Origin of the sequence: Parabacteroides sp. FAFU027 (assembly GCF_022808675.1) — a bacterium.
Lineage (GTDB): Bacteria > Bacteroidota > Bacteroidia > Bacteroidales > UBA7332 > CAXXIC01.
This window is the reverse complement of sequence record NZ_JAKZKV010000012.1, coordinates 1-57671: the sequence shown is the minus strand read 5'-3', so window position 1 is coordinate 57671 and position 57671 is coordinate 1. Positions and strand designations below refer to the sequence as shown.

41 protein-coding genes and 1 pseudogene are annotated in these 57671 nt (G+C 40.6%); 36 read left to right on the top strand and 6 right to left on the bottom strand.

Annotation, left to right across the window (positions count from 1 at the left end; genetic code table 11):
- Window positions 1-457 precede the first annotated feature (457 nt).
- The 31 genes and pseudogenes from MLE17_RS15670 to MLE17_RS15520 all read left to right on the top strand — a co-directional run bounded on the left by MLE17_RS15670 (window position 458) and on the right by MLE17_RS15520 (window position 36871).
- Window positions 458-2833 carry a polysaccharide biosynthesis tyrosine autokinase gene (locus MLE17_RS15670; RefSeq protein WP_243349667.1) on the top strand — a complete coding sequence of 792 codons (2376 nt, stop codon included), beginning with the start codon at window positions 458-460 and terminating at the stop codon, window positions 2831-2833.
- 1296 nt (window positions 2834-4129) lie between these two features.
- Window positions 4130-4600 carry a UpxY family transcription antiterminator gene (locus MLE17_RS15665; RefSeq protein ID WP_243349666.1) on the top strand — a complete coding sequence of 157 codons (471 nt, stop codon included), beginning with the start codon at window positions 4130-4132 and terminating at the stop codon, window positions 4598-4600.
- Between the two features lie 298 nt (window positions 4601-4898).
- Complete coding sequence (locus MLE17_RS15660; RefSeq protein ID WP_243349665.1) at window positions 4899-6293, top strand: UDP-glucose 6-dehydrogenase; 1395 nt, start codon at window positions 4899-4901, stop codon at window positions 6291-6293.
- 462 nt (window positions 6294-6755) lie between these two features.
- Window positions 6756-7130: a GxxExxY protein gene (locus MLE17_RS15655; RefSeq protein WP_243349664.1), complete on the top strand. Its 375-nt coding sequence runs from the start codon at window positions 6756-6758 to the stop codon at window positions 7128-7130.
- 425 nt (window positions 7131-7555) lie between these two features.
- Window positions 7556-8839, top strand: coding sequence for a nucleotide sugar dehydrogenase (locus MLE17_RS15650; RefSeq protein WP_243349663.1), 1284 nt, complete (start codon window positions 7556-7558; stop codon window positions 8837-8839).
- Between the two features lie 153 nt (window positions 8840-8992).
- Window positions 8993-9841: an ABC transporter permease gene (locus MLE17_RS15645; RefSeq protein WP_243349662.1), complete on the top strand. Its 849-nt coding sequence runs from the start codon at window positions 8993-8995 to the stop codon at window positions 9839-9841.
- Between the two features lie 216 nt (window positions 9842-10057).
- Window positions 10058-11347, top strand: coding sequence for a polysaccharide ABC transporter ATP-binding protein (locus MLE17_RS15640; RefSeq protein WP_243349661.1), 1290 nt, complete (start codon window positions 10058-10060; stop codon window positions 11345-11347).
- 55 nt (window positions 11348-11402) lie between these two features.
- Entirely contained in the window at window positions 11403-11966 is a 564-nt protein-coding gene (locus MLE17_RS15635; RefSeq protein ID WP_243349660.1) for a DapH/DapD/GlmU-related protein, read from the top strand.
- A 1-nt stretch (window position 11967) separates the two neighbouring features.
- Complete coding sequence (locus MLE17_RS15630; RefSeq protein ID WP_243349659.1) at window positions 11968-13005, top strand: glycosyltransferase family 10 domain-containing protein; 1038 nt, start codon at window positions 11968-11970, stop codon at window positions 13003-13005.
- Window positions 13006-13205: 200 nt separating this feature from the next.
- Entirely contained in the window at window positions 13206-14318 is a 1113-nt protein-coding gene (locus MLE17_RS15625) for a DegT/DnrJ/EryC1/StrS family aminotransferase (RefSeq protein ID WP_243349658.1), read from the top strand.
- Window positions 14315-14851, top strand: a complete 537-nt coding sequence (locus tag MLE17_RS15620; RefSeq protein WP_243349657.1) for an acyltransferase — start codon at window positions 14315-14317, stop codon at window positions 14849-14851. The genes MLE17_RS15625 and MLE17_RS15620 overlap by 4 nt, the downstream gene beginning before the upstream one ends.
- Window positions 14852-15787, top strand: a complete 936-nt coding sequence (locus MLE17_RS15615; RefSeq protein WP_243349656.1) for a glycosyltransferase — start codon at window positions 14852-14854, stop codon at window positions 15785-15787.
- Complete coding sequence (locus tag MLE17_RS15610; RefSeq protein WP_243349726.1) at window positions 15759-16529, top strand: glycosyltransferase family 2 protein; 771 nt, start codon at window positions 15759-15761, stop codon at window positions 16527-16529. Before MLE17_RS15615 ends, MLE17_RS15610 begins: the two co-directional genes overlap by 29 nt.
- 4 nt (window positions 16530-16533) lie before the next feature.
- Window positions 16534-17472: a glycosyltransferase family 2 protein gene (locus tag MLE17_RS15605; protein ID WP_243349655.1), complete on the top strand. Its 939-nt coding sequence runs from the start codon at window positions 16534-16536 to the stop codon at window positions 17470-17472.
- Window positions 17473-17476: 4 nt separating this feature from the next.
- On the top strand, window positions 17477-18319 hold the full coding sequence (locus tag MLE17_RS15600; protein ID WP_243349654.1) for a glycosyltransferase family 2 protein: 843 nt from the start codon (window positions 17477-17479) through the stop codon (window positions 18317-18319).
- The gene (locus MLE17_RS15595; protein WP_243349653.1) at window positions 18316-19515 is read left to right on the top strand and encodes a glycosyltransferase family 4 protein; all 1200 of its coding nucleotides are present in this window, start codon (window positions 18316-18318) and stop codon (window positions 19513-19515) included. Before MLE17_RS15600 ends, MLE17_RS15595 begins: the two co-directional genes overlap by 4 nt.
- A 7-nt stretch (window positions 19516-19522) precedes the next feature.
- A complete protein-coding gene (locus MLE17_RS15590) occupies window positions 19523-20677 on the top strand; it encodes a glycosyltransferase family 4 protein (RefSeq protein WP_243349652.1) in 1155 nt (384 codons plus the stop codon).
- 4 nt (window positions 20678-20681) lie between these two features.
- Window positions 20682-21757: pseudogene (locus MLE17_RS15585) on the top strand (acyltransferase family protein).
- 75 nt (window positions 21758-21832) lie between these two features.
- The gene (locus MLE17_RS15580; protein WP_243349651.1) at window positions 21833-22717 is read left to right on the top strand and encodes a glycosyltransferase family 2 protein; all 885 of its coding nucleotides are present in this window, start codon (window positions 21833-21835) and stop codon (window positions 22715-22717) included.
- Window positions 22714-23664 carry a glycosyltransferase family 2 protein gene (locus tag MLE17_RS15575; protein ID WP_243349650.1) on the top strand — a complete coding sequence of 317 codons (951 nt, stop codon included), beginning with the start codon at window positions 22714-22716 and terminating at the stop codon, window positions 23662-23664. Before MLE17_RS15580 ends, MLE17_RS15575 begins: the two co-directional genes overlap by 4 nt.
- A 3-nt stretch (window positions 23665-23667) precedes the next feature.
- A complete protein-coding gene (locus MLE17_RS15570) occupies window positions 23668-24894 on the top strand; it encodes a hypothetical protein (RefSeq protein ID WP_243349649.1) in 1227 nt (408 codons plus the stop codon).
- Window positions 24894-26210, top strand: a complete 1317-nt coding sequence (locus tag MLE17_RS15565) for a hypothetical protein (protein WP_243349648.1) — start codon at window positions 24894-24896, stop codon at window positions 26208-26210. Before MLE17_RS15570 ends, MLE17_RS15565 begins: the two co-directional genes overlap by 1 nt.
- A gap of 1230 nt (window positions 26211-27440) precedes the next feature.
- The gene (locus tag MLE17_RS15560) at window positions 27441-28610 is read left to right on the top strand and encodes a glycosyltransferase family 4 protein (protein ID WP_243349647.1); all 1170 of its coding nucleotides are present in this window, start codon (window positions 27441-27443) and stop codon (window positions 28608-28610) included.
- Window positions 28580-29968 (top strand): hypothetical protein, encoded by a 1389-nt coding sequence (locus tag MLE17_RS15555; RefSeq protein ID WP_243349646.1) that lies wholly within the window; start codon window positions 28580-28582, stop codon window positions 29966-29968. Before MLE17_RS15560 ends, MLE17_RS15555 begins: the two co-directional genes overlap by 31 nt.
- Complete coding sequence (locus MLE17_RS15550; RefSeq protein WP_243349645.1) at window positions 29965-30963, top strand: glycosyltransferase family 4 protein; 999 nt, start codon at window positions 29965-29967, stop codon at window positions 30961-30963. The genes MLE17_RS15555 and MLE17_RS15550 overlap by 4 nt, the downstream gene beginning before the upstream one ends.
- A 296-nt stretch (window positions 30964-31259) precedes the next feature.
- Entirely contained in the window at window positions 31260-32402 is a 1143-nt protein-coding gene (locus MLE17_RS18930) for a glycosyltransferase family 4 protein (RefSeq protein ID WP_243349644.1), read from the top strand.
- A 175-nt stretch (window positions 32403-32577) separates the two neighbouring features.
- Window positions 32578-33327, top strand: a complete 750-nt coding sequence (locus tag MLE17_RS15540; RefSeq protein ID WP_243349643.1) for a carbohydrate deacetylase — start codon at window positions 32578-32580, stop codon at window positions 33325-33327.
- 113 nt (window positions 33328-33440) lie between these two features.
- On the top strand, window positions 33441-34205 hold the full coding sequence (locus MLE17_RS15535; RefSeq protein WP_243349642.1) for a YdcF family protein: 765 nt from the start codon (window positions 33441-33443) through the stop codon (window positions 34203-34205).
- 122 nt (window positions 34206-34327) lie between these two features.
- Window positions 34328-34912, top strand: coding sequence for a WcaF family extracellular polysaccharide biosynthesis acetyltransferase (locus tag MLE17_RS15530; RefSeq protein ID WP_243349721.1), 585 nt, complete (start codon window positions 34328-34330; stop codon window positions 34910-34912).
- Window positions 34913-34998: 86 nt separating this feature from the next.
- Entirely contained in the window at window positions 34999-35940 is a 942-nt protein-coding gene (locus tag MLE17_RS15525; RefSeq protein ID WP_243349641.1) for a UDP-glucuronic acid decarboxylase family protein, read from the top strand.
- A 166-nt stretch (window positions 35941-36106) separates the two neighbouring features.
- Window positions 36107-36871, top strand: coding sequence for a glycosyltransferase family 2 protein (locus MLE17_RS15520; protein ID WP_243349640.1), 765 nt, complete (start codon window positions 36107-36109; stop codon window positions 36869-36871).
- Window positions 36872-37075: 204 nt separating this feature from the next.
- Here the strand turns inward: MLE17_RS15520 and MLE17_RS15515 are convergent, their stop codons facing one another.
- From MLE17_RS15515 to thrA, 6 genes are all read right to left on the bottom strand, one after another.
- Window positions 37076-39544: a bifunctional UDP-N-acetylmuramoyl-tripeptide:D-alanyl-D-alanine ligase/alanine racemase gene (locus MLE17_RS15515; RefSeq protein ID WP_243349639.1), complete on the bottom strand. Its 2469-nt coding sequence runs from the start codon at window positions 39542-39544 to the stop codon at window positions 37076-37078.
- Window positions 39541-40539: a GSCFA domain-containing protein gene (locus MLE17_RS15510; RefSeq protein WP_243349638.1), complete on the bottom strand. Its 999-nt coding sequence runs from the start codon at window positions 40537-40539 to the stop codon at window positions 39541-39543. Before MLE17_RS15510 ends, MLE17_RS15515 begins: the two co-directional genes overlap by 4 nt.
- A gap of 876 nt (window positions 40540-41415) precedes the next feature.
- Entirely contained in the window at window positions 41416-42513 is a 1098-nt protein-coding gene (locus MLE17_RS15505) for a Shedu anti-phage system protein SduA domain-containing protein (protein ID WP_243349637.1), read from the bottom strand.
- Window positions 42514-42670: 157 nt separating this feature from the next.
- Window positions 42671-43972 (bottom strand): threonine synthase, encoded by a 1302-nt coding sequence (thrC, locus tag MLE17_RS15500; RefSeq protein WP_243349636.1) that lies wholly within the window; start codon window positions 43970-43972, stop codon window positions 42671-42673.
- A gap of 111 nt (window positions 43973-44083) precedes the next feature.
- The gene (locus MLE17_RS15495; RefSeq protein ID WP_243349635.1) at window positions 44084-45289 is read right to left on the bottom strand and encodes a cofactor-independent phosphoglycerate mutase; all 1206 of its coding nucleotides are present in this window, start codon (window positions 45287-45289) and stop codon (window positions 44084-44086) included.
- 61 nt (window positions 45290-45350) lie between these two features.
- Window positions 45351-47786 carry a bifunctional aspartate kinase/homoserine dehydrogenase I gene (gene thrA, locus MLE17_RS15490; protein ID WP_243349634.1) on the bottom strand — a complete coding sequence of 812 codons (2436 nt, stop codon included), beginning with the start codon at window positions 47784-47786 and terminating at the stop codon, window positions 45351-45353.
- A gap of 576 nt (window positions 47787-48362) precedes the next feature.
- On the opposite strand from thrA, the gene MLE17_RS15485 reads away from it, so the two are divergent.
- The 5 genes from MLE17_RS15485 (at window position 48363) to MLE17_RS15465 (ending at window position 57120) form a co-directional block, all read left to right on the top strand.
- Window positions 48363-50243, top strand: a complete 1881-nt coding sequence (locus MLE17_RS15485; protein WP_243349633.1) for a DUF3857 domain-containing protein — start codon at window positions 48363-48365, stop codon at window positions 50241-50243.
- Between the two features lie 4 nt (window positions 50244-50247).
- Window positions 50248-52170 carry a DUF3857 domain-containing protein gene (locus tag MLE17_RS15480; protein WP_243349632.1) on the top strand — a complete coding sequence of 641 codons (1923 nt, stop codon included), beginning with the start codon at window positions 50248-50250 and terminating at the stop codon, window positions 52168-52170.
- A gap of 237 nt (window positions 52171-52407) precedes the next feature.
- The gene (locus MLE17_RS15475; RefSeq protein WP_243349631.1) at window positions 52408-53964 is read left to right on the top strand and encodes a right-handed parallel beta-helix repeat-containing protein; all 1557 of its coding nucleotides are present in this window, start codon (window positions 52408-52410) and stop codon (window positions 53962-53964) included.
- 424 nt (window positions 53965-54388) lie between these two features.
- On the top strand, window positions 54389-56626 hold the full coding sequence (locus MLE17_RS15470; protein WP_243349630.1) for a DUF5686 family protein: 2238 nt from the start codon (window positions 54389-54391) through the stop codon (window positions 56624-56626).
- A gap of 116 nt (window positions 56627-56742) precedes the next feature.
- Window positions 56743-57120 carry a methylglyoxal synthase gene (locus MLE17_RS15465; RefSeq protein ID WP_243349629.1) on the top strand — a complete coding sequence of 126 codons (378 nt, stop codon included), beginning with the start codon at window positions 56743-56745 and terminating at the stop codon, window positions 57118-57120.
- The last annotated feature ends 551 nt before the right edge of the window (window positions 57121-57671 follow it).

The following is a 57671-nucleotide window of genomic DNA, read 5'->3' as shown; positions in this document are numbered from 1 at the left end:
TAGCCGCTGATCGCTGGAAATCTACACCGGGCAGCTCATCTATCCCGATATCTGTTCTTTCATTACAGCGCATATTTAGCCGAACTCATTACTCATAGCTCACAACTCACAATCGGTCTTGTGGTCAGGTTTCACGTGTAGTTTGTCACCGGATTGTGTGAATTAGCCCCATAATGATACTTATTCAGGTCCGATCTACAGGATTGTTTGCGGCTTTTAGCCTGTTGGATGCTGGCTGCAATCAAAATAATGCTAATTTTGTGGTCCTGAATTCCGGCGCGCATCATCAGGAGGTGCTGAATTCGGGGTTTAAAGATCAGATTAGGGATTCAGGATAGTATTAATCCCCGGGGGGTATTTACCGGGAATAAAACGGACTTAAGAGCTCATGGAAGAGACGGGGCAAAATCAAAATTATACTGCATCGCATTTAAATAGTCAACAAAAAATATTGGAGTTGCGTGAACTCGTTTACCGTTATCTGCGTCGTGGACGTTGGTTGGGTATTACGGCTTCTGTCGCGGTATCATTGATTGTCTGCTATTTTTACCTGAAGTTCCAGTACCCGGTTTATGAGTTTACCACTTCGGTTTTGGTAATTGATCCGAAAGAGTCAGAGGGAATGAATGTGCTGGCCGCTTTGGATAACACCTCTTTCACCGCTGCACGGAAACGGAATATGCTTTCGAATGAGGTGGAGTTGATCAAATCGCAGCCCCTGATGCAAAAAGTGGTCAACAAACTGGAGCTTCATACAAACTACTACCTGAAGGGGGTATTGGGCAATTACCAGGAAATATACAATAATGCACCCTATTATGTGAAGCTGGATACCCTGTCTCTGAACAATTTGGATCAGGTGGCATTTACAATAGCGCCTGAAAATGAGCATGGCTACCGGATAGAAGGGGAATATCATAATGAGAAATTTAAGGTGGATGCGATATCGTTGCCCACTATCGTAAAACTTCCGTTTGGTAATCTGTTTATTAAACTGCGGGGCGGAGTATCGCCTTTAGATCATCCGGTTGAAATCCGGATCAAGAGACCTGCTGATGTGGTGGGGGATATGTTGAGCCAGATCAAGACGGATGTGGATCAGACCAGTGACCGGGTAAATATCAGTCTGCAGAGTGGAAATATACGCAAGGGGAATGATATTCTCAAGGTGCTGGTAGAACGGTATAATGAAGATGCGATTGCCCAGATCAATATGTCAGCCGTCAATACCACCCGTTTTATAAATGACCGTTTGGCGTTGATAACCAAAGAGCTGGGTGAGGTGGAGCACAACGTGGAGGATTTTAAGCAAACGAACCAGTTGACCGATATCACATCCGAAGCGGGAGTGTTTGTTGCCAGAAATAACGAATATAAAGATAAACAGATTGAACTCGAAACCCAGCTTAGCCTGGTGAAGTTCCTGGATGAGTTTATTAAAAATCCCGCGAACAATTATTCACTGATCCCAAATATCGGGGTGACTGATGCCGGTGTGCAGTCTGTGGTGCAAAGCTATAACGAATTGATTACCAAAAGAGAACCTGTCTTACGAAGTTCATCAGAGGAGGGGCCACAGGTGAAAGCGATTAATCAGCAACTGAAATATTACCGTAGCGCAATCCTTACCGGTATCGTCAGTTTTCGTAAAGGGCTAATGGTTTCGCTGAATGACCTGAAGGCACTGGATCAAAAAACATCAGCCCGTATTAAGGAGGTTCCCCGCCAGGAGCGTGAGTTTCTGGAGATTCAGCGTCAGCAGAAGATCAAAGAGAATCTCTATATTTTCCTGTTACAAAAGCGGGAAGAGACTGCTTTGACTATGGCGGTTGCAATTCCCAGGGCCCGTGTGGTAAAATATTCTGATGGGGGGGTACAGATCGCTCCGGATAGTCATAAACTCTGGATCTATTTTTTCTTATTCGGGCTGGGATTGCCTCTTCTGATTATTTACCTCAAGGAGATGTTGAATACCAACATCGAATCCCGAAATGATGTGGAGAAGCTGTCGAAAGTACCGGTGTTATCCGAATTGGGGCATAATAAGACGGACTGTATCCTGTTAAACCATCTGTCACAGAGTGATTCCAATGCCGAATTATTCCGGTTGTTGCGGACTAAATTGCAGTTGTCACTTGATTATCCGAAGGAAAAAGTATTGATGGTTACCTCTACCGTGCCGGGGGAGGGAAAGACTTATGTATCTATCAACCTGGCCACGAGTCTTTCCATTGCTGATAAGAAAGTGCTGCTTATTGGATTGGATTTGCGTAAGCCCAAACTGATCGAATATTTTGGCATTAAAACGAAAGTGGGGGTTACCAATTTGTTGTCCGGAAATGAGCCGGATTACAAAAAACTGGTGGTGGGTGTGCCGGATTATCCCAATCTGGATGTGATGGCTTCCGGGGCTATTCCTCCCAATCCGAATGAGTTACTACAGCGTGGGCATCTGGAGGTGCTGATCGAACAGGCTAAAAAAGATTACGACTATGTTATCCTGGATACGGCACCGGTGGGCGCCGTGTCAGATACATTGCATATTAACAGGGTATCTGATATGGTTATTTACGTTTGCCGGGCCAACTATTCCAATAAGCAGAATATCACACTGGTAAATCGGATTAATGGTGAAAGGGCGTTGTCAAATATTTATTTGCTTGTTAATGACGTGGATTTTGACTCGTTGCATTATTACTACAACCGGAGCTATCATTACGGCTATGGTTATGGCTATGGCTACGGTTATGGTTACGGTCATGGAAAAGACTCGGCTGATGAGCAACGTCGTAAACACCGTACCCGGTGGCAGAAGATGATCGGGAAGCGCTAAATTAGCAAATTTGAAAATTTGCTAATGAGTGTCAAGGCGTGATTTTTCCGTAGAGGCGTGATTTGTAATCCGCCTCGTAAGTTTTATGAGGATATGTTATCCGAAATTTGAAGTCGGATAGTAAATTGTAAGTACAAACCGCCCCAAGCCCCTAAAGGGGATGTTGGGAAGTGCTAATCTGGACCGAAATTCCACTCTTTAAAGTTCCCTTTAGGGGAATCGAAGATCGGCGTAGCCAATTTGGGCGGTAAGAACAGACGAACTATCAATATGTAAGTTTGATTATGATTGAACTGACTTTTGAGACACTCTCAGTAGATACTCGCAGGATAGATGTAAACGAGATGTAATAGCGGGTGCAGCGGTTTTTAACCGCTGATTTTTACTTGAGGCGTCCGTAGAGGCGTGATTTGTAATCCGCCTCATAAATATTATGAGGATATGTTATCCGAAATTTGAAGTCGGATTGAAATCCAGATAATAGTTGAAACCGGGATTGCATCTCTATTGACGAAGGGTGAAAGACTGAAAATTAGAGGTATGCGTGGTTTTTATCGGTCTCTTTTTGCTTTTTTGGCGTAAAAAAGTAAAAAAAAAACATAGCCCCACAGAACTGACAGGATTTACAATTTATTCATTTACAATTTACTTTCTGGATATAGTGTCTTCTAAATTGTCCATGGTAAATAGTTCAATTGTAAATTATTTTGGGCTATTCGCTCAGGCAGTTTTTAGGCGGTTTGGTATTTTTTGTTTGACCTTCGGGGTGGGGTACATATAGCTCGTTAGCAATAATGGCATTAGTAGCAGTTCTGTAGAGGCGTGATTTATAATCCGCCTCGTAAGTATTATGAGGATATGTTATCCGTATTTTGATGACAGACGTAACACTCTTGTTGACGCAACGCCTGTTAATTAACAGTTTGTGTATTGTGTTTTGAATATCACATTTTATCTTTACAGCACTGTAAAAGTGTCTTACATTGAAAATAATACCATTAACCGCAAAGTACGCAATTCCTTCGTAGGAATGATTGATTTATCATCGTTCCTGATGAGGCCATTGTGAGACTATACGGTTAATTACTGTCTGTGGGTTTCTGTAGAAAAAGACCACACCTGACAGGTTTTGAAAACCTGTCAGGTGTAATAGATAAAGAACTATGTGCCTATGTGGTTCACCCCGCAAAGCACTAAAAGTACAAATATAAATAAAATGCCCTGGTGGGGTTAAGTGTTTAATATTCAATAGAATGGTTGCTCCATGCCGGGAGTGACGAACCTTTGGTATATCCTATGCCCTGGTATGCACTATATACAACTCCGCGCGCCGAAAAGAAGGTGAAAGAGCGTCTTGATGTCGCGGGAATAGAGAACTTCTTACCGTTGCATCTGGCTCCCCGTCAGTGGAGTGACCGGGTCAAAATGGTAGAGATGCCGTTGTTCCCTTCCTATATTTTTGTAAATGCAGAGGAACACCAGTTGCGTGCATTATTGCAGGTGTATGGAGTCACACGGGCTGTCTATCACTGTGGCAGGCCGGCTATTATCCTGGATAAGGAAATCAGGGCGATACGGAAGTTTCTGGAGAAGGCGGCTACGTATGCCGTTTCCTTTACGATCGGTGATGATGTACTGATTGCCTGCGGGCCGTTAAAGGATATTTCCGGTAAGATTACCAAGATCGGCAAGTCAAAGATGGTGCTGCACCTGGAGCAATTGGCTACTACTGTTTGTGTGGATTTGGATAAGGTGGTGAAGAAGTGATCCACGAATTTTTTTGTCCACGAATTTACACGGATTTACACGAATTGACACGAAATTAATAAGACATTTACCTCCATACTAACAGCTATCTTAAGATAGAGGTAAAAATCGAAAATCAGATTAATACGACATGGATTCATCCTACTACTTATTAGTGCAAATTCGTGAAAATTAGTGGACAAAACGAGGACAACGACTTTCAAAGAATAAGATAAAATACAATATAGAATCCCGGTATTATCATAAATAATCCTTTAGTGGAAATTTGTGATAATCAGTGGATCCAAAAAATACCACGATGACAAAAATTAAAAACATCTGTTGCATTGGAGCCGGATACGTAGGTGGCCCCACCATGGCTGTTATCGCCCAAAAATGCCCACACATCAAAGTGACCGTAGTGGATGTAAATGCGGAACGTATTGCGGCATGGAACGATTCCGAATTAGCTAACCTGCCTATCTATGAGCCGGGCCTCAGAGAGGTGGTGGCGGAAGCGCGTGGCCGTAATCTGTTTTTCTCTACTGATGTGTCGGCTGCTATCCGTGATGCTGAGATGATCTTTATGTCGGTCAATACTCCTACCAAAACCTACGGTAATGGTAAGGGTAAAGCGGCTGATCTGAAATATATCGAATTATGTGCCCGTCAGATTGCCAAAGAAGCAACCTCCGATAAGATTGTGGTGGAAAAGTCAACACTGCCTGTACGTACAGCTCAGGCCATCAAGACCATCCTGAGCAACAATCAGACCAGTGCGAAGTTTCAGGTGTTGTCCAACCCTGAGTTTCTGGCGGAGGGTACGGCCATTGAGGACCTCTATAGCCCTGATCGCGTATTGATCGGTGGCGAGCAGACACCGGAGGGGGCAGAGGCAATGGAGGCGCTGACTGAGATTTATGCCAACTGGGTACCCCGCGAGCGTATTCTTCAAACGAATGTCTGGTCATCGGAGCTATCCAAGCTGGTGGCTAATGCTTTCCTGGCACAACGTATCTCTTCCATTAACTCGATCTCGGCACTCTGTGAAAAGACGGAAGCCAATGTAGATGAGATCGCTAAAGCGATAGGCATGGACAGCCGTATCGGACCTAAGTTCCTCAAAGCATCAGTAGGTTTCGGTGGTAGTTGTTTCCAGAAAGATATTCTGAACCTGGTCTATATTGCCCGTACCTATGGCCTGGATGAGGTTGCCGACTACTGGGAGCAGGTGATTGATCTGAACGATTACCAGAAGAGACGTTTTGCTCAAAATATTATTTCTAAACTGAATAATACCCTTTCCGGTAAAAAAATAGCGATGCTCGGATGGGCATTCAAGAAGGATACCAACGATACCCGCGAGTCGGCTGCCATCTATGTGGCGGATCACCTGTTGAATGAGCAGGCGGAGATTCATGTCTATGATCCGAAGGTGTCGGAAAGCCAGATACACAAAGACTTGGATTACCTGCAAACCCGTTCCCCGGAAGAGAACCGTGAAATGGTACAGAAAGTGGTGGATATAGAGCAGGCTTTAGCGGGAGCGCATGCCGTGGCTATCCTGACCGAATGGGATGAATTCAAGACATACGATTGGGCGAAGCTCAGCGCCCTGATGATGAAACCTGCCTTTGTGTTTGATGGACGGAATATCCTGGATCATGAAGCGCTGAGAGCGTTGGGTGTGAATGTGTATGGAATAGGACGATAATAGTATTGTCCACGAATATGTTCTTTGTCCACTAATTCTCACGAATTTACACTAATAACATTAAAATGTTTGTCCATTAATCGAAGATCAACGACGTTAATTTTCGCGGATTGACACTAAAAATAGCAAGAGAGTTGTACGCTAATTCTCACGAATTTACACTAATAATATTAAAATGTTTGTCCACTAATCGAAGATCAACGACGTTAATTTTCGCAGATTGACACTGGAAATATCAAGAGAGTTGTCCACTAATTCTCACGAATTTACACTAAGAACATTAAAATGTTTGTCCACTAATCGAAGATCAACGACGTTAATTTTCGCGGATTGACACTAGAAATAGCAAGAGAGTTGTTTGCTATTTTTTTACGGATTATCACTAATTAATTCGTGAGAATTCGTGAAAATTAGTGGACAAAAGACTTTCGAGGAAATTAGTGGACTAAAAATCATAGAGCTATGACGCAACTGATTTATTCAAAAGAAGCTTATGAGATAATAGGTGCTGCCATGGAGGTGCATAAACATTTAGGTCCTGGATTTTTAGAAGCCATATATCAGGAAGCGCTAGAAATCGAACTTAATCAAAGAAATATACCTAATAAAAGAGAAGCGCACATCAATGTCTTTTATAAATCAGTTAAGCTGAATAAGACTTATGCCGCCGATTTTTTATGTTTTGACAAAATCGTCGTAGAGACAAAAGCGCTATCATCACTGACAAGCGATCACGAAGCTCAGTTAATCAACTATCTTAAAGCTACCCGCTCCAAACTTGGTATATTGATCAACTTTGGAGCCTCTAGCCTGGAATATAAACGACTAGTTTACTAATTCCACTAATATTTTGTCCACTGATATATTGTCCACTAATTCTCACGAATTTACATTAATTTATTCGTGGTAATTAGTACAAATTGTTTACTAGTCTTTTTTGTCCACTAATTATCTTGATATATTTTGACCACAAATATTTTGTCCACTAATTCTCACGAATTCACACTAATTTATTCGTGCAAATTCGTGGACAAAAAGACGATAAGTGGTCACGAAATATAGGTCATTCACCTAAAGCAATAATCTCTTGATTTATCAAATATTTTCGTGGTAATTAGTGCAAATTCGTGGACAACAAAATAATCCGAGGACAAGAAAACATGGTTTTCGCCTACGGCAATAATCTCTTGATTTATCAAGTATTTTTCGTGGTAATTCGTGCAAATTAGTGGACAAAAAAACAATTAGTGGAAACTAACACAATGACAAAGATAGCAATCATCGGTCTCGGCTATGTCGGACTACCGTTAGCCATAGAGTTCGGTAAGAAATACAAAGTACTTGGGTTTGATATCAACCAGACACGGGTAGAGGAACTGACTGCTGGTCACGATCATACCCGTGAGGCGGACCTGACAGCGATGAAACAGGTCATGGATCTGCATGCCGGGAATCCGGAGACAGGATTGTCCTTTTCTGCGGATGTCGAAGACCTTAAGGAGTACAATACCTATATCGTTACAGTCCCCACACCGATCAACCGCTTCAATATGCCCGATCTGAAACCATTGCTCGGCGCTTCAGAGATGCTGGGTAAGGTGATAGGCAAGGGCGATATTGTTATTTACGAGTCAACGACTTATCCTGGTTGTACCGAAGAGGATTGTGTACCGGTGATTGAGCGGGTATCCGGACTGAAGTTCAACGAAGATTTCTTTGCCGGATACAGCCCCGAGCGGATTAACCCCGGAGACAAGGTGAATACTCTGACCAAAATCAAAAAAGTGACCTCAGGCTCTACTCCGGAGATTGCCGATCAGGTTGATGCCCTGTACGCTTCTATCATTGAAGCGGGTACTCATAAGGCCCCGAACATCAAAGTGGCGGAGGCCTCCAAGATTATTGAAAACGCACAGCGTGACGTCAATATCTCTTTTGTGAATGAGCTGGCCCTGATCTTTGATAAGGTAGGCATTGATACCAACGATGTACTGGAGGCCGCAGGAACCAAATGGAACTTCCTCAAATACCGTCCCGGACTGGTAGGAGGGCACTGCATCAGTGTCGATCCCTATTATCTGGCGAGTAAAGCGGAATCATTGGGTTATGTGCCGCGTGTAATCCTTTCCGGTCGTCGGGTCAACAACGAGATTGCAACCTTTATTGCCAGCAAGGTGATGAAGCTGATGATTCAGAAAGACCATAAGGTGAAAGGCTCTAAGGTCTTGATCCTGGGTGTTACCTTCAAAGAGAATTGTCCCGATATCCGCAATACCAAGATCATTGATATTTACAACGAGCTTCGCGAGTTTGGAGTAGAGGTGGATGTCTGGGATCCCTGGGCCTCAGGAGAAGAGGTGAGTATGGAGTATGGAGTTAATCTATTAACCACGTTTGACTCATCAGTGAAATACGATGGTATTATTTTAGCTGTCGCTCATGAGCAGTTCAAGGATTTCGACTTTGAACAACACTATAAGAATGGAGCCGTGATCTTTGACGCGAAAGCGGTGGTGGATAGACGTTGGGTGGACGGGAGATTGTAGTGATAAAGAGTAGTGAGTAGTGAGTAGTGAGTAGTGGGGCTTTACAGAGTGATGAGGCGTATCAATATAAAGGATTTGTTCTTAATGAGTTCGTGGTAATTCGTGAAAATTAGTGGACGAAAAATAGACAGATAAAAAATTAGTGGATAAATAATGGCAGAAAAAGAAGAATTTGACTTAGTGGTAACTCCACAAAAGAACTTACTGGATATTAACTTCGCAGATATCTGGCGCTACCGGGATTTGCTTTATATGTTTGTGAAGCGGGATATTGTGACGGTCTATAAACAGACAGTGATGGGACCGCTGTGGTTCTTTGTGCAACCGATTCTTACCACCCTCATTTATATTGTAGTGTTTGGTACTATTGCCGGTATTACAACGAACGGGATTCCAAAACCTCTTTTCTATCTGTCCGGGATTGTGATGTGGAACTATTTCTCAGAGTGTTTTAACAGCACCTCAAATACCTTTGTTGCCAACTCTGGGATTTTTGGAAAAGTTTATTTCCCACGCCTGATAGTCCCGATGTCAAGGGTAGCTTCCGGATTGATCAAGTTCTTTATTCAGTTAGCCTTGTTATCGGTGCTCTATATTTATTATTGTGTTCATGAAGGGGCTTTTATACCAAACTGGGCATTGTTATTATTGCCTTTGTATATTGTCATAATGGCACTAATGGCATTGGGCGCAGGGATTATCTTTTCATCCATGACCACAAAATACCGTGACCTGACTTTCCTGATCGGTTTTGGAGTACAACTGTTAATGTATGCCACTCCGGTGATTTATCCACTATCTACAGTTCCAGCGAAACTATTACCCTATATCAAGTTAAATCCGATTACCTATATCATCGAGGCGTTTCGTTATTCCTTATTCGGACAAGGCGTTTTTTCCGTGAATGGATTGATTTATGCATCGTGCTTTGCGGTGGTTATCCTGATGATCGGGGTTGTTATCTTTAACAGGACGGAGCGGTCATTTATGGACGTGGTTTAGTCCACGAATAGTTTTTTGTCCACTAATTACACGAATTGTCACTAAATATCAAATGAATTTGATTAACTCTTCGTGGAAATTAGAGCTAATTAGTGGACTAAAAAAATCAGAGGATAAAGAAATAATGAAATAAAAGAAAAGTGTATTGCGTATTACTTCAATTGAATATTCATTCGTGATAATTCGTGGATGAAAAAATAAAAAATTAGAGGAGGCATGTCGAAGACAGTAATCAAAATAGAAAACCTTTCCAAACTATATTCTCTCGGAGAAGTCGGTACCGGGACAATTGCTCATGACCTGAATCGTTGGTATGCCCGTTTACGCGGAAAAGAAGATCCTTATGCCAAAGTAGGTGTGGTGAATGATCGCACCCAGAAAGCAGGTGATCATGAAGAGGTATGGGCATTACGGAATATTAGCCTGGAGGTTAAGCAGGGGGATGTGTTGGGGATTATCGGGCGTAATGGGGCTGGTAAATCGACCTTATTGAAAATACTATCCCGTATTACGACACCCACTACGGGTAAATACAGTATTAAAGGCCGTATGGCATCTCTGTTGGAAGTAGGAACCGGTTTTCATGGGGATATGACCGGACGTGAGAATATTTATATGAATGGCACTATAATGGGAATGCGCCGGTGGGAGATCGATAAAAAGCTGGATGAGATTGTCGATTTCTCTGGTGTGGCTAAATATCTGGATACTCCTGTTAAACGCTATTCCAGTGGTATGACTGTCAGATTGGGATTTGCTATTGCAGCACACCTTGAGCCTGAAATCCTGATTGTTGATGAAGTCCTAGCTGTTGGGGATGCCGAGTTTCAGGAAAAAGCGATCGGAAAGATGCAGGATGTGAGTCATAATGATGGGCGGACAGTGCTTTTTGTGAGTCACAATATGAGCTCAATGCGAAGTCTCTGTACAAACGGGATTATCTTAAAACAAGGTGTCGTTGAGTATTCCGGCATAATTGCAGAAGCCATTAGCCATTATGAAAATGTAATGACTAATGATGAATCTTATTGGGTAAATGATCATATAGAGAATTTCCCGGCAAAACTTACTCGTCTTGAGATTAGAGATGAAAACGGAAATCTAAGAAACGATTTCAAATCTAGTGAGAATGTTAATGTCTTGTTTTTTGTGACTTCATATAACGATGAAATTAAAAACGTAAAAGTTGGCTTTGATCTCATTAGAAGAGGAGAGACTGTTTTTAGAAGTCAACAGGTTGATAGCTTGAGTTTTGATCGTTTAAAAGCAAATCAACAATACGTATTTACATGCCAAATTCCTAAGTGGATGTTAAATGAGGGTGAATACATTATTAATCCATCCTTTAATATCCACTGTGTTCAGTCTTTGATTTCTAATGTTGAAGGAGCACTTAAATTAAAAGTGAAAATAGATCCATCCAATTCTCACTACCATCAGTTACTTAATGAGCAGAATCACCCAGGTTTGTTTTTTCCGATTTTAAACTGGAATGTTGATAAATAAAATACTCTTGTATATTAGGATAAAATCCGGCAAATGGTTGAATTATTCATTCTATATGAATGAAGCCAGGAAAATTATTGCGTATCTATATCTCAGGTCTAAAGGTGTTGAGACTTCGTTTGGATTTGTGACTTTGTATGGGTTGCCTCAAATAAAGAAACATCCAGGGTCTAGAATTATTATTGATTCAAATGTAACCTTAATTTCAGATCCTTATGAGAATCCAACGGGGATTTGTCATCCGGTTTCTATTTCAACACATTCGTCAAGTGCTTTGATTCATATAATGAGTGGAACGGGCATTTCTGGGGCGACTATATGTGCTGCAGATAAAGTAATTATAGGAAAGTGTGTTGCTATAGGGGGAAATGTTTCAATTTATGATACCGATTTTCATGCAATATCAGCAGATGAACGCTTTGGTGACAATTGGGAAAAAACAAAAAAGTTACCAGTTTATATTGATGATAAAGTGTGGATAGGAGCTCATGCGATTGTTTTAAAAGGAGTTGTAATTGGCAAAAGTGCTGTTGTAGGTGCTGGATCTGTTGTTACAAAGTCTATGCCTGCAGGTGTGTTATATGCGGGTAATCCGGCAAAATATATAAAGAATATATAGAATGAAGGACGTTCGAGTTTTTTTTACCGATTTTTGGCCTGGATTTGAGTGTGAGAATAATTTTATATTTAAAATACTCGCCCAACGATATAAAGTGATTATTGATAACGTTAATCCTGAATATCTGTTTTTTTCTTGCTACGGAAGTAGACATTTTGATTATAACTCTTCGATAAAAGTTTATTATACAGGCGAAAATATCGTTCCAGACTTTAATATATGTGACTATGCTTTAGGTTTTCATTTTATTGAGTTTGAGGATCGCTATATGCGATTACCCTTATATGCTATAAGAGAAGAGTTTCGTAATTTGGATAGTAAGTTTTTTGATAGTGAACAATGGCTTAATAAAAAGTTTTGCAATTTTATATATTCAAATTCGGTAAATGCAGATCCAATTCGTCTTAGATTTTTGAATCGTTTAAATTCGTATAAACATGTAGATTGTGGTGGGGAATTAAACAATAATCTAGGGTATAGAGTTGCTAATAAACTGCATTTTATTTCAAACTATAAATTTACTATTGCTTTTGAGAACTCTAGTGTATCTGGATATACAACAGAGAAGTTAGTTGAGCCAATGAGTGCCCAATCTATTCCCATATATTGGGGTAATCCTAAAGTTGATTTCGATTTTAATACAGATTCTCTAGTTTGGATAAGAAGTGAGGATGACATTGAAAGAGCTGTTGAAGAGATAATATATCTTGATAATAATGTTGACGCATACAGAGATAAATTTCTTCAACCTTGGTTTTATCAAAATCCATATTTAAATTGGGAGGATAAGTTGCTTGGGTTTCTAATTAATATAATTGAGATTAAAGGAGCTAAAGGTAAATCGTGTTCAAATTATGGTCGTTCAAAAATATACAATGAAACAATGCAGTCTTTTGTGAAATTAGAGGAAATCAATTCAATTGGCCAAAATTATTCGATCTTAGAATCTTTAAATAAATTGTATATTTCGACTCTTTTTAAATCCAAAATAAAAGCCAAATTGGTTCTGTGTAAGTTGAGTAATACTTTGCTTAAGTAAGTATTAGGCTAGTTTATGTGTTGGCAGTAGTTGTGTGTTTTGGATTGGGTTTTTAAGTTGAAATTTGCAGTGAGAAACAAATGGCTAGGCGCTGGGTTTGGCTCAAAATTTCAGAATTGAAATTTATAAAACAGAGTTATTTGTATGTTTTTTGCTAGTTGTGTGAATAAGTGGTTGAATACAATGTCGTTAAAAAGATTATGGAGAATGTAATAACTGTAACGTCACCTCTAATGCCTCCTTTGGAAGAATTTATTCCTTATTTAGAGGATATATGGCAGCGTAAATGGCTGACAAATAATGGGTATTATCATCAGGAGCTGGAAAAAGCGTTATGTGATTATCTCGGAGTAAAATATATTTCACTTTTTTCAAATGGAACATTAGCTCTTGTTTCTGCTTTGCAGACATTGAATATATCAGGAGAAGTGATTACTACTCCGTATAGTTTTGTTGCTACAACACATTCTCTCTGGTGGAACAATATAAAACCAGTATTTGTGGATATTGACCCTATTACATGTAATCTGGATCCTGAAAAATTAGAAGCAGCGATCACGCCTAAGACTACGGCTATTTTACCAGTGCATGTATATGGTAATCCCTGCGATATGAAACGTATTCAAGCGATTGCTGATACTTACGGTTTAAAAGTGATTTATGATGCAGCTCATGCTTTTGGAGTAATGCAAGACGGAACTTCGGTGCTGAATTTTGGCGATTTGAGCATATTGAGTTTTCATGCAACGAAAACTTTTTCTACAATAGAAGGAGGTGCTATTATTTGTCATGATGAGAAGACCAAGAAGCGTATTGATTACCTGAAAAATTTTGGATTTGCAGATGAAGTAACCGTGGTTGCTCCGGGGATTAATGCAAAAATGAACGAACTTCAATCTGCATATGGCTTATTGTCTTTAAAGTATATTGATAATGCAATAGAAAATCGCAAAAGAATTACCTTGTATTATCGAAATGAATTAAAAGATATCCCTGGAATTTCCATTATGCAGGATTATCCTAGTGTAATTCATAATTATTCCTATTTTCCTATTTTTGTGGATGAACATAAATATGGACATAGTCGAGATGGGTTGTATCAGAAACTAAAAGAAAATAATATTTGGGGGCGTCGTTATTTTTATCCTTTGATTAGCGATTTTCCAACGTACAGAGGACTTTCATCGGCATCAAAAGATAACTTACCTGTTGCAAACCGAATATCAAAAGAAATAATTTGTTTGCCTATTTATCCAGAACTAACGAAGCCTGATTTAGATAGGGTGGTTAGCATAGTAAAAGAAATTATATGAATTCATTTTATAGTGATAATGAGCTGCTAGAATTAGGGTTGAAGTCATTTGGAAAGAACGTTTTAATTAGTCGTAAAGCCAGCTTATATAGTCCGGAAAAAATAAATATAGGAGATAATGTGAGGATTGATGATTTTTGTATTCTTTCGGGACAAATTACTTTAGGATCATTCATTCATATCTCTGCTTTCTCTGCCATTTATGGTGCCTATGGCGTTGAAATAAGAGATTTTTCGGGACTATCACCTCGTTGTACTATTTTTTCTGCAATGGATGATTTTTCTGGAGAGTATTTAGTGAATCCGATGGTTGAAAAATCGAAGACGAAAGTGGTTGGAGGTAAGGTTTTATTAGATAAATTTGTTCAAGTTGGTTCAGGTTCAGTGATTTTTCCTAGTTTGACTATTGAAGAAGGTGTTGTGATTGGAGCTATGTCATTAGTGAAAAATTCACTTTCCTCCTGGGGGATCTATGTTGGGATTCCAGTGAGGAGAATAAAAGAAAGATCAAAGAATCTTTTAACCCGACTGTAGATGAAAACAGATAAGCCAATCGTAAGTGTTTGTATGATAACCTACAATCACGAAAAATATATCACTCAAGCGATAGAAAGCATCGTGTCACAAAAGTGCAACTTTCCAATAGAATTGATTATTGGGGAAGATTGCAGTACAGACGATACACGTAGAATTTGTATTGAATATCAGGATAAATATCCTCAAATTATTCGATTATTACTACCTGATAGCAATTTGGGAGTAATGGGAAATTTTACTGAAACTATCATGGAATCAAAGGGGAAGTACATTGCCTTATGTGAAGGCGATGACTATTGGACCGATGAATTAAAGTTGCAAAAGCAGATTGATTTTTTAGAGGCAAATCAAATATATGTGATAAGTTATCACAATTCAATGATTCTCAAAGGTGATCAGTTTTATGGAAAAGTATTAACTGAAACTGGCAATTTATCACCCGATGATATTTTCTTAGGGAAAATTATTCCGACTCAAACTGTAGTGTTTAGAAACTTGAAAAAGGAACTGCCAGAATCGTTTAAAAGAGTCTTTAATGGAGATACTTATCTTTTTTGTTGGTTGGCAAATCAAACAAATAAAGGTGCTTACTTTCATTCAGATATTAAAGATTCGGTATATAGACATCATGACGGGGGGGTATGGAGTAAAACCAGTTTGCACCAGAAGTACAATCGTTCTTTAAACACAATGACAGTTCTTTTCGAAGAATTCCCCGTATATCGATATTCGATAAAGAAAAGGCTGATTCAAATGTTTGAACAATATTGTGGTCATAATATTTCAGTAGTGGGAAAGATTGTGTATTTTTTTAAAATACAGGTGTTTATGTTGAGAAGTCTTCAATTGGGCTTTGCGTTTCTTCTGCTCAAAAAGAAAGTAAAAATGCTTTATCTTCGAAAGAATGATTGTAAATATAGACACAGGATTTAAATGTCGTTCAAATTTTGCTTTTCGGTTATATGCTAAGATATATTGTTCTATGGTGAAAGTATTTGGTGCAAGACAAATACCTATTATTATAAACAATTATAACCGACTAGAATGCTTGTTGATGCAATTGAAGTGGTTAGAGGACGCTGGTTTTGAGCGGATTTATATTCTTGATAATGCATCTACCTATCCCCCCTTACTCGAATTTTACAAAAAAACAAAGCACATTGTTTTTAGACTAGATAAGAATTTAGGTCATACAGCTTATTGGCAAACGCAAATTCCAATGTTGTTTAAAAATCAACGATTTGTTATTACAGATCCCGATGTTGTAGCCATAGATAAATGTCCTGATGACTTTTTGCATTATTTTAATCTGTTGTTAGATAGATATATTGAAGTGGATAAGGTAGGGTTTGGTTTGAAAATTGATGATATTCCTGATACTTATCCAAATAAAGAAAAGGTTACAAATTGGGAGAGGAAATTTTGGGAAGAAAAAGTAGAGGGTAATGTTTATAAAGCACCAATTGATACAACATTTGCCCTGTATCGTGAAAATAGTTCAGGAGATCCTGCAATGATGAACGCATTGAGAACAGGTGGGGAGTATGTTTGCAGGCACTTACCCTGGTATATTAATCCAGAAGAGCTGTCAGATGAAGATAAATATTATATTGATCATGCTACAAATGTGAGTAGTTGGACCGCTCAGCTCAAAGGTGAAACTGCTAAGTATTAAAACGATGAATGATACATTGGCTATTGTAATTCCAGCCTACAAAGGGGCGTATCTTCCCCAAACTTTAGACGCTCTCAGTGAACAGACCTGCAAAGATTTCAATGTATATATTGGAGACGATTGTAGTCCTGATGATATTAATTCGATAGTTGAGACGTTTAGGTCACGGTTAAATATATCCTATTGCAGATTTGAGACAAATTTAGGCGGAGTTTCCTTACCCAGCCACTGGACTCGAAGTATAGAGTTAAGTAAAATAGAATCCTGGATTTGGCTTTTACCGGACGATGACGTACCGGATAATAATTGTGTCGAAGAATTTATGAATGAAATAAGGACTACTTCTGACCAGTCTTACTTATATAGGTTCAATACAAGACATATTAATGAGAAAAATGAAATCATTCGTGTTTTACCTCAAAGTCCTCGTTTAGAGACTAACATCCAGTTTGTATTTAATAAACTAAGCTTTAACCGGAATAGTACTTTAGCTGAATACATATTTTCAAAATCAAAATATCTTGAAGTTGGAGGGTTTTATGATTTACCTTTGGCTTGGGGCAGTGATGATCTTTTGTGGGTTAATTTGTCGTATGACTATGATATTGTAACATTAGGAGGAGCAAGTGTGAGTCTGAGACAGAGTGTATTGAATATTTCAAATAACCAAGCTGATTATCTGTATGAAAAGTTTGATGCGAAATATAAGATGCTTAATTGTTTATTGGGTGATTATCAGTTTGTTGCTAAATTAAATAAAGAAAGTTCCCTGAATCATTTTATAGATTGTATAATACAGCATTTATTCTTTGAGTATAAAAGCAGCAACTACCCAATGAGCTTCACTAATATTTTGCAGCTGGCTAATCGAAACAAAAAACTGATTGGTGGAAGTTTTATTCATAATGTTTTTCGATTGCTCCTTTTTAAGATTAAGAACTAAATAGATGGATACTAAATTAGCTGTTTTGATCCTGTTTTTTGAAAAGACTGCTCAAACTATACAATGCATAAAAAGTTTTGCTCATCCCCGGGTGAAAATATATGTACTAAATAATGGCTCATCTTTATCAAATTGGCAAACTTTAAAAAGGAAAACTTCGGGGATAGAAAATATAGTATATCTCCATTCTGAAATAAATCTGGGTCCGGCTAAAGGTCGGAATTATTTAATTGGACAAACTTCAGAAGAATGGTTGTTTTTGGTTGATAATGATATCACTATTCACCCAAGGACTAAATGGTATGATTTATTATTGGAATACATTGACAAGAACCCGACAGAGCGGATTATTTGTCCGAAGCTTTTTAATGTTTATGAAGGTCAATATTGTAACCACCCATCTATCTCTATTGAAAATGATAAAGTGAAGTTTGTAGAAAACACTTTACCACAATCTACTAATTATTTTCCATCAGGAGCTACAGTTCTTCATCGTTCGGTTTTAGAAGAATTAGGTGATTTTGATGATCAGATTTTTGCTTTTGAGGATTATGAGTTTGCAATCAGAGCTTTAAAAGCGAAGATTAATCTAAAAGTAGCTCACATGTCTGGGTTAGAACTAGTACATGACCATAAGTATTTAAGACGCAAAACAGATCAACAGGCAGTTTTAGAGCGATATAATAATGATCGTCTTCGAGATAGTTTTAAGAGAATAGAAGATAAGCATCAGATCATGTTTTCTCATGAATGGGAGGGGTGGTCGAATCGTCAGGTTTTTGAAATGACTCAAATGAATTTAATTAAGCGTCAGATACGTAAATTTCAAAGACTGATTTATAAATGAAAAAAATAGCTCTTATTAGTTTTGAGTTTCCGCCGGAAATGGCCACTGGTGGAATCGGTAGTTACATTTTTCATTTAAGCTCATTGCTTTCAATGTCTGGATTTGATGTTCACGTTTTTTCAGCGACATCTAAAATAGAGAATCAAGGAGTTGTTTCGCGTGAATTTTGTACCAATCATTTAGTTTATGCTACTACGACAGATGAATTTAGTCCTAATGTCTTATCGGTATTTGCAAAAATACATGATGAGATAGGATTTGATCTAATGGAAAGTCCGGAAGTAGGAGCTTGTGCATTAAAGATAAAACAGAACTTTCCAGAAATACCATTGATCGTTAAGTTACATTCACCTGGGGTTTTAATTACGAAAATTAGCCGAACTTATCAACCGGTAAAAGATAAACTGCGTTTTGTACTAGGCGGATTGTTGAGAGGCCGGATTGACTTAGGTTATTGGGCTTTAACAGACAAGAATAGACGCGAAAATGATGAGTTTAAAATATGTCAGTTGGCTGATAAACTTATTAGTCCATCTATGGCATTGAAAAAATGGGTTGTACGTTATTGGGGAATTAATTCGCATCAGATAGAGATTGTACCCAATCCTTATCTTCTTGAAAAAAAGGATCAAGACGAGCTTGTAAATAGAGAAAAAGTTGTATTGTTTGTGGGTAAATTGACTGTATTAAAAGGAATGATCGGGTTAACAAATTCTATTCCACTCATCATTAAGAAAAATCCTGAGTATCGGATAAAGATTGTAGGTAGAGATGAATATGATCCATATCTGGGAATGAGTGTTAAAGCGTATATGATAAATGCTTTGGAGGATTGTCTGGATAAAATAGATTTCGTAGGTGTGCTGGATAGAAATAGCGTTGATAATCTCTTTAAGACTGCAACTGTTTCTGTGTTCCCAAGCTTATGGGAGAATTATCCAACGGTAGTGCTTGAGGCTATGGCTAATGGTTGTCCTGTTGTTGCTTCAGATGTCGGTGGATTCAAAGAAATAATAGAGGATGGAAAAAGTGGTTTATTGTTCAACCCTTTAAAATCTATAGATATTGCACATCAAGTAAATAAGTTGATTTCCAACGCATCTTTACAAGCTACATTTTCAAAAAATGGTATGGGCAATATTCGAAAAATGCAGTCGGATTTATTTTTTAATCGGGTTTTATCTGCATATAATTAAATAATATATGGGGGTAGTTTTTTGTTTGAATGATATAGACGGTGGTGTCTATTCAGTTGTGAAGAATATTGTTAAATATGGGAACTTTGACTCGGGAATTAAAATTATTTTAGCAGCTAATCTACATAACGTAGCTGAGGGTAGTCGGATTAAACCGGATCTTTCTATTCAAGCTGGATTTGTCAGATTCGAATATAATAAAGGTGATAATTTTTATTATATTGCCAGGCGTTTTAAGCGGTTAATAGATTCAACAGATATAATAGTTGCCAATGACTGGCTTGAACTCGGTGTCGTTTCAAATCTAGGGTTGCAAAATAAAGTGATCTTTATATTGCATGGTGATTACGACTATTATTATGATTTAGCGATTAAACACCAAAAGATTATCGACGCATTTATTTGTGTGAGCGAATGTATTCAGTTGAAACTTCAAGAAAGTTTATCTGATAGGTCTTTGGATATAGTACACTTACGACATCCTATCCCTTCAGTTCCTTCTAAGCAGGAATATAATTATGGTAATAAGCTTAGGTGTTTGTTTATAGGGCGTTTGACAAAGGATAAAGGATATCATATATTACCGTTAATTAATGCGGAATTGAAACAAAAAGGAGTGTTTGTTGAATGGGGGATAGTCGGAAATGACCAAAATGTGGACCGTTCAGCATGGAATGAAGCTAAAAATGTAAATTTCTTAGGCCAAATAGAGAATTCTGTATTATTGTCCCGACTCAGACAATACGATCTGTTTTTATTACCATCCCATGCTGAGGGATTTCCTGTTTCACTTGTTGAATGTATGAAAGCCGGTTTGGTGCCCTTGTTGAGTGATTTACCAAGTGGAATTCCCGAATTAGTAGAGCATGGAATAACAGGTTATCGTTTTCCCTTAGATGATTACATTGCTTATGTAAATGTTATTGAACAAATTCATAATCAAAGAGAGCTTTTATCTCAAATGGGAAAACTGTGTCAGGTAAAAACACAGTCATTGTTTGACCCAAAACATAATGCACAAGAATACCTGTCATTTATATATAGAGTAGCCAAATATCCATGTAGGATTAAGCATCGGGAGAAAATATATGGTAGTCGGTTAGATCAACCGTATCTGTTTAATGTTTTAACAAGGTTAGTGAGAAAGTATATTAATATTTGAAGTGATGGGTGTTCGGTTTTATTTGCCTGAAGTAGACGGGTTACGGTTCTTTGCGTTTTTACTGGTTTTTATTCATCATTTTAGAGTGTCTGAGAATGTGTTTTTTAAATACCTTCATGAATTTGGTTGGGTGGGAGTTGATTTGTTTTTTCTATTAAGCGCTTTTTTATTGACATATTTGTTGAGGCGAGAATATAGTGAAAAGAACAATATTAATATCCGTTTTTTCTTTATACGGAGAGTACTCCGTATCTGGCCTCTTTATTTTATATATATATATCATACATAATAGGTGTGTATTTTGTGCTGTTTAAACCTAATGCAAATGGAGGCCTACTTTATCGTATTCTTGGATTGATTTTCTTTAATGACAATATACTTTCGATGTTTAACGGCTATAACTTTATACCAGCTTCCAATCATTTATGGACAATCTCAATGGAAGAGCAGTTTTATTTAGCATTACCATTTATTATTCCTTTAATGCTAAATTATAGGAGGAAGTCTAAGTTTATGCTTGTTGGGCTATATTTATTTATTCTACTTAGTCGGTTTTTCTTCTCAGATCAAAAATATCCATTTATATATACTTCTCCACTTCATTTTGATGCATTCTTCATTGGGATTATAATGGGGCTAGGATTTATTGATAATATTACAACCAAAATTTATGGAGGAGTTCAACTTTGCATAGGCTTATTATGCGTTTGTTCGCTTGTCTTTTTGCCTAATCGAATGAGCTCCGGGATGAGTAATTTATATCTTTACATCTTAATTGCATTAGGATTTTGGTTGATTGTAGATTTTATAATTAATGACAAAGGTTTATGGAGTAAATTCTTTAGAAACAGACTCTTAAGCTATCTCGGAAAAATATCATATGGGTTATATATTTTTCATATTATAGTAATCGCATACGTAAATGTATTTTTTGAGAAGTACAATTTACCACGGGTATGGGGGGTAGAGTTTTTTGTGGCATTATTAATAACAATAATGATATCTGTTGTATCTTTTGAATTGCTTGAACGACCTTTTCTTAAATTAAAAGACAAATTTGCTGTAATTCTTTCTCGATAGTATGAATTTTATTATTGTTTATTTGAGTGCAAGATGTATTAAATCAGTGAGTTACGCTTAATCACAACTTTATATATGAATAATAGCCCTCTAGTGTCAGTTTTAATGACCGTGTATAACCGTGAAAAGTATATTGCGGAAGCTATAGATAGTGTAATTGCATCTTCGTATCAAAACTGGGAATTAATAATAGTCGATGATCAAAGTAAAGATCAGTCCGTAGAAATTGCTAAAAAATATACTGAAATAGACTCTCGTATCAGATTATATGTGAATGAGAAGAATCTGGGTGATTATCCAAATAGGAATAAAGCTGCAAGTTTTGCAAAAGGTAAGTATCTTAAATATTTGGATGCTGATGATACTATATACAAATACTCTTTAGATTATATGGTAGAAGCAATGGAGACATTTCCAGATGCCGCATTGGGGATATCTTTCAATAAAATTGATGATAATAAACCTTATCCACAGCTATCAATGCCGAAAGAGACTATAAGAAATGAATTCTTAGGGAAAAGTATATTGGGATGTGGTCCTTCTGCGGCAATATTAAGGAGAGATGTTTTTAAAGAGTTGGGAGGTTTTTCTGGAAAACAATATATTGGAGATCATGAATTGTGGTTGAAAATAGCTGGGAAATATCCAATTGTCAAACTACAACCTTCCTTAATATGGTGGCGTGTACACCTTGATCAGCAAATTAGACTGGAAAGTAAAGATATCACAGTTCAGAATATTAGATATCAATTAGCATTGAATGCTCTTAATTCGAACCATTCTTTTTTACATGAAAAAGAATTTAGTAATGCTGATTTGAGATTGAAACAGAATTATTCCAGGAGATTACTACGAATATTATTGGGGGAGCGAAGAATCTTAGATTTTTACAAGCTATTAAAATTGTCAAATCTGTCATTGATAGAATTACTTTCTGGGTTTAAACACTATATAAAATGAATAATCCTTTGATTTCCGTAATAATACCTGCATATAACGCAAGTAAGTTTATCCGCATGACTGTTGAGTCAGTCCTGAATCAATCTTATGCTGATTTTGAACTTATTGTTGTTAATGACGGTAGTACAGATGATACTTTATATGTACTTGAATCAATAAATGATCGAAGAATAAGGATCTATTCTCAGGTAAATAAAGGGCAAGATGCTGCATTTAACTACGGATACAGCTTATCTATTGGTGAATATATTAAGTTTATGGATGCCGATGATGTGATATCAAAAGAGACCCTTGAAATTCAGCTTCTTGCATTAAAAAAGGACAATGAGAAAATTGCTTATGGAGAATGGTATCGTTTCTTTGGAAGCGAACCAAATCAGACTGATATAAAGAGTCCAATGTCTTATTGGAAAGATATGGATCCGATGGAGTTCTTAATTCAGGATGAAGATGGTCCAATGTTGCAGTGTGGAATAATGTTGATACCCAGACATATCATCGATAAATCGGGATTATGGCATGAAGAGCTGATATTATATAACGACACTGAATTTTTTACGCGAATAATATTGAATTCTAAAGGAATTGTTTTCACAAAGGGAGCTCAATTGTTTTATCGGTCAGGATTAACTACAAGTTTAACTTCTCAAAACTCAAGAAAATATTTTGAGTCAACATTCAAAGCGACAGGATTATTGGCAACTAATATGCTGCATTTTGAGGACTCGAAAAAAGTTCGAAAAGTAATCGCCAATATTTATTTTAGAAGATTATATGATATGTATCCTTTGTTTCCAGACTTGGCCGAAAAACATATAGAAAGGATAGATTATTATGGTGGTTCAAATTTAATGATTAAAAGTGGTGCAGTATATAATTTACTTTGTGTGATATTGGGTTGGAGGATTGCTAAACGACTTTTGATCTTAAGTAGAAAATTCAAATAGGCTGTGAGAAAACTCCTTTTTATCACTACGGCAAATCTTACAACTAATCCCAGATTGCTTAAAGAAGTTAAGGCAGCTTCTCCTTATAATCAATGTGAAGTGATATGTTTTAAGCTTTGCAACTGGAGTGACACATTTGAAGAGGGGCATATCGCATCCTTATCCAATATAAAAGTTCATTATATCAGTGCAGGGCGTAAGCCTTTTTTTTTGTGGCTATTTAGCACGTTAACAGAGCGGGTAGCTCAGCGTATATATCCGGTTTTACAAAGCAATTTATTTCTGACATCCATAGCAAGTAATAAACGAACTTGGCTTTTATTAAATGCAGTAAAACATATCAAGGATAAGCCCGATTTGATTATTGCACATAACTTGGGGGCGCTTTATCCAGCTTATCGATTGGCTAAAGAGCTAAATACAAAATTTACATTTGATATAGAGGATTATCATCCCGGAGAGAGGATCAACACAGATCAGGAGAATGAAAAGAAAAGACGGGAATATCTATTGCGAAAGTTATTACCAGATGCTGCGTATCTAAGTTATGCTTCGCCCCTTATAGGTTTGGAAACACTCAATTTATTGAAAGAGTCTTATACTAAACCCCATTCTTATATTGCTAACAGTTTCTCTCAATCAGAATTTATAGAGCCAGATACAGCTAAGACCGATAAACTAAGATTAGTCTGGTTTTCTCAAAATATTGCAGCAGGGAGAGGTCTGGAAATATTGATAGAGAGTTTAGACGGTTTAGATAATCAGATTGAACTTCACTTGTACGGGAATCTTGATAAAACTTATTTTGAGAAAAACTTGAATCAACAATATATTTTCATCCATACCCCCCTTCCTCAGAGAGAATTACATTTGGAATTGGCAAAGTATGATATTGGATTAGCGTTGGAAATTAATGAGGCTGATTTTAACCGCAATATTTGTTTAACTAACAAGATATATGCTTATGCTCTGGCGGGCCTCTATATTCTGGCAACAAATACCCAAGGTCAGGAATGGTTCTTAAATGAATATCCGTGGAGTGGAGAACTTGTTGGGCAAGATAAAGAGTCTATTAGAATCAAGATTCAAGAGCTGATATGTAACACGGAAGAAATAAGAAGAAATAGTAAAGATCGCTTCCGTTTGGCAAAAATGTTATCCTGGGAGCACGAACATAATAAATTAAATCTACTCTGGCAGGAGGTTGTAGTCAGTAATGAAAATAATTAATGAAAAACATTCTTATCATATACCCCCACTGGCATCCCGCTAACCTTGCCGGTGTACAGCGTCCCCGTTTAATAGGTAATTATTTGAAAGAGCTTGGCTGGCAGCCTTATGTCGTCACAGTGCAACCGGAGTATTTAGAAGAAACTCCTGATCCTGATTTTGAACAGATCTTTTCTTCTGACTTTATCGTATCGAGGGTAAAAGCATTTCCTGTAACCAGCCCCCGTATTATTGGAGATATTGGATTACGGGCGTTCTTTCAGATCCAAAGAGAGGCGCTACGGGTTATCCGGGAAAACCAGATTGATTTTATCTGGATTCCGATTCCTTCCTTCTATATGGGGTTGTTGGGGCGCATTCTTTACGAAAAAACAAAAGTACCTTACGGCATTGATTACATTGATCCCTGGGTAAGGGATATGACCAATCAGAAGAGCATAAGGATGCAACTCAGTCAATGGGTGGCCAGGATACTTGAGCCGATTGCAGTAAAGAAAGTGAGTCTGATTTCCGGAGTATCGACTCCATATTACGAGTCGGTGATTCAGCGCAACTTTCCAACCCTATACTCACCACTCACGACTCACGACTCACTACTTACAACTCATAACTCTCAACTCAAAAATTCCAATACAAACAAACCCTTCACTCACGTGGGGATGCCTTACGGTTTCGATCCGAACGATCATAAGGTAAAGCTGGATAATTTGGAATTGCCTTGGGGAAAAGAAGGTCCGTGTAAAATCTGGTTGTATGCCGGCGCTTTCCTGCCCAATTCCCATCTCTTTATGAAATGCTTTTTTGAGGCGATCGCCCAATTGAGAAAGGAAAAGGCATGGGATGAATCGATCCGGCTCTATTTCCTGGGAACGGGTTTGTATCCGGCTAAAAGAATTACTGCTTATGCTGAAGAGAGTGGAATTGCTGATATTGTTACGGAAAACAGGGAGCGCATGCCGTTCCTGCATATTCTGAACTATTTGTCATTAGCAGATACTGTTATGGTGATCGGTTCGACGGAGAAGCACTATACGGCTTCCAAGACATATCAGTCTGTGCTTAGCGAACGTCCGGTATGGGCGATATTCCATAAGGAGAGTTCGGCGGTGCAGGTGCTGAAGGAGTGTAATGCGGATGATTTTTTAGTAGAATATACTGAAGAAATGAACGAGGTTGAAATCACAGATGCCATAAAAGCTTCTATTTTGAAAAGATTAGCGTCTGAATCCTGGCAACCTAATTATCAAGCATTGGATAAGTATTCATCAAAAGAATCTGCAAGAATGTTGGTGGAAGCTATTGAACGTGTTTTGTGATATAAATAATGAGCATATAGTCATATTGTTTTGATTTGCGAATGTGAAGTGAAGAGCAGGACTGAACATCAGAGCTTTGTGTACAGGTTACTCCGTTTTCTTTACTTTTTTGGCGCAAAAAAGTAACAAAAAAACATAGCCTAAAAAAACTCGCTCGCTCGCCCATAGATTATTCTACCGTATCGGAACATTTGAGAATGGGCTCCTCACTCGGCAGTTTTTAGGCAGTTTGGAATTTGTGTTTGTCCCTCCGGGGTGGGGATGCGAGCTTCCTCCGGATGATATTTATAGCACCGACACGAATAATATAGGCCAAGCAAATATCGTATAGCTAGTATCTAGTATCAGTCATATCGTTTTGATTTGCGAATTCGAAGTGAAGAGCAGGACTGAACATCAGAGCTTTGTGAACAGGTTACTCCGTTTTCTTTACTTTTTTGGCGCAAAAAAGTAACAAAAAAACATAGCCTAAAAAAACTCGCTCGCTCGCCCATAGATTATTGTACGGTATAGGAGCATTTGAGGATGGGCTCCTCACTCGGCAGTTTTTAGGCAGTTTGGTATTTGTGTTTGTCCCTCCGGGGTGGGTATGTGAGCTTCCTACTTATAATATTTATAGCACCGACACGAATAATATAGGCCAAGCAGATATCGTATAGCTAGTATCTAGTATCTAGTATCTTTAGAGGTTTCAGCAGTTTCGCATTCCAAAGTAGCTTGACTATAAGTAATGAGCTTAAATTATAGTCATATTTACTGTCTCAAAAGTCAATTCGATTATAATCAAACTTCCATATTGATAGTTCGTCTGTTCTTCCCGCCCCTAATTATCTCCCTTTGGTCGATGACCGTTGGTTCCCCTAAAGGGGACTTTGAAGAGTGGGATTTCGGTCCAGATCTGCACTTCCAAACATCCCCTTTAGGGGCTTGGGGCGGGAAGTCCTTACTGCTACTTTTTGAACAGACTATTTTTATTTTGGAAACCCTTCTTTTACCGCAGTGTAATTTTGAATTTAACTACGGCTTTTACAGTTATAAGGTACAAAACTCATTGTTTGCACTACAGTAAGTCCCCTTTAGGGGATTTAGGGGTGAAAAATAGAAAAGTAGATTAATACGATATTTATTCAATCCTACTACTTAATATATAAACCACGTAAATTCATAGAACACAATAGAAAAATCTATGTGAATCCTATGTGCCTACTGTGCCTATGTGGGAAGAAAATAATGAAAAAACTCGCAATAATCACCACCCATCCCATTCAATACAACGCACCCTGGTTTAAAATGCTGGCGGAGCGAAAACGCATACAGGTGAAGGTGTTTTACACCTGGTCACAGGCAAAAGATGCGGTGCAGGACAAAACATTCGGTCAGGAAATTAAATGGGATATTCCACTATTGGACGGATATGAGTATGAGTTTGTAGAAAACAGATCTACGGATCCCGGAACTCATCATAAGAACGGGATAGATTGTCCCGGCCTGATTAGAGCTGTAGAACAGTGGAATCCGGATGAGGTATTGGTATTTGGTTGGTACCTGAAGAGCCATCTGGAGGTGATGAAACATTTTAAGGGTAAACTTCCTGTGAATTTCCGGGGAGACTCCACGCTGTTAAATGAACGTTTTGGAATAAAGACTGTCTTAAGACGTGTTTATCTGAGATACATCTATCGTTATGTTGACCGGGCATTTTACGTGGGTATTGAGAATAAAAAGTATTTTCAGGCTCACGGGTTAAAAGAAGAACAACTTGTTTTTGCCCCTCATGCCATAGATAATGACCGCTTTTTTGATTCGGAGGAAAAACAGTATGAACAACAGGCAAAAGCATGGCGGCACCGGTTGGGGTATAATGACGATGATATTGTCGTCCTTTTCTGTGGTAAACTTTACGACTTAAAAAATCCGGAATTGTTGATTTCTGCCGTTCAGCAAATCAATGACGAGTTACAAGCCAAAGGAGAAACAAAACGGATTAAACTACTTATGGTCGGTAGTGGCCCTTTGGAATCTACATTAAGAGAAATGGTCGGCTCAGATATTCATATCACCTTTCTTCCATTTCAGAATCAGTCAGCCATGCCTGTGGTATATCGTCTAGGTAATATATATTGCTTACCTTCACGAAGCGAAACCTGGGGGCTTGCGGTCAATGAAGCGATGGCCTGTTCCCGAGCGGTAATGGTCAGTGATAAAGTAGGATGTGCCAATGACTTGGTATCTGGAGAATATGGCGCCATATTCCGGAGTGGAGATCATGCAGATTTGAAGGAAAAGCTGAATTTAATATTGAATCAGGATATCTCTAAAATGGGGATTAAGGCCCGTGAAGTAATTGAAGCGTGGAATTTTGAGAATATATGCAAAGCAATCGAAGCAACAAAAGACTAAATATTAGCTATCGGGATATCACAGACATAAAGAAGGATCGGCGATACCTGATTCCTGTATTTTTCATCCTGAGCCTTTTCGTTACACACGGGTGGCTATCTGCTGTGGGACTGACCCTGTTTGTGTTTCTGTTATTCCGGTTTATCGTTGAACTGGAATATCGTTTCCCTATCGATACGGTCATTGTATTGATAGCATCTCTGCAGTGGATCGTGGGGCCTATATTAGCCTATTCCGGTTACAATACGCATTTTAAATACCACATGTATGTGGATGAAGATACTTATATGCATCTTGCAGTACCCGGCTGCCTGCTTTTCTGGTTTGGACTGACTTTGTTTAAAAACAGACAGGAGCAGGCTATCATCAGAAGCAGTCTCCGTTTCCTGAAAGATGTTCCTGTGAAGTATGCCTATGTGCTGATCGGGATCGGGATAGTGGCTCCTTTTGTCGGGAAAATGCTTCCGTTATATCTGGACTTTATATTTTGTCTGTTGGAGGTCTTTAAATATGTCGGATTCCTTTTTGTATTGTTTTCAGATCATGCCAAACGTAAATGGTGGGTTCTGGGCGGTGTTTATCTGATAACCTGTCTGGCTGCATTAAAAATGGCAATGTTTCATGACCTGATCTTGTGGTCGCTGTTTCTGGGGATTTATCTGGCCTATTATTTGAAAATAAGCATGAAAACCAAGGTGTTATTTTTGGTTGGAGGCTTCTTTATGATTTTCATTATACAACTGGTGAAAATGCAATTCCGGAGTGAAGTATGGAGCGGGGCTGTTAAAGGGAATGAGATTAGCGCTTATCGTGAATTAGTTTCAGAGCAAATGTCCGAAGGAGATATATTCAGGCACAATGTGGTCGAAACATTTATTTTCCGGATCAATCAGGGATGGATTATCAGCAGAATTATGGATTATGTGCCCATTCAGGAACCTTTTGCAAATGGAGAAACGGTAAAAGTGGCCATCAGGGATGCATTGGTTCCCCGTCTTCTCAATCCGGATAAAAAGAAGGCTGGCGGGCAGGAGAATTACACCCGGTTTACAGGCTATGAATTGCATGGGACCTCAATGGGAATTAGTGTTTTGGGTGAAGGATATGCTAATTACGGTGTGACAGGAGCTTGGCTGTTTATGTTTGCAGTGGGGGCTATCTTTTCATTTGCTTTATCCCAAACGATAAACTATGCGCGTAAATACCCTTCGCTGATTCTCTGGTTGCCGATGATATTTCTTCAGGTAGTAAAAGCCGAAACAGAGTTTTATGTGGTATTTAACTATCTGATAAAGAGTTTGATCATGGTTGCCCTGTTTATCTGGTATGCCAGAAAAAGACTGAACTGGACAATATGAAGGAGCGTATTACGTACATATTCCGGAAAAAGAGCCCCCGCTGTAATAGTATCGAGCAGGTGTTTTACGGTGTAATGGAGTGTCTGGATCCGGAATTATACCCGACTGCCTCATTTCATGTAAAGGAGAGCGGAGGTGGAATCAAGGCGATCATTTCCAATATTTGTGCAGTCCGAAAAACAGGCCGGGGCATCAGGCATATTACCGGTGATATTCATTATGTTGCGTTGGGTACTTCGTCTCCGTCGGTACTGACCATACATGATACGGGATCGGCATTGCAGGGGAATTTTATCAAACAGTTTCTGATCAAACTGTTGTGGTTCTGGTTACCGGCCCTGTGTGTGGACAGGATAACGGTAATTTCGGAATTTTCCAGGCAAGAGGTGTTGAGGTTAATCCCATTTGCAAAACGAAAAATACGGGTCATCCCCAACGCATACAGACAACAGATTGATCACGATCCGAAACCTTTTAAAAGCGCATGTCCGCGGATACTGCATCTGGGGACTAAATCCAATAAGAATCTGGAGCGGACTATCGAAGCGTTGAAAGGAATACACTGCGAGTTGATGATCATTGGGAAATTGACAGCAGCGCAACATAAACAGCTGGATCAAAGCGGTATATTATATCAGAATGAGTTTTTTATTCCCTTTGAACGTATCATAGAGCATTACAGGGTGTGTGACCTGGTCTGTTTTGCCTCTACCTATGAAGGATTTGGTCTGCCTATTCTTGAAGCACAGGCTACCGGACGTCCGGTAATCACATCCAGGGTAGCCTCTATGCCGGAAGTAGCCGGAGAAGGAGCCCTGTTAGTCGATCCCCTGAATATAGATGATATCCGGAATGCCGTAAACCGGATCATCTCTGATGAAACGCTGAGAGCCGGTTTGATTGCCAAAGGTCTGGAAAATATAAAACGTTTCACCCCGGAATCTGTCGCTATGCAGTATATTGATCTGTATAAGGAGATAGGAGGAATTTGCTAATTTGCAAATTAGCAAATTAGCAAATGACGGTATTCTGTAGAGACGTGGCCTGCCGCGTCTCTATTTATAGCCAACCGCGTCCCAATTAATATCCAGCCGCGTCCCTATTTAAAAATTGCATATTTCATAATTCAAGAAACGAATTACCATATTTACCAATCCGGCAAGCGGCATGAAGCCGCTGTCCGGTGTGAGGCCGCTGCCCGGTGTGAGGCGCAAACATTCTACGGTTTCATTCAGATAACGGACCCGTGATGTTGAGGCCGAATATCTACATTTGTCAATAAAAATACATTGTGAGGAAAATACTGATATTTACAGACTGGTTTCTGCCCGGTACGAAGTCGGGGGGGCCGGTTCGCTCTTATGCCAACCTGATCGCCCATTTCGAAGGGGAATATGAATTCAAAGTCATTACCCGCGATACCGATTACTGTTCGACTGAGCCTTACCCGGAGATTGCCGGCAATCAATGGAACAGGTGGTCAGCCAATACGGAGGTCTATTATATTTCACAGGATCAGTTAAACAGAGAGACCCTGAAGAAGCTGATCGAAGAGACTGCTTATGATGTGGTATATATCAACGGCATCTATTCGTGGAAATTTTCGGTTCTGCCACTGTTGTTATTGAGGAATTGTCCGGTAAGGATTATCGTTGCTGCGCGTGGGATGCTAAATCCGCAGGCGTTTTCGGTGAAGAAGACCAAGAAAAAGGTTTTTCTGGCATTTGCCAAAATGCTCAATTTATACCGGAACGTAACCTTTCATGCCACAAATGATGATGAACAAAGATATATCCGGGAGATTACCGGTCAGGGACAACCGGTGATTGTTGCCCCCAATTTACCCCGGAAGATACAGGTGCAAACCCCAAATAGCCGTACCAAAAAGGCCAATGAATTGAAACTGGTATCCGTTGCCCGCATTTCCAAAGAAAAAGGGACGTTGCATGCCCTGCACGCTTTGTCAACAGTGCAAACGGGAGAGGTTATACTGGATTTGTATGGTCCGGTATATGATCAGGCCTATTGGGAAGAGTGTCTGTCGGTCATCAACGGTTTACCCGCCTGTGTGAAGGTGAACTACAAAGGGAGTATCGATGGAGAGAAGGTGCCGGATGTCTTGCAGGATTACCATTTCTTTATTATGCCTTCGGAAGGGGAGAATTTTGGACATGCTATACTGGAGGCGCTTTCTTGTGGTTGCCCGGTTATCATTTCGGATATGACACCGTGGAAAGGGTTAATCGACAAGAATCTGGGCTGGGATATCCCGCTAAATGATCCGGATGGTTTGGTGAGGGCCATTGAGACCGCAGCAAAGATGGATCAGGCTGTTTATCAGGTGTGGTCATCTGCAGCATCGGAATATGCACGATTATTTTGCGAGAATCCGGAATTGATAGCGGCAAACAGACTGTTATTTGATTTATCCTGATGGTGTGTAGAGACGTGGCCTGCCGCGTCTCTATAATGAATAATGAAAAATGGGGGGGAGAGAATGAAAATAATTAAGAGAATTAAGGAATTAAGTGAGAGGTTTTTATAGATAGGTATTTATTGAGCGTGATTTCGAGTGCCTACCCGCTCGTTTCGCTCATATTAATAAGATTATGAAACTGATAGTAAATGCAGATGATTTTGGATTTAGTGCGGATGTAAACCAGGCGATAACAACTGTAATCAAGCAGCAAGCCTGTTCTAATACGACATTAATGGTCAATATGCCTGCAACTGATGAGGCGGTTGGTCTCTCTGTTCTGAACGGTTTTTCGGACCGGATTGGATTGCATTTGAACTTAACCGATGGTTTTCCATTGACAGATCCTATACGGGGTCAAAAACTTTTCTGCGATTCTGATGGGAATTTTAATACCGGATTTCACCGGGGGATTCATCGTTTTTATTTGAATAAAAAAGAAGAAGATGCGGTGAGACTAGAATTCTCGGCTCAAATAGAAAAATATTTGTCGTATGGTTTTGATTTAAAGCATATAGATTCGCATCATCACATCCATACTAATTATTCGATTTTCAAGATACTGATTCCGTTATTGAGAAAATATGAAATAAACAGCATCAGGCTGACACGGAATATGTTTGAAGAGGTTTCTTGGGGTAAGAATATTTACAAAAGACTGCTGAATAACAAAATCCGACAAATTGCGGTTACCAGTAACTATTTGGGCTCTATTTCGGATTTTGAAAAATACAGACATCGGATTCCGGAAACATCCATAGTTGAAATTGCGGTACATCCGGTTTTATCAGAAGAGGGTATTTTGGATATGGATGTTCCGTATTCCAAAGTTGTAGATGCGATAAGAGGAGAGGAATTGATTTCGTATAGAAATATATGGTGATTGATTTTACCACAGAAATGTAGAGACGTGGCCTGCCGCGTCTCTAACATGAAGAATGAAGAATGGGGAGAATAATTAATAAATCAAAGAATTAAGGGGAAGAAAAGATTACCATGTTTTTTATCGCATCAAAGCTATTTTATTCGTTGCTGTCACCGTTTATCTGGTTCCTTCTGATTCTGGCCGTGAGCCTTAAGACGAAAGCCGTCCGGAGAAAACGACGGTTACGAATAGCAGCATTTGTTATTTTGTTGCTGTTTATGAATCCGGTTTTGTTTGGTTGGATTGCCCGAAAATGGGAATATCCGTTTACTAACCGGAATGCTTTGCCGGGAAATGTAAACGTTGCAGTCGTATTGGGAGGTATGTCTGCTTATCACGAGGTAACAGGGCGAGTCCGTTATTTCCAGAGTGGAGACCGGCTCTTTCAGGCACTGGAGCTTTATAAAACGGGGCAGGTCAGGAAAATCGTAATCAGTGGTGGCTCTCCGAATATTCTGATCAAAGAGAAGCCGGAAGCGGAGTATCTGAAGGATTATCTGAGTCATATCGGAGTTCCGGATAGTGATCTGTGCATTGAAGCTCGCTCCCGGAATACGTATGAAAATGCGATATACACCCAAAAGGCATTCTCCGGTCAGGGTTGGAGAAAAAGAATAATTCTGGTAACTTCGGCTTTTCATATGAAACGGGCGCAGAGATGTTTTGAAAAAGCAGGATTTGCTGTGATTCCTTACAGTACGGATTGTTTGCAAAGTGTCGATGGTTATACACCTGGAGATTTCTTTATTCCGGATCCTGTTATGCTTTATAACTGGCAGCTGGTCATCAAAGAGTGGATTGGCTTTGTTGTTTACCGGATTAAAGGGTATGTTTAAATGAAGAATGAAGAATTAAAAATGAAGAATGAAGAGTGTAGAATGATGAGTGGAAAATGGACATTCTCTTTTTGTGTCTTCTTATATTTCTTCAATCTTCATTCATCTTTAAAAAATTAGAAATAGTGGCAACAGATTTATCCCAATTCAATAACCCCTGGTACAAACCGGGGAACAGAGTCAAAATATTGTGCTGGTATTTTGTCAATGTTCTCTTTTTTATTAATCCGTTGAATCCGTTTATGGGGATCAAATTGAAATTGCTCCGGCTTTTTGGAGCCCGGATTGGTAAAGGTGTCTGGATAAAGCCCGGCGTCAATATTAAGTATCCCTGGCTACTCAGCATCGGGGATTACTCCTGGATAGGAGAGAAGGTTTGGATTGATAACCTGGATAGTGTGACTATCGGAAATAACGTTTGTATTTCGCAGGGGGCTATGTTGCTTTGCGGAAATCATAACTATAAACTCCCTACCTTTGATCTGATCGTAAAACCGATTACGATTGAAGATGGTGTCTGGATCGGAGCACAAAGTACAGTTTGTACCGGCGTTACCTGTAAAAACCATTCTATTTTGACAGTTGGTTCTGTTGCAACAAAAGATCTGGAAGAAAAGGGTATTTATCAGGGCAATCCGGCGGTGAAGATAAGGGATAGACGGATTGGATCCGTAGAGACGTGGCCTGCCGCGTCTTTTCGTCAATGACGTGGCAGGCCGCGTTTTATATTCACAGACGTGGCAGGCCGCGTCTCTACAGAAATCAAAAAAACGAATATAGTAAACACAATACAATGAAACGAATACTAGTGACCGGTGGTGCCGGATTTATCGGGTCGCATTTGTGCGAGCGACTGTTGAATGAAGGGAATGAGGTAATTTGTCTGGATAATTATTTCACCGGTTCAAAAATGAATGTGGTGCATCTGATGGATAATCCCTATTTCGAAATGGTGCGTCATGATGTGACCCATACCTATATGGCAGAGGTGGATGAAATCTATAATCTTGCTTGTCCTGCTTCACCGGTGCATTACCAGTATAACCCGATTAAGACTATCAAAACTTCTGTGATGGGGGCGATCAATATGCTGGGACTGGCGAAGCGTGTACGTGCGAAGATTCTCCAGGCCAGTACCAGTGAGGTGTATGGTGATCCGCATGTGCATCCGCAACCGGAGAGTTATTGGGGGAATGTAAACCCGATCGGTATCCGTTCCTGCTACGATGAAGGAAAACGTTGTGCTGAAACCCTCTTCATGGATTACCATTTGCAGAACAACGTTAAGATTAAAATCATCCGTATCTTCAATACTTATGGTCCGCGTATGAATCCAGATGACGGACGTGTGGTATCGAACTTTATCGTCCAGGCATTGAAAGGTCAGGATATAACCATCTTTGGTGATGGACAACAAACCCGTTCGTTCCAGTACGTGGATGATTTGGTAGAGGGTATGTGCCGTATGATGGGTTCGCGTGAGGATTTCGTAGGTCCGGTGAATATCGGTAATCCGAATGAGTTTACCATGCTGGAGCTGGCTCAAAATGTGTTGGAGCTGACAGGTTCGAAATCAAAACTGATATATCAGCCTCTACCTCAGGATGATCCTAAACAGCGCCAACCAAATATTGACCTGGCTTACCGTGAACTGAATGGCTGGGAGCCGAAGGTGCAATTGCGTGAAGGTCTGATGAAAACGATTGAGTACTTTGATAGGCAACTGAAGGGTTGAGGGACTGATGGACTGAAGGAATGCAAGAAATTAAAGAATTAAGATAATTAAGGAATAGTAACCTGAGATTTTTGTCCACGAATTACACTAATTTTCCCGAGACTATTCGTGATTATTCGTGTGAATTTGTGGACAAACTTTTTACTGATAAATTGAATCCCTGCAAATGAAACTATCCATCATCACCGTCGCCTATAACAGTGCCGAAACGATTGCCCATACGATAGAGTCTGTATTGGAACAGAGCTATTCGGATATAGAATATATCATTGTGGATGGAGGCTCCAAAGACAATACGGTAGAAATCATCAAATCGTATGAGCCGCGCTTCAATGGCCGGATGAAGTGGATCAGCGAAAAGGATAACGGCCTGTACGATGCGATGAACAAAGGGATACGTATGGCTACAGGTGAGGTGGTGGGGATCATCAATGCGGATGATTTCTATCATCGGAATGATGTCATTGCACTAATCGCAAAGGGATTTAAGGAGGAACATGTGCAGGCTACCTTTGCAGATGTGCGATTTGTGAAGCCTGATAACCTGGAAAAGACGGTACGTTATTATGCCTGTAAGAACTTTGCACCCTGGCGGTTTCGTTTCGGATTTATGCCGGCGCATCCGACGTTTTTTACCTATAAGTGGTATTTTGATGAGTTTGGCTATTACAGAACCGATTATAAGATAGCAGCGGATTACGAGCTATTGATTCGTTTTCTCTATAAGCATAAGCTCAAATATAAATACCTGCACCTTGATGTCATGAAAATGCGGACAGGAGGGGCCAGCACTGCATCCGTAAAGAGTAACCTGATCCTTAACCGGGAGATAGTGCGTGCCTGCCGGGAAAACGGAATCTATACGAACCTGGCGATTCTCTCGCTGAAATATTTCGTAAAGGTGTGGGAGATGGTGGTTACTAAGGATTGAGGGGGTGAGGGATTGAAGGATTGAATTATGTAGAGACGTAGCCTGCTGCGTCTTTTGAAAAATGAATAATGAAAAATGAAGGGAATGAAAGAAATTAAATGAATGAAGGAATTCGAAGATGATATTTTTGTCCACGAATTTTCACGGATTGGCACGAAATGATAAGTGCATATTTGTGAATATTCGTGGACAACTTATTTTAGATTATTCCCGATAGTATATGCGTTTTACCCGGGTTGCTATAGAGGTGATGATCTCGTAAGGAATAGTTCCCAGTTTGTCTGCAATTTCCTGAACAGTCAGTTCTTCACCGAAAATGATCGCCGTATCGCCTTCCTGAGCGTCAGTATCGGTCAGGTCAATCATAGTGATGTCCATGCAAATGTTCCCGACGATTTTGGCTCGTTTGCCGTTTACCACCACTTCTCCCACACCGTTACTGAGGTGACGGTCCAGTCCGTCGGCATAACCGATAGGAATCGTGCCAATGCGGGAATCACGAGTCAACGTCCATTTACGGCCGTAACCGATGGTTTCCCCGGCTTTGATATCTTTAATCTGCAGGATGGTTGTTTTCAGTGTGCTGACATTGCGCAGTCCTTCTTCTCCACACGAGCTTACCCCATACAGACCAATTCCCAGGCGTACCATATCTTTCTGATGTTCCGGAAAGCGGAATATTCCCGCTGTGTTGAGGATGTGATGGAGCACTTTATAGCCTACTGCGGATTCAATACGTTCAGCGCACTGAGTGAAACGTTCGATTTGACGCAGGGTATAATCGTTGTGAGACTCGCTGTCACTGCCTGCCAGGTGGGAGAATACGGACCTAACCTTTAAAGCTGTTTGAGCGGTAAGCAGGTCGGTCAGTTCATCCATCTCTTCGGGCAGGAATCCCAGACGGTGCATACCTGAGTCTATCTTGATGTGCACGGGATAGTTGCTGATACCCTGCATTTCGGCAGCACGGATTAAGGCTTTGAGCAGTTTGAAGCTGTACACTTCGGGTTCGAGGTCATTATCAAAAAGGACATTGAAGCTGCTCATCTCGGGATTCATCACCATCAACGGCATGTAGATACCGGCTTTGCGCAGCTCTGCGCCTTCGTCGGCAACGGCAACGGCAAGGTAGTCACAGTGGTGTTCCTGCAAAGTCTTTGCTAACTCGTAGGAGCCGGCTCCGTAACCGAAGGCTTTCACCATGCAGACCATTTTGGTGGTCGGCTTCAGCTTGCTGCGATAGAAGTTGAAGTTGTGTACAATGGCATCGAGATTGACCTCCAGAATGGTTTCGTGTACCTTCAATTGCAGGCGGTCGGATATTTTTTCGAAATGAAACTCGCGGGCCCCTTTTACCAAAATCAACTCTTTGTCAAATGAATTGATAAGAGTCGATTGCAGGAATTCTTCCGTCGTTTCGTAAAAAGCCATTCCCATCGGGAACAGAGAGGCCTGGTCACCGATATTTTTGCCAATACCAATCAGTTTGTCAATCCCCTTTTGCTTCAGCAGATTCGCAACTTCAAGATAGAGCAGGTGGCTTGATTTGCCTGTCTGTTGCAGGTCGGATAGGATGAGCGTGCGCTTCAGGTCGGAACCTTTAGCCCGGCGCATCTGAAAATCCAGTGCCAGTTCGAGTGAATTGAAGTCGAGGTTGTAGGTGTCGTCGATAATGAGGCAATTTTGAATCCCCTCCTTCACCTCCAGACGCATTGCTACCGAATGGAGCTTCATCATCCGTTCCCTGATTTTATCCGGGGAAATCTGGAAGTAAAGCATTACCGCCAGACAGTGGATGGCATTCTCGATATTGGCATCTTCGGTAAAGGGAATTTCGAAATCCCCGTCGATGATTTGCAGGTAGTTGTATTGGATAAAGGTCGATTGCTCGCCTTTCTTTATTTTGGAAATGTAAAGTGGGGCATCCTGGTTTTTCTTCGACCAGGAAAGGAAATTTTCTCCGGCAATGGTGTTGAGGATACAGTGTTGGACGATCTGGTCGTCTTCCTCGTAAACGATGGTTTCGGAGTGGGTAAAGAGCTTCAGCTTTTCGAGACATTTCTGTTCTATGGACTGAAAGCCTTCCTGGTGAGCGCTGCCTATATTGGTCAGAATGCCGATTTCGGGTGCAATTACTTTTTCCAGACGCTCCATCTCTTCCGGCTGGGAAATACCGGCTTCGAAGAGGGCCAGTTCAGCCTGCTCATCCAACCTCCATACCGAAAGCGGAACCCCCGTCTGTGAGTTGTAGCTGCGGGGGGAACGCACGATACGCTTGTCTTCGTTGAGCAGTTGGTATAGCCACTCCTTGACAATGGTCTTGCCGTTGCTCCCGGTAATGCCGATAACCGGAATCTGAAAATGTTTCCGGTGTGATGCTGCCAGTTGCTGTAAGGCCGCCAGTGTGTCCTTTACTACCAGTAGATTAGCTTCGGTAAGACCTTCGAATATTGGCAACCGTTGGCTGATGACAAAGGTTCGAACACCTTTCTGGTAGAGCTCCGTGACATATTTGTGGCCGTCATTTTGCTTGGTTTTCAGTGCGAAGAATAGTGTTTCTTCCGGAAAAGAGAGGGAACGGCTGTCTGTCAGCAGGAGGCTGACCGGAGCGTCGTTCAGGATGTTACCCGACGCATGGATGATGCGTGCGATATCTGATACGAAGTAGGTCATAACTGTTCAAATAATTTGAGTTGCTCCTTGATTGTTGCAACTTCAGTTGACAGTGCAAAGGTCGGGCATTTTTTAGTTAATTGTTCTGCTTTAAGTAAATTCTGCTGCAAAAAGTTCTTATAAGATTCCGATTTGGGATTAAATGGACGGTGTTGGAGGGCTTTGTTTAGCTTCTCCCATTCTTCCATCAGGGATATGGTCTCTTTCGAAAGTTGAGTTTCGCAGAATCGTTGCCAGATGTAGTTGACCGCTTGCCCCGAGGGATGAATCATATCCTCGGCATAAAAGCGGTAATCGCGCAATTCGTCCATCACGATCTCATAAGCGGGAAAATAGCTGCAAAAATCGAACTCCTTCACCAATTGGTCAATAGCGAGCAGGAGGGTGGCTTTACTGAGTTGGTTTTCGTGTGCACCGTCCTTCCAGTGACGGATGGGACTCACCGTAAAGAGCAGCTTTAGCTTAGGGTTTTCCTCCCGTAGTTTTTCAATCAACTCCTTCCATTCTTTTGCGATTTGTCCTATGCTGATTCTTTCACGGTGAAAATATTTCTCCGGTAATTTGTGGCAATTGCTTACTACCTGTCCGGTTTCTTTTAAGTGATAAACAAAGGCAGTACCGAACGTGATAATTAACCGATCTGTTTCCCTCAGCCATTGGGCGGAACGAATCATTCGCTCATTAATCATAGAGAGACATTCCTGAGCATCTACTTCCGAGAAGCGGGAATGGTGAGCATAGCTGTGATAGACTCCGTGATGCTCAAACAGGTCTTTACCGGTAAATATTCGCCTTTCCAGCAAATCGCTCAGCGCTGATTTCAGCGACAACGGATTATACAATATCCCGAACGGATTAATATCGACCTGAAACTTATTGTCGGTCAGCTTTTCCCCGATATTCTCGGCAAAGCAGGAGCCAAGCAGCATCAACTTGTCGGTGTAACTGATAGGGGTGGGGGATACGGGTATTTCTATGGGGGTGTGGAGTTGCATGGCAAGGTTTTTTTTTCGGAGGATGAAGATAGTGATTTCTTCGAAGCGAACAGCGGCTTAACGCCGCTTGTCGTGTTAGGTGATGAATTTTTCCGGATTTAATTGTCAAAGATTTCACCTGTCGCGAATTTTGCGACAGCTCGATATTATCTTTTCCGGAAACTCAGTTTCCAGCTCCTCTTCATCACACCCTGGAAACTCAGTCGCTGGTCGGAACCGACCTCCGTTCTTGCTGGAAACTCAGTTTCCGGGCAGAACTGACTCCGGTTCTCGTTGGAAACTGAGTTTCCAGCCCCAACCGGACTCAGTTCTCGTTAGAAACTCAGTTTCCAGTCAAAACCGAGCCCGGTTCTTATTGGAAACTGAGTTTCCGGGTCAAACGGAGCCCGGTTGGAGCTGGCGACTGAGTTTTCGGTAAAGCGGACAGCGGCTTAATGCCGCTTGTCGCATTTAATATAGAATTAATTATATTGTCTTTTCAGGACGTCGATGGATGTTGTGATTTTATTTTCCCAAGGCGTTGCCGTTGTGCTGATGATGTGTTAGGCCTTCGGCCTGGAAGTAACAGGCTGGATGAGCCTCATCTGAGGTTTACTGGTTTGTTGCCGGCTGAGGCTCAGCCAATGAGAATCCGGTTCAGATCTTGTCGTCTGAGCCTCATCCGGGCAGAACCGGACTCCGTTCTCGTCAGCCGAGGCTCAGATGGAGAGAACCGGGCTCCGTTCTTGCTAACTGAGCCTCAGCTGAGCAGAACCGACTTCAGTTCTTGTCAGCTGAGCCTCAGCTGGGTTAAACCGGGGTCAGGGCGGATTGGCTGAGGGTCAGCTGGGGTATTGCAAGTTGAGCGAATTCGCCTAATAGGCTTCGCAATTCTACTTAATGAAGGTTTTGTTGTCTTAATTCCTGGAATTGTTGAAAATAATATGATAACATATTTAGTCTTTCATTGTATTTTAAAGTTCTATTACCTAGAGCTTTTGTGTATAGATTGAATTTACCGAAATATTGACGTTTGTAGTCACATCCAAGATATATTTCTTCAGGATTTATTTTTAATGATACTTGAGTGTTTCTTTGTCGTTTTTCTTTCTCTAATCCATTAATTGATATTGACATGTAAAATCCATCTGTATGTTGTCCAAATTCACAAACGATATATACCATTCTGCCAAAAAGATTTTCGTTTTCCATATCTACGCAGACTTCGGTTGTTTTATTTGAATCATCTATTATTCTATAGCATAGCTCTGATTTATTGTTTATGTATAAGGATATGCGACTTTGTTGGTCATTTTTTGCATAATCAAAAATGTACTGTTTTTCAGAATCTTCCTTTTTTAATATTCGAATCACCATATGAAAAGAAAAACCCGGAAGGTCTTCTGATAAAGCATATTCGTTTGAATATTCATTTTTGAGAACCTTTAAAATATCATCATAGGTAAGAATGTCAATTTTGTAATGTATTCTGCGACAAAATTGATGAAGTTTATTTTTATCGATAGAATTATCACGACCAATAATTATTTTGATGTCAAGATCTTCTTGAATATTTATGTTGTAAGACTGATTTACCTTTTTTCTGTTTTCAGGATTTCTAGTGAAATACTGTTCATATATAATAGTTTGGCTAATGTAATTCTCGACTTCAGCGGTAAATCTTTCTCTGTACTTATTCGTATCAACAATTAGTTTTTTGTCACATGCTGTTTTAATCTCGAATATCTCAAACAAACCTCGAATTGTTTCAACAATAAAATCAGGTTCTGGTTGTAGTTCAGTATACTCGTCTTTGGGTAATTTTCTCTCACTATTCTTTGTGAAAGAGTGAAATTGTTTATATCCTAATAATTGAAATACGATTGGATTGCTTTCAAAGAATTCTTGGAAATCTTGTTCAGGAATATCGTCACTATTAAGTAGTTGTTCAAGCCAGAAAATTGCTTGCTGAAGATCGTATTTATGAGAGTTCATATTCATTGAGGTTTAATGTTTGTCCTGTAAATTTCAGTAATAATATTATGATGAACAAATATATTAGCTATAAACGCAAAAAGGGAAGCCAAACCCAAGTTCGACCTCCCTTTCATATCCTAATCCGACAAGCGGCCTAAAGCCGCTGTCCGGTTAATTATTTCCCCATCAGATAGCTCTTGAAACCGGCAAAATCCTTGCCCAGTTCAATGCTCTGTTTGGTACCTTTCATAAACTCCTGCAACTTTTGCGGGATCTCCACTTTCTCACCGATGATGTTTTCCACCGTTTCGAGGAATTTGGCCGGGTGAGCTGTTTCGAGGAACACGCCGGTTTCACCCGGTTGGAGCTGTTCTTGTAGAGCTTTGTAACCGCAAGCACCGTGCGGGTCGAGCAGGTAGCCGGTTGCTTTGTAGGTAGCTGCAACCGTTTCAGCGATTTGCTCATCGTCGTAGCTGCATCCGCTGATCTCGCCTTTGATGGCTTCCCACGATTCACCGTACAGGTCAAGCACACGGGCAAAGTTACTCGGGTCACCTACGTCCATTGCGTTGGCAATGGTCGATACAGAAGGTTTCGGAGTGTAAACACCGGTGTTGAGGTAGTTCAGGAAGATGTCGTTACGGTTATTGGCCGCGATGAAGCGCTTGATCGGCAATCCCATTTTTTTGCCAAATAATCCCGCGGTGATGTTGCCGAAGTTTCCGCTCGGTACGCAAACTACCATCTCTTTCTCTTTACCCAGTTTTTTCAGTTGAGCGTAAGCGTAGAAGTAGTAAAACGCCTGAGGCAGGAAGCGAGCCACGTTGATCGAGTTGGCCGAAGTCAGGTTTAATTTAGCATTCAGTTCCTCATCCATAAAGGCCGATTTCACTAATGCCTGACAATCGTCGAAGGTGCCGTCCACTTCCAGAGCGGTGATGTTTTGTCCCAATGTGGTAAACTGGCACTCCTGAATAGGGCTCACCAGACCTTTCGGATACAACACATACACGTGAATACCTTCCACACCAAGGAATCCGTTTGCCACAGCGCTTCCGGTATCACCCGAGGTAGCCACGAGTACTTTTACATCTTTCTGTCCCTGTTTTTTGATGAAATAGCTCAACAAACGAGCCATAAAGCGACCACCCACATCTTTAAAGGCGAGGGTAGGGCCGTGGTAAAGCTCCAGACTGTAGATGCCTTCGCTCACGGGAACAACCGGAGCGTCGAAACTGAGGGTGTCATATACGATCGCCTTCAGGGTGTCAGCTTCAATGTCTTCACCGAAGAATGCATCGGCTACCACATAAGCAATTTCCTGAAAACTCATTTTGTCGATATTCTCGTAAAATTCAGTCGGAAGAGCTTTGATTTTCTCCGGCATGAAGAGGCCGCGGTCAGCAGCCAGTCCTTTTACAACGGCCTCTTGCAGTGAAGCCGGTGCTACTTGTTTGTTGGTACTGTAATATTTCATTTTGGTTTATTGTCAATGGTTGTAGAGACGTGGTATATACCGCGTCTATCGTTTAGAGACGCAGCAGGCCACGTCTGATGTATAGAGACGCGGCAGGCCACGTCTGTACAATTATCGGAATAATTCCTTCATAAATTCATCACCTTTCAGCAGGCCGTATGCGCCTTTTTCAGCGGCAAATTCATCATACACCTGTACATCGTCGGCTTTCTGGCCGGGTTTGTAGATGATGAATGGCACCGGAGAATTGGTGTGCGTTTTGATGCTGCATGGGGTCGGGTGGTCAGGTAATAATGCGATCGTTACCGGTTCGTCCCATTTTGCAGTCTCTTCGAGAATGGTTTTCACGCAACGGCTGTCGAGGAATTCGATGGTTTTGGTTTTCAATTCCACATCCCCTTCGTGACCGGCCTCATCGCTTGCTTCGATATGTAAGAATACGAAATCCTTCGTTTTCAAAGCCTCGAGAGCAGCGGCTGTCTTTCCTTCGTAGTTGGTGTTCCAGAGACCGGTAGCGCCTTCCACGTTGATAGAATCCAGTCCGGCATATACGCCGATACCTTTGATCAGATCTACAGCCGAAATAACCGAACCACTTTGTATTCCGAAAACCTCCATCAGGGTTCTCATTTGAGGCTTATAGCCCGGTGACCACGGCCAAATGCTGTTAGCCGGATCTTTACCGGCTGCAATGCGCTTCAGGTTTACCGGATGGTCAGCTAAAAGTTTCTGTGATTTGAGGATAAGCTCGTTGAGGAGGCGTGCTGTTTCTTCTGCTTCGGGTGTTTCTGCTTCGATCATCACATCGCGGAACGGAGTTCCCGGCACATCGTGCGGAGGAGTGCATTTGAGGGCTTTGTTGCCGCCTTTTATTTTAAGCAAATGGCGGTATGATACGCCCGGGAAGAAGTTTGCCACATCACCGCCCAACTCTTTTTGTAAAAACAGGATAAGCTCTTCCGCTTCTTCATTAGAGATATGTCCGGCTGAGTGGTTTTTGATTTTATCGTTTTCGATGCAAATGATGTTGCAACGCATGGCCATTTCGCCGTCTTCAATGGGAATTCCCATGCTGGCAGCTTCCAATGAGCCGCGACCTTCGAATTCTTTTGCCACATCGTAACCCAAAACTGTCAGGTTGGCGATTTCACTACCCGGAGCAAAACCTTCGGGTACGCTACTGAACATCCCGCTGACGCCCATCGCGGCCAGCTTATCTATCGACGGTTTATTGGCAGCCTGAAGCGGAGTTTTTCCGCCCAGCATATCGATGGGTTCATCGGCCATCCCGTCACCAAGTATGATGATGTATTTCATTGATTTACAATTTAGTCATTTACCATTTACAATTGAATTAGCTAATTAGCTAATTTGCAAATTATCGAATATTCGCAATACTGATAATATCAGCAAATACCCCTGCAGCAGTAACGCTGGCGCCGGCACCGTATCCTTTGATGATCATCGGATATTCGTTGTAGCGCTCAGTGGTGATCATGATGATGTTGTTGCTGCCCTCAAGGTGGAAGAATGGGTGACTGTCATCCACTTCCTGTAATCCAACAGACGCTTCACCTTTTTCGAGTTTTGCCACGAAGCGGTAACGTTTGTTATCTGCTACTAAAGCTTTGCGACGTTCTTCAAATTCACCGTCAAGCTCAGAAACATTGTTCCAGAAATCCTCCAGGCTACCATCGAAATATTTCTGTGGAATAAAGAGGTTTTTCTTTACATCTTCCTGCTCAATCGGGTAACCTGCTTCGCGGGAAAGGATTACCAGTTTACGAATCACATCTTTACCGCTCAGGTCGATGCGCGGATCCGGTTCGGCAAATCCGGCCTCTTTAGCCATAACAATAGTTTTGCTCAAAGGAATTTCTTCGCTCAGGGTATTGAAAATGAAGTTCAATGTTCCTGAAAGTACAGCTTCCAGTTTGAGGATACGGTCACCGCTGTTAGTCAGGGCATTCATCGTGTTGATGATCGGCAGCCCGGCACCCACGTTGGTTTCGAATAAGAATTTGACGCCACGTAGGTTTGCTGTTTGTTTCAGCTCGGTATAGTTTTCGTATGATGATGAAGCAGCTACTTTATTGGCACAAACCACCGATACGTTGTGCTTCAGCAAATCGTTATAAACCGATGCGATGGTTTCGCTTGCCGTACAGTCAACAAAGACAGAATTGAAGATGTTCATCTCCAGAATTCCGCTTATGATAGATTCGGGAGTTGCGGGTGCCGTAGCGGTTGCAAGTTCCTCTTTGTAATTTTCCAGATTAATACCTTCACGTTTGAACAGGCAATGTTTCGAATTAATCAGTCCGACAACGTTGATTTTGAGTGACTTTTCTTTCAAAAGTTTCTCTTGCTGTTTCTGGATTTGTTGCAGTAAATTACCACCTACCAGTCCGACACCGGCCACGAAGAGGTTGAGTTCCTGGTAATCTGACAGGAAGAAGCTTTCGTGAATGACATTCAACGCTTTTCGCAGGCTATCCAGGCGGATGACGAAGGAAATGTTGGTTTCGGAAGCACCTTGTGCGCAGGCAATCACATTGATACCGTTGCGTCCCAGAGTGCCGAACAGTTTTCCGGCAATACCCGGAGTGTGTTTCATGTTTTCACCAACGATTGCTACACAAGCTAAATCTTTCTCAGCTTTGATATCGTTGATTTCACCGATAGATATTTCATGCTCAAATTCTTCTTTCAGCACTTTTACGGCCAAATCGGCATCGGCATTGCGAACCCCGAATGAAGTGTTGTTTTCTGATGCAGCCTGAGATACCAGGAATACACTGATTCCCGATTTTGCCAAAGCACGGAAAATGCGGAAGTTCACCCCAATAACGCCTACCATACCTAATCCCTGCACGGTAATCAGACAAGCATCGTTGATCGAGGAGATACCTTTGATAGCTTTCTTTTTATCTCCCACCATGTTGCGGGAAATAAATGTACCCGGCGCATCCGGATTAAAGGTGTTTTTGATAATAATCGGAATATTCTTGTGATAAACCGGGTAAATGGTTGGAGGGAAAATTACTTTCGCTCCGAAATTACAAAGCTCCATGGCTTCAACAAAGCTCAGCTTGTCAATCACGTAAGCATTACTGATGATGCGGGGATCGGCAGTCAGGAAGCCGTCCACATCCGTCCAGATTTCCAGCATCTCTGCCTGAAGCGCTGCAGCAACGATAGCGGCAGTATAGTCAGAACCTCCGCGGCCCAGGTTGGTTATTTCGCCGGTAACGCTGTCGGTGGCGATAAATCCGGGGATCAAAGTGATTTGTGGTAATTCTGTAAAAGTTTCTTTTACCAGTTTGTTGGTAAGGCCAAAGTTGCAGTTGTGTTTGCCAAACTGAGTGTCGGTTTTGATAAATTCCCGCGAATCGTACAGTTTAGCACCTGCAATTGCATTGCTTACGATAACCGATGACATCCGTTCACCGTAGCTAACGATCATATCGTTGGTTTTCGCCGAAAGATCACGGATCAGATAAACACCTTTGTATATGTTGGTCAGTTCATCAAGAAGCTCATTGACCTTCTTACGGGTTTCCACTTTCTTATCTGTCAGGACAACGCCTTCGATCACATTGTAGTGACGATTTACGATGGTTTCGATTTCCTGAAGATATGCTGAATCTCCAGCAACAGCCATACGTGCGGTTTTCAGTAACTGGTCTGTAATACCGCCTAATGCAGATACAACTATTATAATTGGCTCTTTACGAGCTTCCGCAATTTTTTTTACGTTCTGAATGCTTTCAATGGAGCCAACCGAAGTACCCCCAAACTTTAAAACTTTCATATGGTGTATTCTTTATGTATTTTAAAATAGAGTATAGCCCTGATGTCAGGGGAAACGATGTGACGGTACACAATACTGCTCCCGTTGCTGCCTTTTGCAACGTACCGCACAAATTGGATGTGATTGATTTGATTAGATAAAGACATGAATTACTGAACCCCCCAAGGGGTGGTCGTCGTAAAGAGCAGAGTATGTGCTGTGAAATTCATCATGTCTTCTGTTTTTTGAAAAGTGGTGCAATATTACTCAGATTTTCAGACATAACCTAATAAAATGGGAAATAAATGGCTGTAGAGAACAGAAACTCCGCTATTTAGAAATTAAAGTTACCTGTTAAATAGAAGGGCAGCAAACGATCATCCCTGATGATAAAGATTGATTTAAGAGGGAGCGAAGCAATGAAGAAGATTAACCTTTGTATATGTTTAAAACAGGTGAGTTTGAAGTGTTTGTGTGAATATAAATGTGATGTGTTTGAAAAAAATAGCATTTGTGGTGAATTATTTTGCTGTATTTGTAGGCTGTGACGAGTAAAAAATTTACATTTGGAGAATAAATGTTTAAAAAGATAGTGATATGAAAGTGATTGGTTTCAGTAAAACTCATTTAATCCTGAGTTTTTTGATGGTGGTGTTTTCCTTGAAAGCCGAAAAAGCACCTATGAAATTCGGGAAAGTAGATCAGGCTGATCTTCAAATGAAATCTTACCCGGCAGATACCAGTGCGGCCGCTGTGGTATTGTGCAATTATGGGTATTTTGATTCGAATAATCTTCAGTTCGTCCATCAGGTGAGAATTAAAATTCTGAAGGAGGAAGGTAAATCCTGGGGAGATTATATTGCGCCGGCTGCTGAAAATGCTATGGTTAAAGGGCAAACAATTAATCTGGAGAACGGAGCGCCGGTAGTGACAAAACTGAAGAAGGAGTCGATTTTTATTGAAAAAATAACCAAAGGAAGATATCGCGCCCGGGTGGCCATGCCCAATGTTAAAGTCGGCTCTGTTATTGACCTGGAGATTTGCTATGTGGGTTTGCCATCCTACTGGCATTTTCAGGAATCCATTCCGGTACGGTGGAGTGAACTAGTGCTGGAACCCAATACTTATCTGACATTCCGGAAGAATTACTTCGGTTATATTCCATTGTCTATTTCGACGGATTATCGTTGGGCAACGCATGATGTTCCGGCTTTTAAATCAGAACCGTATGTGGATAATGCTGATAATTATTTAGCTCGTTTTGATATAGAGCTTTCAGCGATCAATATTCCCGGAGTTTATTATAAAGAATATGCTACTTCCTGGAATGCCGTGGCTGATGCCCTTCGCAAAGATGAGGATTTTGGTCAACGGTTGAGCGGTTTTTCAATTTTCCTAAATAGCCTGGAAAAACAGATAAAAACAGCAGCGTCTACTCCGGAAGGACGATTGGCAATGGCATTTAATGAAGTCAAGAAAGTAAAGTGGGATAAAAAGGAGTCAATTTGGCCTTCTTATTCGAGCCTGAGTTCTGCATTGAATAAAAAGGTGGGTAATAATGCGGATATTAACCTGATATTGGTGTTGTTGTTGCGTAAGTTGGATGTCGATGCGGACCCATTGGTGCTGAGTACTCGTGGAAATGGAGTGTTGCCTCCTTATTCCGTAAGTTTTGATAAGCTGAATTATGTGATTGCCCATGCCCGAATTGGAGAGCAGACCTATTTGCTTGATGCGACTGAAGAGAATCTACCGATGGGAATGTTGCCTGAACGGGATATTAACGGACGTGGGCTATTAATCAGCAAGAATGCTATCGAATGGATTGACCTTTCGACTACAAAAAAAGACAAATCGATTGCCATGCTTAACCTGAAATTAACTCCTGAGGGTGTGATGAAGGGAGAGTGGACTCGCTCAAGCTTTGATTATGCAGCACTTGAACATCGTAATAAATACAAAACGTTTGTTAGTCAGGATGAATATCTCAAATCTTTGGAAAGTAAATATATTGGGCTTTCTATTGATAAATATGAGCTTAGCGATATGGATAGTCTTTCCCGTCCAATGAGTGAGAAATTCTCTGTTGTTCTTAAAAACAGGGTTACTAAAACCAATAATCAAATCTATATCAATCCGATTCAATTTGAGAAATGGACTGAAAACCCATTTAAACTGGAAGAAAGACAATATCCGGTAGATTTTGTTACTCCGATTGAACGTACACAGGTATTTACTCTGGAATTGCCGGATGGATATCAGGTAGAGCAATTACCGCAAAATATCAGAGCCGCTTTGCCCGGTAATGTCGCCACACTGCAAATGCAATCATTGGTTAACGAAAAAACGGTGCAGGTTTTATTTAAGATGAACATCAATAAGCCTGTCTTTTTGCAGACAGAATACCTTGATCTTAAGGCATTCTTCGATCAGGTGGTGAAAAAACAATCAGAAATGTTGATCCTAAAGAAAGGGTGATGTTATGTTGAAGAAAATTATTTTTTCGGCGTTTGCATTAGGTGCAATTTTACCTGTGTCAGGAAAGGAATTGAAATATCCGGTAAGTGCGATTCCTCCGGCTTTGAAGGAAAATGCCCATACGGTCATGCGGCTTCAACAGCTGGAGCTGGAGATTAAATCGGAGAAGTCGGCGGTGTTGACGGTAACCGAAGTGAGAACAATCCTGAATAAAAACGGAGAGGATAACGGTCGTTTCGAGGAGACTTATGATCCGCTTCATAAGATAACTTATGTCAAAGGTCGGGTGTTTGACGAACAGGGTGCTCTGATTAAGAAGTTTGGCTATGATGATATTGTGGATCGAAGTTATATCAGCGGTTATTCGATGTATGAATCAAGCCGTATAAAATTAATTGACCCCAAGGTACAGACTTATCCTTACACGGTCGAATACTCTTATGAAATAGAGTATGATCATACTCTATTTCTTCCTGAATGGTCACATTATATGGAGAAAACATCATATGAGAATTCGTTTTTTGTTGTAAAGGCTCCTTCTGGGTTCTCGTTTAGGTATAAAGAGTATAATTTGCCCAAAGGGGTTGAAAAAACAACTCAAGATGGCAAAGATCTTTATAAATGGAGCTTAATGAATCAGAAAGCAAGAATTTATGAGCCAATGGCTTCATTAAAAACACCCTCATATCCTAAGGTTAGTTTAGCGCCTAATAATTTTCAAGTTGAAGGTACAATTGGAATGGCAACAACATGGAAAGATCTTGGAAGATGGTCTTCTGGCTTAATTGAAAAACGAGATGTTTTGCCTGAAGCAACAATTGCTAAAATGAAGGAGATAACATCGTCTTGTCATTCAGATTTTGAAAAAGTGAAGAAAGTCTATGAGTATATGCAGAGTAAAACGCGTTATGTAAGTATTCAAGATGGAATTGGCGGTTGGCAACCTTTTGATGCAACTACAGTGGACAGACTTTCGTATGGAGATTGTAAAGCATTATCTAATTATACAAAGGCGTTGCTGTCGGCAGTTGGTGTCAAAGCCTGTTATACTCGTGTGTTTGCAGGTTCGGAAAATGCATCTATAGATGCATCATTTCCCTCCAATCAATTTAACCATGTTATGCTTTGTGTGCCATTGACGAAAGATACCCTTTGGTTAGAATGTACCAGTCAGCGAAAACCCTGCGGATTCAATGGCGATTTTACGGATGACCGCGACGTGTTATTGGTCGATGGCGAGAATAGCCGGTTGGTTCATACGCGCGTTTATTCGGCTAAAGAGAATTGTGTGAGCCGCACTTCAAATGTAGTCCTGACCGATGAGGAATCAGGTGAGGCTACCGTGAAGGCAAATTACAGAGGGTTGGCAAGTGAGGAGATTGATCCGATCTATTATGCCGATGCCGTTGATAAAACGAAAAAGGTAACCAATCGCATTGAACTGCCTTCTTTCTCATTGCAAAGTTTCGATTATAAGGAGAATCGTGGACTTACCCCTTCTTATGACGAATCCCTGAAGCTTACCTTTTCTAATTACGTGAGGAAAATGGGAGATAACCTTTTGCTTCCAGTCAATTTCATCAATAAACTGAGCTCATTGCCGGAGAAAGTGCGGAATCGACAGACAGAAATGTGCATATCGCACTCTTATGTGGAAAGCGATACGGTGATTTATCAACTTCCGAAAGCTATGCAGGTAACCGGATTGCCCGATAAATCGGAGATTAAAAGCCAGTTTGGGAAATATTCAGCTTATACCGTTCAGAAAGGAAATACAATAACCTATTTCCGCCAATTCGAATTATATAAGGGGATTTTCCCGCCCGAAGCTTATGCTGATTTCCGGGATTTCCTGGAGCAGATTGCATCAAACGACGGAGCCGTTGTAAGCCTGAAAAAACAATCTTCAGTAACAGCCGCTCAGTAATACTCTTTCGAATTTAAAGTTTCTATATAGCCACAGTTGACATCTTTGCAAACAGAGATGGCGGCTGTGGCTATTTTTGCCTAATCCACTGTCTGTGAAAAATATCCACCTTTTCTGCCAATAAATCCACATACCAACATTGAAAGCGGCTCTACATTTGCATCATTGATTTTCTGCAAAAATAGAAGCAGGACTATCTCTTTCAAAAAGAATCTTTTATCCAGATATTCAATGAAAATGAATTTATCCAAAATTAGAGCTATATCGACTTTTGTCATTGCTTGTTTTAGCGGAATTGTATCCGCTACCACATACTATGCAGCACCCACAGGGACAACTACAGCCAGCGGTACAATAACCGATCCTTTGGCCTTCACAACAGCTATCAGTAAACTGAACGCTGGTGATATTTTGTATGTCAGGGGTGGTACCTATAGCTCGGGATCGCGGATTACGATTTCGAGGTCAGGGGCTTCAGGGAACCTGATTAAAATATTGGCTTATAACGGGGAGCAACCTGTCTTTGACTTCAGCGCTGAAGCTTATAGCAGTAGCAATCAGGGTATATTGCTGTCGGGCAATTATGTACAGGTAAAGGGATTTGTCGTACAGGGTGCCGGTGATAACGGGATGCAGGTGACAGGTAGTAATGATGTTATCGAATTTTGTACTTTCCGCTGGAACTGTGACTCCGGCCTGCAAATGAAAACAGGAAGCAATAACTATATCCTGAATTGTGACTCTTACGAGAATTTTGACTATAAATCAACGAATAGCGACGGAACTCCGAATTATGGGGGTAACGCAGATGGCTTTGCCGATAAACAATACACAAATACCGGAACCAACACCTACGAGGGATGCCGTTCATGGTCTAACGGTGATGATGGCTGGGATCATTACGAGCTGATCAGTAATACGATCTATAAAAATTGCTGGTGTTATGCGATGGCTCCTGCTCAGTTTGATATGACCAATCACATTCGTTACAATACGGATAAAACTTATATTGATGGGTTTACCAATCATATAATAACCAATTATGGAAATGGTAACGGGTTTAAACTGGGAGGGAATTATACTGCTCACAATGCAACTCTGACCAATTGTATTTCTGTTGGAAATCCGGTGAAAGGATTTGACCAAAATAACAATAACGGGACAATGACCCTATACAATTGTACCTCTTACAAAAACAAGTACAACTACGGGTTTTCGAATAGCAGTTACGGAACTTTGGTAATCAGGAATTGCGCTTCATTATCAAGTACCAGCTCCAACTCATTAAATTGTAAAACGGTAACGCAGGACCATAATAGCTGGAATACCGGTTTTTCGTGTTCTACTACCGACTTTCAAAGCCTGGAAGTGACTCAAATGTTATTACCCCGGAAAAGTGACGGTTCGTTGCCGGATATTACCTTGCTTCATCAGGTCGCGACCAGTGGTATGATTGATAAAGGTACGACTACCGGACTACCTTCTTATGTCACTTATTCAGGAAATGCGCCGGACCTTGGAGCTTATGAATATTCTGTTTCAACAGGTATTGCCGGGATTTCTTATGACTCAGGTATTATTGCATATTATTCACAGGAGAGTCGGAATATTGTAATCAAAGGGGCTGTTTCATCTATTGAGGTGTATAGCATTTCCGGTCAAAAGGTTTATTCAAAACCGGCATCTTCTGAGTATTTTTCATTGGATGCAAATGGATGGAACAATGGCCTCTATTTGCTAAAAATAGCATCGCAAAATGGCACTGTTACGGTGCGGAAGATATTGATAGGCTAAGAGCCTGTTTTAATTTTACCGAATCATTTTTTATAAAGGAGAGAGGTTTCCTTCCTTTGCTCCTTTTTCAGTCTCTTTTGGGCATATTTTTTACTTTCCCTCCTTGATTTAGCCCGCTAAATCTGCGGAAGTAAAGCAAAAAATCTACCTCAAAATAGTCCTGAAAAAGTATCGCAATAAAATTTGAATAGGCTCTAAAATAAGTGTGTTAATTTGGATAGATGGTTAAACAGTGGTGGCCCGGGACGGACGTGATGTTCGGCTCGGGTTTTTTTATACATGTCGGAATCGATGTTCATGAATACGGATAAACATTGATGTGCGGAAAAATATCTACTTTTGCATTTCCACATAATTGAAAGAAAACGTGAGAAATAAGCGACACGCAAATATTCTACTATATACGACATTAACTTTTGTGCTGATGTTTTCTGTGTTGCCGGCATTTGCCGGAATGAACGAACAATCACAGGGGGGGCAGTTTAATAATCCGCAATGGGCAAACGATATTGTCAAAAAAACGATTCAGCATAAGGAAGGTAACCGGTTGACCAGCCGTGATTATTACAAATGTGAGCGATACGAAAAGCTCAATATGGGCTGGATTAATCTTACTAAAGAAGAAAAACAGTCATTGATTCTTCGCTATTTTAAGTTCTTGTTTGAGAATACCGATTCGACGGATGTGAGCGGGAAACCGGTCGATTTTATCCTTTCGAAAGAGACCCTCGAAGATGATTATTACAGGAAAAGCACCAACACGAAACGGAGCGTTGTAAAGGGGGTGAACCGGGAGTGGGTTTACTCTTTGCTGCATGAGCAGGGGTTGCGGACGGTGATTACGGAATTCTTTAATGATTACTGTATTTACGATAATGAAATGACATTTCTGACCCAACATTTCGTGAGTCCTTTGTCATCGACGCTTTCGCAGGTTATGTACAATTATAATTGCTCGGATACCCTTCGCATTGACGGCGTATTGTGTTATAAGATTGATTTTATTCCGAAAAATGACCGGTTTCTGGCCTTCCGGGGGAGTATGTATATTGCCGGTGATTCGACTTATGCCGTAGCCCGGTCCCGTTATTTTATTTCCAATAACACCAATATCAATTACATCGATACAGTCGGTTTCAAGGAGGATTTTCATCGTCTGGAAGACGGGCTTTGGGTGCCGGTGCGCAGTGATGTCAGCCTTGAGATGAGCCTGTTCAAAATATTTACCCGAAGGATCAACTCTTACCGGTACTATCAGTTTAAGCCGGTTGCTCCTGCCATATTTGACAATACAGATCCGGTGACTTACAAGCAGGATGCCTGGAATAAGCCGGAAGATTACTGGACGGCTCACCGCCATTTTCCTGTAACGAATAAGGAGGAAAAGGCGAGAGCGGTGTTAACTTCTTATGTCGGAGGGAATGGCTCTGGCAGTTTGACCGGCTTTTTGCTGAGCGGGTTGTTTAAGAATTATTTTCCGTTTGAGAAGTTTGCCCTGGGTCCTGTTTTTTCATTTGTCAGTTCAAATGATATTGAAGGATTGCGCCTTCGTTTTGGAGGAACGACCACGGCTAAGTTTAATCCGCACCTGTTCTTTGAAGGATATGGCGCTTACGGGAAGAAAGACGAACGTTGGAAATATTCCATCAAGGCCATCTATTCTTTTCCCAAAAGAGCAGACCATCCCTACGAATATCCTGTAAATTCAATCAGCCTGTCCCGGCGGGAGGATTTGCGCTTTCCGGGGCAGGAATTGGTAAATATTGACAAGGATAACGTTTTCCTTTCGTGGCGGCGTTCTCCGCTGGAGCGGATGATTTTCGAGAAAAAGACCGAGTTACAGTACAAACGGGAGTATCTGAATGGAATTTCCTACAATATCTGGGTAAATAACCGAAGCTGGCAACCGGTGGGTGATATTGATTTCGTCCGTAGAAACAGTGATAAAAGCACTACTCCGGTTTCCTCTCTGAATACCGCAGAATTGGGCGGACGTTTTCGCTTGGCGGTAGGGGAGCGCTTTTATCAAAACCGCGGTTCGCGCATTCCGCTTTCCCGTTATTTCAGTGTATTTACCTTTTCCCATTCTTTCGGCATCAAAGGTTTTCTGGGAGGTCAGTATGTCTCTAACCTCACCGAGATGTCCATGCAACATGCGCAGAGCTTTGCCGCTTTCGGTTATGTGGATATGATGTTTAAGGCCGGCAAGCAATGGGCGCAGGTGCCTTACCCGCTGCTGATTATTCCGCAGGCAAACCAATCCTACCTTGATGTGCCGGAGACTTACAACCTGATGAATGAGTTTGAGTTTGTTTGTGATAAATACGCTTCTTTGTCCCTGGATTATCACATGAATGGGTTGTTGTTTAACTGGATGCCGGTCAATCGGGTGCTTAAGCTGAGAGAGGTGTTTTCCTTTAAATCATTGCTGGGGTCGTTGAGTAGTTTTAATAATCCGGCGGAAAGTTCAACGGTGCCTTGGCTTTTCCCGACGAAAACCACGACTTATGCTCTTAGCGAGAGTCCATATACGGAAGGCGGAGTAGGGATTGAAAATATCTTCAGCCTGTTGCGGATTGATTACGTGTGGCGATTGTCTCACCGGGATCATCTTAATATTGATAGATCGGGAATTCGCGTGGGATTGAAGGTGCAATTCTGATTTAGACTGTCCGGTTTTAAATGTTTTGAAGCTGTTCTGAAAAACAAATTGTTTTTGATACCTTTGCAATGAACATACAAATGACCTCTATTTACTAACATCTAAAACGAATTGATATGAAATTAGCAGTTATTGCTCACGATGGAAAGAAGGCCGAAATGGTTGGTTTTTTGAATAAGCACATCGACTTGTTGAATCAGAAAAATATTCAGATCATTGCAACCGGCACGACTGGAAAACATGCTGAAGCAGCAGGCTTGAAAGTGGAACGCCTCCTTTCGGGACCTCTGGGCGGTGATGCTCAGATTGCAGCGCAGGTAGCCGAAAAACAGGTTGACCTGGTGATCTTCTTCCGCGATCCACTGGATAAACACCCGCATGAACCGGATGTGCAGATGTTGATGCGCGTATGTGACGTGCACAATGTGCCTTTGGCTACCAACCCCGCTACTGCAACCCTGATGGTGAAGGGGATGATGAGCGACGAAGAGTAACTTATTGAAATAGAATATGAAGTGCCCGGTTGGAATGTTCTGGCCGGGTTTTTTATGCTTTGGATTTTGTCTTTAGAAAATGGATCGTTACCCGGTTGTTATTCTGATTTTCTGTGAATGTATTTATGAAAAATGCAATGTAGTTTAGTGTAAATATAAATTAGTCTCGAAAATATCTGAATTAACTCTGATTATATCACAATATGGTTATATAAAATAGTAGTTAGTTGAGTATAAGAATGAACGAATTAAGTATATATAGTATTTAGTTCAGATATATACCAATATATGTCTTATTCAGTATAAATCAATTTAGATTATTGATGAGTTAATTCAGCTTTTAAGTACCCATGTCCTTTTATTTATCCAAAATAATATACGAATAAATCGAAACAATTTGCTTTATTGTGGCGTTATAGCAATTCATTGCTGTCCCATTAAAATCTAAAAAAGGTCTTTGATATATTTGAAATTTAGTCAGTTATAGTCGTTTTTGAATTAAACGGATTTCAATTTGCACTTTTGCACTTCATAATACGATTTGCAAATGC

What these genes read in the sequence shown, in the direction of transcription:
- MLE17_RS15575 (WP_243349650.1), top strand. Translation starts at nt 22,714, where the DNA reads ATGAATAATCCTTTGATTTCCGTAATAATACCTGCATATAACGCAAGT.
- MLE17_RS15645 (WP_243349662.1), top strand. Translation starts at nt 8,993, where the DNA reads ATGGCAGAAAAAGAAGAATTTGACTTAGTGGTAACTCCACAAAAGAAC.
- MLE17_RS15590 (WP_243349652.1), top strand. Translation starts at nt 19,523, where the DNA reads ATGGGGGTAGTTTTTTGTTTGAATGATATAGACGGTGGTGTCTATTCA.
- MLE17_RS15515 (WP_243349639.1), bottom strand. Translation starts at nt 39,544, where the DNA reads ATGACCTACTTCGTATCAGATATCGCACGCATCATCCATGCGTCGGGT.
- MLE17_RS15510 (WP_243349638.1), bottom strand. Translation starts at nt 40,539, where the DNA reads ATGCAACTCCACACCCCCATAGAAATACCCGTATCCCCCACCCCTATC.
- MLE17_RS15665 (WP_243349666.1), top strand. Translation starts at nt 4,130, where the DNA reads ATGCCCTGGTATGCACTATATACAACTCCGCGCGCCGAAAAGAAGGTG.
- MLE17_RS15610 (WP_243349726.1), top strand. Translation starts at nt 15,759, where the DNA reads ATGATTGTAAATATAGACACAGGATTTAAATGTCGTTCAAATTTTGCT.
- MLE17_RS15520 (WP_243349640.1), top strand. Translation starts at nt 36,107, where the DNA reads ATGAAACTATCCATCATCACCGTCGCCTATAACAGTGCCGAAACGATT.
- MLE17_RS15660 (WP_243349665.1), top strand. Translation starts at nt 4,899, where the DNA reads ATGACAAAAATTAAAAACATCTGTTGCATTGGAGCCGGATACGTAGGT.
- MLE17_RS15505 (WP_243349637.1), bottom strand. Translation starts at nt 42,513, where the DNA reads ATGAACTCTCATAAATACGATCTTCAGCAAGCAATTTTCTGGCTTGAA.
- MLE17_RS15485 (WP_243349633.1), top strand. Translation starts at nt 48,363, where the DNA reads ATGAAAGTGATTGGTTTCAGTAAAACTCATTTAATCCTGAGTTTTTTG.
- MLE17_RS15565 (WP_243349648.1), top strand. Translation starts at nt 24,894, where the DNA reads ATGAAAAACATTCTTATCATATACCCCCACTGGCATCCCGCTAACCTT.
- thrC (WP_243349636.1), bottom strand. Translation starts at nt 43,972, where the DNA reads ATGAAATATTACAGTACCAACAAACAAGTAGCACCGGCTTCACTGCAA.
- MLE17_RS15555 (WP_243349646.1), top strand. Translation starts at nt 28,580, where the DNA reads ATGCAAAGCAATCGAAGCAACAAAAGACTAAATATTAGCTATCGGGAT.
- MLE17_RS15615 (WP_243349656.1), top strand. Translation starts at nt 14,852, where the DNA reads ATGAAAACAGATAAGCCAATCGTAAGTGTTTGTATGATAACCTACAAT.
- MLE17_RS15475 (WP_243349631.1), top strand. Translation starts at nt 52,408, where the DNA reads ATGAATTTATCCAAAATTAGAGCTATATCGACTTTTGTCATTGCTTGT.
- MLE17_RS15465 (WP_243349629.1), top strand. Translation starts at nt 56,743, where the DNA reads ATGAAATTAGCAGTTATTGCTCACGATGGAAAGAAGGCCGAAATGGTT.
- MLE17_RS15525 (WP_243349641.1), top strand. Translation starts at nt 34,999, where the DNA reads ATGAAACGAATACTAGTGACCGGTGGTGCCGGATTTATCGGGTCGCAT.
- MLE17_RS15580 (WP_243349651.1), top strand. Translation starts at nt 21,833, where the DNA reads ATGAATAATAGCCCTCTAGTGTCAGTTTTAATGACCGTGTATAACCGT.
- MLE17_RS15635 (WP_243349660.1), top strand. Translation starts at nt 11,403, where the DNA reads ATGAATGAAGCCAGGAAAATTATTGCGTATCTATATCTCAGGTCTAAA.
- MLE17_RS15470 (WP_243349630.1), top strand. Translation starts at nt 54,389, where the DNA reads ATGTTTTCTGTGTTGCCGGCATTTGCCGGAATGAACGAACAATCACAG.
- MLE17_RS15625 (WP_243349658.1), top strand. Translation starts at nt 13,206, where the DNA reads ATGGAGAATGTAATAACTGTAACGTCACCTCTAATGCCTCCTTTGGAA.
- MLE17_RS15595 (WP_243349653.1), top strand. Translation starts at nt 18,316, where the DNA reads ATGAAAAAAATAGCTCTTATTAGTTTTGAGTTTCCGCCGGAAATGGCC.
- thrA (WP_243349634.1), bottom strand. Translation starts at nt 47,786, where the DNA reads ATGAAAGTTTTAAAGTTTGGGGGTACTTCGGTTGGCTCCATTGAAAGC.
- MLE17_RS15600 (WP_243349654.1), top strand. Translation starts at nt 17,477, where the DNA reads ATGGATACTAAATTAGCTGTTTTGATCCTGTTTTTTGAAAAGACTGCT.
- MLE17_RS15495 (WP_243349635.1), bottom strand. Translation starts at nt 45,289, where the DNA reads ATGAAATACATCATCATACTTGGTGACGGGATGGCCGATGAACCCATC.
- MLE17_RS15640 (WP_243349661.1), top strand. Translation starts at nt 10,058, where the DNA reads ATGTCGAAGACAGTAATCAAAATAGAAAACCTTTCCAAACTATATTCT.
- MLE17_RS15620 (WP_243349657.1), top strand. Translation starts at nt 14,315, where the DNA reads ATGAATTCATTTTATAGTGATAATGAGCTGCTAGAATTAGGGTTGAAG.
- MLE17_RS15550 (WP_243349645.1), top strand. Translation starts at nt 29,965, where the DNA reads ATGAAGGAGCGTATTACGTACATATTCCGGAAAAAGAGCCCCCGCTGT.
- MLE17_RS15535 (WP_243349642.1), top strand. Translation starts at nt 33,441, where the DNA reads ATGTTTTTTATCGCATCAAAGCTATTTTATTCGTTGCTGTCACCGTTT.
- MLE17_RS15655 (WP_243349664.1), top strand. Translation starts at nt 6,756, where the DNA reads ATGACGCAACTGATTTATTCAAAAGAAGCTTATGAGATAATAGGTGCT.
- MLE17_RS15480 (WP_243349632.1), top strand. Translation starts at nt 50,248, where the DNA reads ATGTTGAAGAAAATTATTTTTTCGGCGTTTGCATTAGGTGCAATTTTA.
- MLE17_RS15540 (WP_243349643.1), top strand. Translation starts at nt 32,578, where the DNA reads ATGAAACTGATAGTAAATGCAGATGATTTTGGATTTAGTGCGGATGTA.
- MLE17_RS15605 (WP_243349655.1), top strand. Translation starts at nt 16,534, where the DNA reads ATGAATGATACATTGGCTATTGTAATTCCAGCCTACAAAGGGGCGTAT.
- MLE17_RS15630 (WP_243349659.1), top strand. Translation starts at nt 11,968, where the DNA reads ATGAAGGACGTTCGAGTTTTTTTTACCGATTTTTGGCCTGGATTTGAG.
- MLE17_RS15650 (WP_243349663.1), top strand. Translation starts at nt 7,556, where the DNA reads ATGACAAAGATAGCAATCATCGGTCTCGGCTATGTCGGACTACCGTTA.
- MLE17_RS15560 (WP_243349647.1), top strand. Translation starts at nt 27,441, where the DNA reads ATGAAAAAACTCGCAATAATCACCACCCATCCCATTCAATACAACGCA.